Genomic DNA, 57,671 nt, shown 5'->3' with positions numbered 1-57,671 from the left:
TGGTTTTTATCACTTTGAATTTAAACAGTAACCAAACGATAAAAATGTACGGCAGCATGATCTCTTTCATTAGCGTGTCCCCCTAATCCATTCTTGTGCTCTGTCCCAGTCGGTGACGATGGCGATAACGGCCAGTACCCATAAAGGTTTCCAAAATAGGCCTAGCATACATAGCCAAAACACCAGTTTTGCTTGCTGCATGCCTTGTTCTTTAGCGAGGTACTTAGGCAAAGAGTGCAGGTGCCAAAGTTTTAGAGCGACCCAACTAAAAATGCCGACAGTGATTAAGGTGACGACCCACATAAAGGCCACGGAATCGAGTAATACTATTACGCTTGGTAGATTTTTATAGGTAAAGTCGGTGTCATGGATCTTCATTTAACTCACTTAGACGGCGTGTCATCGGCTTTTGATATTTATTGGAAAGCAGATGTTAGCGTTGGCTTGCTGAACCCAGGTTGAACTCCTTATCCAGTCATTTGTTAGATAGCGTCAATAAACTGAGTTTTGAGACCTGTACTGCAAAAAATCGACGAAATAGATTTTATGTAAGTTTTCTGGCATTTCTTTTTGAAAATATTTTTTGTTGGTTGTTTTTGTTGGTTAAAACAGAGTTTTATTGGTCATGGTGCTAGGTAGATTTTAATTTTGTTTATTTTTATCTGATTTTTATCAATATGTTGGTTGTCAATATTTTGTCTTTGATGATTTTGTGGTTTTTATAGTTATAAGTTGGTGATTAATCGATATATTTAGATTTACAAAATTAGGATTACAGATAATAATCCGCCAGATCTTACAAGTTGCACCGTGTGCACTTGCTGAAAAAGGCAAAACCTGTGAAAGCAGGTGACGCAAAGCATCCAGCCTAAGGGGCAACCTATGGCAGTGGCGCTACCACAAGTGACACAGGCCGCACTGCCTGCCTGTTTGTTACTTTTCTATATCTAATGAAAAGGGATAAATACATGAAATCACTAAAAATAAACCTGTTAGGTGCTAGTGTTGCGTTAGCTATGGGCGCGTTATCTGCTCCAGCTATGGCTAACGGTAGCGATATGGTTAATCCACAAGCCGGTGTTGTTGTGGGCTATTGGCATAACTGGTGTGCCGGTGGTGGTTACAAAGGTGGCGTAGCGCCATGTGTGACATTAGAAGAAGTCGATCCGCAATATAACGTTGTTGATGTGTCATTTATGAAGGTTTATGGCGCAGTAGGCACAATTCCTACCTTTAAATTAGATCCTGCAGTGGGCTTGTCACAAGCGCAGTTTATTGAGCAAATCAGTGAGCTAAACCGTCAAGGACGCTCTGTATTAATCGCATTGGGCGGCGCAGATGCGCACATTGAGCTGCGTAATGGCCAAGAGCAAGCACTGGCGGATGAAATCATTCGTTTAGTTGAGGTATATGGTTTTGATGGTTTGGATATCGACCTTGAGCAAGCGGCTGTTACCGCTGCTGACAACCAAACTGTTATTCCTGCTGCGCTGCGTATCGTTAAAGACTACTACCGTGAGCAAGGTAAAAACTTCTTGATCACTATGGCACCAGAATTTCCATACTTAACAACTAGTGGCAAGTACGTGCCTTATATCACGGCATTAGAAGGCTACTACGATTGGATTAACCCACAGTTTTATAACCAAGGCGGTGACGGTATTTATATCGAAGGCCTAGGTTGGATTGCCCAAAACAACGATAATTTAAAACAAGAGTTTATTTATCATATCGCTGATGCGCTAGCGAATGGCAACAATGGTTTTACTAAGATCCCGCACGATAAACTTGTGTTTGGTATTCCTACTAACATCGATGCCGCAGCAACCGGCTATGTTAAAGATCCACAAAAGCTATACGCTGCTTTTGAACAACTAAAAGCACAAGGTCAGCCACTACGTGGTGTGATGACGTGGTCTGTTAACTGGGATATGGGGAAAAACTCAGCAGGTCAGGCTTACAATGAGTCATTCATTAAGGCATACGGTCCGTTTATTCATGGCCAAGATATTTTGCCGCCAGAGCCTGATAACGGTAAACCAATTTTTAGTGGGATCAGTAATACTCGGGTTAAGTTAGGCGGTGAATTTAATTCACTAGCTGGCGTAACCGCCAACGATATGGAAGATGGTGACTTAACATCGTCAATTGAAGTTGAAGGTAACGTAAACACTGATGCACTGGGTTTGTATGCACTAACATACCGCGTGTCTGATAGCGATGATAATCTGACTGAACAAGTGCGTAGTGTTGAAGTGTATAACACTAAACCAGAAATCAAAGGCGTAACTAATGCCAGCGTATTAGTGGGTAGTGAGTTTTACCCTATGGCAGGTGTTAGTGCACTTGATGCCGAAGATGGTGACTTAACTGACCATATCGTTATTGAAGGTGATGTTGATACGGATACATTAGGTCAGTATTCACTCACTTACCGTGTAACAGACAGTGCTGGGCAACAAACCGTTGCATTGCGCAGTGTTACAGTGAAAGAGCAAGGCGCTGTGTGTGAAAACGCATGGGATAAAGCCAAGGTTTACCTTGGCGGTGATACAGTTAGTCATTCTGGTAAGAGCTGGTTAGCTGGCTGGTGGACTCAAGGCGATGAGCCCGGCACTACAGGCGAGTGGGGCGTTTGGAAAGCACAAGGCGATAGCGACTGTGACGGTGGCTTACCACCAGTGGTTAAACCAACTCTTGATGTCACCGGTATTGCACCGCGTTATGTACTTGATCAAGGCAGTGTCACTATCGAATTTAGCGCTAGCGTTAACCAAACCATGGTGATTAAAGCTAGCTTAGTGCAAGGCAATAACGTATTTGCTAGCACTGAAGTTAATAGCGTAAGCACTGCAGCTCTGACTCTATCTGCGACAGATTTAGTTGAAGGTAGCTATGAAGTCGTGGTTAGCGCTCCAGAGCAAGAGCTAACTCGCCGTACTAGCGTCAGCTTAGTTGAAGAAGATGAGGGCGGTGACTACCCAGCGTACGCTGCAGGCACTCAGTACCAAGCTGGTGATGTTGTGACTAACGCCGGCGGTGTTTATGAGTGTCTACCATGGCCAAACAGTGGCTGGTGTAGCGGTTCAGCAAGTCATTATGCGCCTGGTGTGGGTAGCGCTTGGGCCGATGCTTGGTTCGCTCGTTAATGTTGTTAATACATTAAGCTAATCGGCTAACCTTATATCGATAAGCTTTAAAGCCCTATCAATTTGATAGGGCTTTTTTGTATTAGTTGTTTGATGTTTGAGCTCAATTGCCTCTAGGCTAATTTATACTTTATTTATATACGCTTACGGCTAGGTTTAAATGTGATCTAGTTAGCAAATTAGCTTTGAAATACTAGCGATAGTGAGCAATTAATATGAATATCTATTCATATTAATTCAATAACTATAAATAAATATGCAATCAAATTCTGTTGAGTCAAACTCTATCAAATTAAGCCGTCGTCAATTTCTTTATGCTGGTGCTGCTGCATCTAGCTTAGCGACTTTAGGTTGTAGCTCAAGCCCTGTTTCTACGCAAACTCCATCAGCTGCAACAGTGAATACCACTGAAGCGATACCGCTTAACTTTAACGAAAATCCATTAGGGCTAGCACCTAAGGCACAGCAAGCGGTACTTGAAGCATTGCCTAACGCTTGGCGGTATCCAGATGCGGCACGTAGTGATTTAATGGCAACGATTGCTAGCAATCTATCATTAGAAGCCTCGCAGCTTATTTACGGTAATGGTTCATCTGAAGTGCTAAAAATGGCATTAGATGCACTGGTGCAAACTAATACCCAGTTAGTGATGCCAGATCCGAGTTATGGTGTGATTATTGATTACGCTATCGCCCGTGGTGTACCAGTGGTGAAGGTAAAGCTTGATGGCAATTGGCAAACTGACCTTAGCACGATGAAAGCCAAGGTTGCCGCCCATAATGGTCCATCTATTGTGTACTTATGTAACCCAAATAACCCGACGGGTCTATTATTGCCGCAAAGCGAACTCAATCAGTGGTTAGATCAAGCATCGAGCCAATTAAGCTTTATTGTTGATGAAGCCTATGTGGAATATGTGGCGCAAGCTGGATTTGTGTCAGCGATAGAGCGAGTCAATCAAGGGCAACAGCATATTGTGGTGTGCCGTACTTTCTCAAAGATTTATGCTTTAGCGGGTTTACGTGTCGGCTACGGTGTTGCGCATCCTGAGTTAATCAAACTGATGCAGGCGCAAGCGAGTATTGATAATGCCAACTTAATTGGTTGTGTTGCGGCAAAAGCCAGCCTTGAAAGTCATCAATGGCTTGAGTTGAGTCTTGAGTCAAATGCTCAGGCTCGCGCATTGGTTTATCAGCAACTTACTGAGCTGGGTTTAGATTACCTTCCTAGCGAAACCAACTTTATTTTCCATAAAGTCAACGGCGACAGTGAGCTGTATATGCAGCGTATGGTCAAGGCGGGGATTTTGGTTGGACGTCCATTTAATCACGGCGAAGGCTGGAATCGTCTTTCAATCGGCACGCCATCACAGATGCAGTATTTCTGTAAAACCTTAGCCAAGTTCCGCGAACTAGGCTGGGTGTAAAGTACGATTCAGATTAACAGCTCGCTACTAAGTGAGCTGTTGAGCTCGAGTGTTTGATGGACTTGGCTTTACTGTTTGCAGTGGCTAGTATGGTAATAACTAATTTTGTAAAAATTAAGACCATAAAGAGTCCTCCTTATGCCTACTGCATCTAAATCCGATCCAAGCGTTTCAATAAGCCCTCCCGTTATTGCTAACAATATCACCGATCTGATAGGCAATACCGATCTACTGCGAATTAATAGTCTCAGTGAACTGACTGGTTGTGAGATCTTGCTTAAGTGCGAGCAGCAAAACCCTGGCGGTTCTATTAAAGATCGCGCTGCGCTGCAGATGGTGGAAGATGCCATTGCAAGCGGCAAGTTAACATCTGGCATGACCATAGTTGAAGGGACTGCAGGTAATACCGGGATTGGTTTAGCACTGGTAGCGAAAGCACTTGGTTTTAAGATGCAGGTGGTTATGCCAAAGGGGCAAGCGCCTGAAAAAGAGCAAATGGTTACCCTGTATGATGCCAAGCTTAAACTTGTCGATCCATGCCCGTTTGCTAATTCAGATCATTTCTATCACACCGCGAGAAGAATAGCTGCGGAGAATAGTGATTGCTGGTGGGCGGATCAATTTGAAAACACCAGTAATTTTAGGGCCCATTATCTCAATACCGCTCCTGAGATCTGGCAGCAAACTAAAGGAGTGATCGATGCGCTAGTCTCTGTCGCTGGTACCGGCGGCACGATCGCTGGTAACTCGCGTTATTTATCAGAGCAAAATCCACAGTTACAAACTTGGTTGGTGGATCCTGATGGTTCTGGGATCTACGCATATTTGAAAACAGGCCAGTACCAATCAAGCGGCAGTTCATTTACCGAAGGTATTGGCATCATGCGTTTAGTGGAGAACTTTAGCCAAGCTAAGATCAACAAAGCCATTACTTTGCCGGATGTTGATTTGATCGCTATTGCGCGCCATGTTAGAGAATATGACGGTATTACGCTTGGTAGCAGCGCTGCGTTAAACGTTGCCGGCGCACTCTATGCCGCTGCAAAAATGGGCCGGGGCAAAACTATAGTGACTTTTTGGTGTGATATTGCCGAGCGCTCTTCATCAAAGCTTTATAATGAAAAATTTCTTAGCGACAAAGGTTTTAGTGGCAGCAGCGAAGCCGTTGCAGATATGTTTGCTCGTTATCAAGCTGAGGCTGATAGCGCAGTGGTTACTTTAGAGTAGATTGGGAGCTGGGTTTAGTTTTTACTGCACATTTATTGATAATTAGCTTTTGGTGTTAGATAGTCCGCTAAAGTAGTTATCCGTATAGCCCTAAGCATGAGTTTTATCCGGTTTAGGGATGTGCAAGGGTAGGAATTAAGTTGATGCACAGTGTTCCCAATGTTGAATTTAGAGCGCCTAATATTAATAAATCTGGCGTCGAAATATTAGATTTAGACCATTTTTACAGCAAACTCGCTAAGTGTAAGTTTTGTCCATCTAAACCTCATCGGATTAATTACTTCTGTTTTATTTATATCACTGAGGGGCAAGGTGGTCACTTTGTCGACTTTAAATATCATCCATTTAAAAATGGTAGCTTTATTTTTATCAATAAACATCAAGTGCATGCTTTTGATTTAAAAAGTCGACCAAAAGGTAAGATGATTAACATTACTGAAGATTTTTTAAATACTATTTTAACTAATATTCGTATTCCATTTTTTACTCCTACTCATCTGGTGAGCTCACAGCAACCGCTTTTAAGTTTAAGTCAGCCTTTGATAGAAACTTGTGAGCACTTATTGTACGAAATTAATAAAGCTCAAGAAGGCGCCACAGACTCTAAATTGCTTGTGCAATTGTTATTCTCGTCATTACTGGTCGCATTAGCTGCAGAGAGAAAGACAGAAGCCTTACATTTAAATGAGGCGCAGGCATATCGTTTCCAGCAATTTTTACTGCTCATAGAGAGCAAGGCTGCAAGTACCCGTGAGGCATCGGAATATGCGCAGATGCTGCATGTATCCTATAAGTCACTTAATTTGCTGTGTAAGCAAGCTTGTGGCCAAACAGCAAAACAGTTGATTGATGCGCATGCGATTCTTGAAATTAAACGCCGACTAATTATCGGTAGCGCCAAGATCCAAGAGATAGCTTATGATCTTGGTTTTGATGATGTGACTTATTTTGTGAAGTTTTTTAAGCGACATACTCAGCTTACGCCATCTCAATTTAAAGAGGCACGTGTTATTAACGCACAAGCTTGATATCTCTATGGTATAGAGCCTAATATTTATTAGGTAAAAAGCCATTTAGTTCACATTGTTATTACTAGGTACGAAAATCACCATTTTTGGGATGATAAATCCATTACCCCTAGGTCATTAATTGACTATTTTCTGTTTTGTAAAATATAGAACTCAATAATCACTAAGCCAAATATTATTGGCTTTTTAGCATATAAATTAACCTGATGAGCTGCTTTTTTGCACCTAAAAATGAGCAAATGGGAATTTTTATCCTTAATTGAGCTGCAATATTTTATTCCAAATTCATTGCTTTGTTTAGTAAAGAGTTAAATAAGGCATGTAAGAAATTTAAATATAAAAACAATGATGACTTTGCAGGGAATATCATGATAAATAGTGTAAATGCTTCCTATAAAAAAGCGTTACTAGCAAGTATGGTGACTTTATTGGTTGCCTGTGGCTCAGACAGTGATGATGTCTCGCCGCTTCCACCTCCAAGCGACAATAACCCACCTATAGCCATGGCGACGACTGCAACAGCGATTATTGGTACGCCTGTAATGATTGATGCGCTTGCTAATGATAGTGATCCAGACGGAGACGCTCTTACGCTGAGTTTGATAGAGTTAGTAGAAGGCAGCGGCGAAGGCGTAATTAAGGATAATCAGTTGTTATTCACTCCTGCGCAAATTGGCACCGTTGTGTTTAATTACACTGTTGCTGATCCTGAAGGGGCGACAGACAGCGCAACTGTAACCATTAAGGTTAGTGACAAAACTGAAACACGCCGCTATGTGGGCAGTCAAACTTGTTTAAGCTGCCATACTGACAAAGACACCTTTTTAGAAACTGGCCATAATTTTAAGCTAAGTAAAATAGAAAATGGTGAGGCACCTAAGTTCCCATTTACATCTTTAGAAGGCTCTGTTGAGTTGCTATATGGCGCAGATAATAGCGCAGGTACACCAAATAGCTGGGAAGAGGTCAGCTATGTGATTGGTGGTTATTATCGTACCGCAATGTATCTAGATAAAAATGGCTACATCTTATCAGGTACCGGGGTGCGGGCAATTTTGCCTGAAAATGGCGAAGACTTTACGCTAGATCATATCTCAGGTTACGCCCCAGGTGGAGAGCCAGATGCACATGTATTTGATTGCGGTCATTGCCATACTACTGGCTGGAAGGATTACACTCCGGGTTCAGACTTAAATCCAAATCATCAAGATGGTCTTGTTGGAATTGAAGGTACATTTGAGATGACAGGTATTCAGTGTGAAGCATGCCATGGCGCGGGCGATAAACATGTGAAAACTCAGTCTGCAGATGATATCGATCGTATTGCAACAGGACGCTATACCTCGGACTTAATGCAAGCGGATATGGGTTTTGGTAAAGCGATAACCTGTAGCGAGTGTCACAGCAAAAAGACTAATCGTAAGTTCCCAGGTTTTGTGAGTGAACATAACCAAGACTTTGGTGGCGATACGATTGGCGGTCGAACGATTCCTTATGATATTGGTGGTCGAGTAGCGGGTGACGCGATGCTGGGTATGGATGCTGATACAGGGGAAGTTACTGGTAAGAAAGCTGATATGGCTTGCCACACCTGCCATAACCCACACCAATCTAAAATCAATAGTGATAAACCTGGCCATGAAAACGCAATGGTGAGGGATTGTATCGATTGTCACTATGACAAGCCATTTATCCCAGAGCTTGAAGTACATAGCTTTGTCGCTAAATGTGAAAGCTGTCATATGCCGAAAGATAAGCACTTCTTCAGAATTAACTTAGACTATCCTGCCGATAGTGCTGAGAACTTCTCTAAAGATGGTAAGTATGTGCAGCCTTGGAATACCTCAAAAGATAGCTGTTCTAGCTGCCATAAAGACGATTACGATGTGCGTGCAGCTTTGATTAAAAAGATGCACCTGTAAACGTGCTCTAGCTGAATAAGTTCAGCGAGTTTCACCTTTGATTAGACTTAGCCTTAAGTATTTTACTTGAGGCTTTTTTATGGGTTAACGATTGTCGCTGTCGTAGCTACAAGCTGTGGGATCTTGGCTGAAAAGGCTGTGGTAAGTCGCTATGGATTTATTTTCTCGGTTATGGCTTAGGCTACATATATTGCAGCTATTGCAGCTATTGCAGCCTGAAATTTTGCAGCTTTAAGTTTGTAGATCTTAACTATAAGAGTTCAATGCAATATGTTATCGGTGGTGTCATATCGACAATTGACTATCATTTTGACATCTTAAGTTTTTATCAAAAAGACACTGGTAAATTGAGTTGGTTTATACTAAATTCTTTAAAATCAATAAAATAAAATATTGGCATGTTCAGTGCAATTACTGCTTCAGGTTTAGTGTTAATGCACTATTTGAATTTTAGTAATAGGTGGCAATATGACAATCCATGTCAAAAACAACATTCATTGGGTAGGACAACGCGACTGGGAAGTACAGGACTTCCATGGTACCGAATATAAGATGACCAAAGGGACGAGCTACAACAGTTACCTTATTCGTGAGCAAAAGACGGTATTGATCGATACAGTTGATCATCGTTTTAGTCAGCAGTTTATCCAAAACCTTGAGATGGAGATCGACCTTAATGAGATCGATTACATCGTCATAAACCATGCCGAAGAAGATCATTCAGGCGCTTTAGTTGCGCTAATGGCTAAGATCCCTAATACCCCAATCTATTGCACTGAAAATGCAGTTGATTCGATCGTTGGTCACCACCATCACCCTGAATGGAACTTCAATGTGGTAAAAACCGGTGACACTTTAGACATTGGTAACGGCAAGCAATTGATCTTTATCGAAGCGCCTATGCTGCATTGGCCAGATAGCATGATGACTTATCAGACTGGTGACGCTGTACTGTATAGCAACGACGCCTTTGGTCAGCATTATTGCGATGAACGCCTATTTAACGATGAAGTCGATCAAACTGAATTGATGGATCAATGTCTGCGCTACTACTCGAATATTTTAACGCCTTTTAGTGCCTTGGTGACCGCTAAGATCCATGAAGTACTTAGCTTTAATGTTCCGGTTGATATGATCGCAACGTCACACGGTATTGTATGGCGTGATAATCCAACGCAGATCATCCACCAATATCTTGAGTGGGCTAATGATTACCAAGAAGAGCGCATTACGCTATTTTATGATTCGATGTCGAATAACACCCGTATGATGGCAGATGCGATTGCTCAGGGGATCCATGATGTCGATCCAGCAGTTGCAGTGAAAGTCTTTAACGTATCGCGCCAAGATAAGAATGACATTCTTGCTAGTATCTTTAGATCGAAAGGGATCTTAGTCGGCTCATCGACTATGAACAATGTGATGATGCCTAAAGTGGCTGGCATGCTAGAAGAGATCACCGGTCTGCGCTTTAAGAATAAGAAAGCGGCAGCTTTTGGTAGCTTTGGCTGGAATGGCGGCGCGGTCGATCGCATTCATACTCGCTTAACCGATGCTGGCTTTGAAACAACTTATGGGATGAAAACTAAGTGGCGTCCAGATGGCAAAGCTATGCGCGAATGCCGCGAGTATGGTCAACATGTTGCTAAGCAGTGGGCTCTGAAAGATCTGTCTGAACCGTTAAAGCAAAACATAGTTAATCGTGAAATAGCTGCTGCAGATAGCAGTGTTGAGTCGTTTACACCTGCAGCTCAAAGCGATGTAAGCACTGCGGTTGTTGATAGTCAAAAGATGCTATGTACCGTCTGTAATTGGGTTTATGACCCCGCTATTGGTGAGCCGAATCAAGATGTCGCCCCAGGTACTACTTGGTCTGATGTGGCTGAAGACTTTCTTTGTCCTGAATGCGGCATTGGTAAAGAAGTGTTTCAACCAATAGCTGGAGCCTAATGTGATGAGCGAACAACTTGATGCGCCAATCGTTATCATTGGCAGTGGCTTTGCCGCCTATCAGCTTATTAAGGCTATTCGCCGCAGCGATCAAACGGTAAAGATCCAGGTTTTTACTGCGGATAATGGTGATGATTACAATAAGCCCGATTTAAGCCATGTGGTGTCTAAACAGCAACTGGCGAGCGATCTGGTGAGAGCATCTGGTGTAGAGATGGCGCGGGAGCTTAACTTTGAGTTGCACGCGAATAGCTATGTGGACTCGATTAATCCAGATCAACATAAGATCAAGGTTGCAGGTGAGGCGTACTCATACGCAAAGCTAGTTATTGCCACCGGAGCTAAGGCCTTTGTGCCGCCAATGTCTGGTAAGGCTATAGATCGCATTGTGACGCTCAATAGCTTGCAAGAGTATCAAGCTGCTGAACAAGAGTTGGCGTTGGCTAAGCGTGTGTTGGTGATAGGTGGCGGTTTGATCGGCACCGAGTTATCTATGGATCTCGCAACAGCGGGTAAGCAAGTGATCACAGTCGATCCCTGCGAGCAATTGATGGCTAATTTGCTTCCAGAATACGTAGCCACTCAGCTGAGCAAAAAAATGCAACAGTTAGGTGTGCATATCGCACTTAATAATACAGTCAGTAGCATAGAGTCGAGTTCGAATGAACAATCGTTGCAAGTTGAGTTAGCAAATGGTGAGTTGTTTACGGTTGATAGCGTAATTTCAGCAGCAGGATTGCAACCCAATACTCAATTAGCCAAGCAAGCTGGATTACGAATTGAGCAGGGGATTGTGGTTGATAAGCAACTTCAAACCTCCACGGTTGATGTATATGCTCTGGGAGATTGTGCGCAGATAGATGGCAAGGTGATGGCTTATCTGCAGCCTGCTTTATTATGTGCCAATGCACTGGCTAAGACTGTGTTAGGCCAAACAACAGCAGTGGTTTTGCCAAATATGTTGATCAAGGTAAAAACACCGCATTATCCGATTCAAATGGCTGGCCAAACAAGGCTGCTGGCGAACCGCTGGCAACTCGATATCGATGCTTACGGGACGTGTGTGCAAGCTTTTGATACTGATGAGCAATTACAAGGTTTTGTGGTAGTAGAGCAGCATATGAATAAGGCTTTTGGCTTGCTTAAGCGTTTAGGCAAAGCGGCAGCCTAGGATTGAAAGAGACAATCGGCACAGTGGTTTCGTTTTGCTATAAATAGTGGTGAGATAGCGACAAGTATTTTACTCGATAGCGTAAAAATGGTCGAATTAGGCAAGTGTTAATCAGTCATTATAGAACAATAAAAAAAGCCAGCTCTGCTGGTTTTTTTATTGTCTTTTTTAGCCGATATTTTTTACTGACACTAGCCATTTATTTGACAGTAATTTACGCTATTTAGTTGTAATTAATTAGTTGTCAAATAGTGTTTATGTGCTTGTTTTAATATGCTAATTTTATACTTTGTCGTGATAAGTAAATAAATGCCATCGCGATTGCTAAAATTGCTGCCTATGTCGCGAATTTTACATCGACTATAGGTATACTCCGTGAACTCAAATTTTACCTAAACGATCCTTAAGTCGTCAGGCTTTTATGAAGGTGTTTCAAATGCAATCAAGATTCATCATTCAGTTAGTCGTAATGTTAGTTTTAGGCTTATCTAGCCTGCAAGTTTTAGCAAGAGATTTAGCCGAGATTAAAGCTGAAGGCGTACTTCGTCATTTAGGCGTACCCTATGCAAACTTTGTTTCTCAATTTGAAGAGGGTAATAAAGTAAACCATAGCGGTCTTGATATTGAATTGATGCAAAACTTTGCCAAGCATCTAGGTGTGGAATATCAATTTGTTCCTGCTCAGTGGGCGACTGTATTTGGCAAGTTAACCGGTCGCAATGGCCAGTTTGTTAATAATAAAGTGGTCTATAGCCCAGAACAACCTATCGTTGGCGACGTTATTGCTAATGGCTTAACTGTACTCGATTGGCGCCGAGAGATAGTCGACTTTTCAGATGATTATTTTCCATCGGCTGTGTGGCTAGTGGCACGCACTACTTCAGAACTTAACCCTATAAAACCTAGCGGTTCAATTTTTGACGACATCACCATGGTGAGAAGTTTGCTCAAGGAGCGCGATATTCTGGCGATGAAACAATCTTGTTTGGATCCCGATCTTTATAACTTATACGCCACTGAAGCCAATGTTATTTTGCCGACTAAAGAGTTACAACTTAATGAAATGGTGCCTTTTCTATTGAGTATCGATGCGGAAGCGACATTGCTGGATGTAGCCGACTCGCTCATTGCCATCGATAAGTGGCCTAATTCTATTAAGATTATTGGCCCAATTTCTGAAGAGCAAAGAATGGCAATGGGTTTCCGTAAAGACTCTCCTGAGCTCAGAGAAGCATTTAATCAATATCTTAAACAGATCCGTGCTGATGGTAGTTACCGAAAATTGGTTAAAAAGTACTACCCAACAGTATTCCATTATTACCAAGATTATTTTGATCAAGCGGTAGCTGATACTCATAAGTAACATGAAACACTTTAAATGGTTTAATAGTAAAACGGCGATTATCATCGCCGGTATTTTATTGAGTGGCTATCTGATCCTCATTCTAACGGTAACCAATTTGGGACAAAGCCGTTTAAAGGAGTCACAAAATAGTGCACTTAATTTAAGAGTGAGTAATTACGTTGAAAACCTTAGTTTTTTCTTCGATGCTAGTGAAAAAAACATCGCTAACTTAAGTGAAAAGCGCGACGTTAATACTTACTTCTCCAACTTAGCTGCAGGCATGTCGATGCAGTATGGTTTGAGTTCAAGCTTGTTCAGCCTTAGCAGAACGATAGAGCAGTTTACTCAATCAAATAAAATGGATAGCCAGTTTATTTACTCTCGGGTCACGATTGTAGGGCTTGGCGGTACTGTTATTGCGGACTCTGAATCTGAATCGGAATTTGATATTAGTAAACTGCCATTCAAGCTTATGGAGCAAGTTAGCCATAAGGTGCATTTGGTTGATACGGCAGACGGCTTACAGATCTTGTTACTGCAGACGATTTACCATCAGAATAAACCTGTGGCAATTTTGGTTGCGAGCCTAAATACTGAGCTGATTATCGGTATGTTATCGACTCAGGAGCATGCTGATAGTGGCAGTTGTTTAACCTTGGTCTCTCCAGCAGGAAATGTCTTGGTATGGAACTCTTTGACCGACTGTGGAACCAACATTCAGCAGCAAGGATCTAAATACTCGGCCAATAGTCCTGGGATTATCTATTTCAACAAGGACGTAAAGTCCACGCCGTTTATACTTGAAAGCTGGTTTGAGCCGGTGAGTGAAGAAGACATTTTTACGTCAGGTTGGTTTATTGCTGCCATTTCACTCTTAGCTTTACCTGTCTTTTTAGGTCTGATCTATTTAATGCGAGTGAATAACACTAATTTAGTGCTGCAGACTCAAGTTGAATTGTCATCGGAGCAACAGCAAAAGTTAGCCAAACAAAACACGTTACTACATGAAGAGATCTCTAAACGGAAAAACTCAGAGAGCAAACTTGCTTACCAAGCGAGCCACGATGAGCTGACCAATCTTGCAAACCGAAACTATGGTATGACAAGTTTAGAGCGAGCCATTTGCACCGCTCATGCCCGAAAGACTCAAATATTATTGCTATTTATCGATCTCGATAACTTTAAGCAGATTAACGACACTATTGGCCATCACGCTGGTGATGAGTTATTGAAGCAAACCAGTGCACGTTTGCTTCAATCGGTACGCAGTACAGACACTGTCGCGCGTTTAGGTGGTGATGAGTTTTTAGTGATTGTGCCGGATATTAAACACCAAGATGCGGCAAAGTTGGTTGCGAGCAGTATTTTATCGATATTTGAAAAGCCGTTTCATATTGAGCAACAAGAGTTTTTTGTTTCGACTAGCATTGGTATGTCGACTTACCCTAAAGATGGAAATACTGCCGCGACACTACTGAAAAGAGCTGATACGGCACTGTATCGAGTTAAAGATATGGGGCGTAATGGCTTTAGTTTTTATGATGCCAGCATGAACTTAGATGTGCAGCGAAATCTAATGCTTAACATGCGCTTACATCAAGCGATTCAGCAAGGCGATATTGAGATTTACTATCAACCCATTTTGGATTTAAGCACTCGTAAGATTGTTGCTGCAGAGGCGTTAATGCGTTGGAATGACAGTGAACTCGGCTTTGTATCACCTGAAGACTTTATTCCGTTGGCTGAGAAAAATGGCTTGATCCACAAGCTTGGCGGCATGGTATTGTCTGAGGCATGTAGTAAAGCTGCCGGCTGGCAAGCTATTTGCCCGATCACGATTGCGATTAACTTCTCGAGCGTACAGTTCCGTTATTGTGAGCAGCTACAAGCAAAGATTGTAGATGTATTGCAAGAAACAGGCTTACCCGCGAATAAGCTCGATATGGAAGTGACTGAAAGCTTGCTTATTGATCAAGGCCATAGTTTGATGAAGATGTTGTCGTACCTTAAACAGCTTGGGGTTGGGCTTTCAATTGATGATTTTGGTACTGGGTATTCAGCATTAAGTTATTTGCAAAAATTTCCATTTACCAAGCTTAAAATCGATCGGGCTTTTATTAATAAAATGACCACTAGTTCGTCTGATGAATCATTGGTATCGGCAATTTTAGCAATGGCAAAATCGTTAAAACTAGCTGTAGTGGCTGAAGGTATTGAAGATGAGCAGCAAGCAAATTTCTTGCAGCAACATAACTGTGAATATGGCCAAGGATACCTATTCAGTAGACCTATCCCCGCAGCAGAGTTTACTCAGTTATTACTTGATGAACAGAGCAAACTTTCCGCTAACGTTCAGCAGCAAGTGTGACGTATTTTAAAGACTAATAAAAAGGCCGCTCACGAGCGGCCTTTTTTGTGAGTTAGCGCTATATCTAGCGGTAACTCACCTATTAAGTCAGGTAGTATTTAGCTTGTGTGCTTACTTCATCTCGCGATAAAGCTGTTTCATTGCCTTCACTAAGCCCTTTACGTCATCATGGTCATGGAATAAGTGAGTTGAGATACGTAGCGTGTAGGTCTTAAACATATCATTTGGGTCAATCTTGAAAGAGGTGGTTCTTACAATATAACCGTACTCTTCATGCAAACGGTCACGGAACTGGGTAAGTAGTTCAATATCATGTAGATCTTCAAATGGATTAAAGGTTGTTAGACCACTAGAAAGCTGACGAACATTAGGGGCAAAGATCATTGCATTAGGGAACTTTTTAGCCAGTTCACGCTTACATAGAGCGCTTAAGTCAAGAATACGTTCTTCAATAGCATCACGACCAATCTCATCCCACAGGGTACAAGCATCTGCTAATGCACGTTTTGCAGGGTAGTTATCTTGGCCAACAGATTGCAGTCTAGACTGTATGGCTGTAGCTGAAGAAGAACTATTGATAAACCAAAGCGGAGTTGCTCTGTCACTCCAAAATTCATATAAACGGCTGGCGTTGTCTCGAACATATAAGAAGCCAGTTGCTCCTGGACCACACTGCCATTTATGACCCGCACCAGAGTAAAAGTCACAGTCGATATCGTGGAAGTCTAAATTGAACATACCTGGGGTATGGGCACCATCAATTAAGGTCACAATACCGTTTGGAATCGCGACTTTCTTACAAATTTTCTTAGCAGGTAATGTGGTGCCGGTTGTGTAAGTTACATGTGAGAAAGCGATTAAACGTACACGATTACCATAGAGGTTTACCGCATCGTTGAACACTTTTACAAAATCATCAGCACAGACTTCATTATCAGGTGTATAAACAGGAAGAGTTAACTCTATGACTTCTGCACCATAACGTTCGGCAACATGCTTTAACGGCACGGTGATCGCTGGGTGCTCGTGGTTGGTTGTTAAGATGACATCGCCGTATTCAAACTGTAGGCCATTAATAATGGTACAAACACCATCAGTAGTGTTGCGTGACAAGACTAATTCGTGTTCGTCAGCACCAAAGCTTGGTGCTATTTGTCTAGCATAATCTAATGTTGGAACGTTGCTGTTCCAAGGGTTGATAGAAATTTGCTCATTAGCTTTATTATATTCTTTAAGTACTCTTTTTGGCATGCTACCAGAGGTACCGATATTCATATAGGTGGTGCGCTTGTTTAATACAAACTCTTTACGCACTTTATTCCAAAAGCCATGATCAGAATGATTACCGTGAAAAGCTTCAGTAAACTCGGCATTACCCGCCTGGGCACTGGCTGGTAATAGGCTGGCACCAGCAGCTGTAATAGCAAGACCTGTAGTAGTTTTTAGAAAGCGGCGACGATCGTTATTTTGTAAATTGTTATTGTGTTGATTGGTCATGGTTCGTTCTCTAATTAAGACTAAAAATAGTCAAAGTTGTTGTTTTTGTTTCTTTGTTGATAAAAGCCTGTTCTATAACTTATTTTATAAGCTAAAGAAGCCATATAACGTGACTAATAGCTCATAAGTTTATTGTGCGTAGTGACATAAAAACTTTAAAATCAATGGTTAAGTCATTTATTTGACGATATTTGTTATCAGTTGGTTTTTTGTTGATTAACAGCTGTCATATTCAGTTATATTGCGAATTTTAGGCGCTTGTTCGCCTGCTGACTGAATATTGGCGTTTATTAGCTCAACTCAACTAGACTGAATATGAACAGAGAGTCGTGAGGCCGGGTAAAGTTGAATGACCTGCTCAGATTGATTTAGCCTCGGACACTGATTTTTACAGTCAACAGCGGCTAAAGGTGGTACCTTCGCGATAAATTTTGATAAGGGTTATTCGGCCATGATTATATTTACCACTAATCTAGGTGACATTGAGATCACACTGGATTTTGATAAGGCGCCAGTTAGTGCCAAGAATTTTCTGAAGTACTGCCAAGATGGTTTTTTTGAAGGCACTATTTTTCACCGCGTGATTAAAGGTTTTATGATCCAAGGCGGTGGTTTTACAGCTGAGATGGAAGAGAAGCCGACACGAGCAGCGATTGTTAACGAAGCCAATCGTGGCCTTAAGAATGTGCGTGGCAGTATTGCTATGGCACGCACTGATGCGCCGCATTCTGCGACGGGTCAGTTCTTTATCAACTTGGCTGATAATAGTTTTTTAGATCATACAGCAACAACTAATGCTGGTTGGGGTTATGCTGTATTTGGCCAAGTGACTAGCGGTATGGATGTGGTGACTAAAATTGGCCGTGCTAAAACAGCATCTCAAGGCGATCATGATGATGTGCCAAGAGAGGCTATCGTGATTGAGAAAGTGACGATTAATTTATAATGCAGTAGCCAAAATAGATAAGTGATCAAATCACTTATCTATATACCAAATCACTCATTTTAGGCTTTCTTTTTGGCGTGTGTGGATTTTGTAGAAGCGATAGCTCATGGCGAGCGCGATACAAATAGCCGCAGGTGCTAATAGCGCGAAAAATGCCAATTTGGCAAAAAGAACAGCGCCTAAGGCACCGCCAGAGATAAAACCTGCAATGATAAGCAAAAATAGTATGGCTTTACGCTTATCAAATTTTTCACCTTTAAAAGTGCCACCGAGCATGATGCCTAAATCTGTAAATATGCCGGTAACGTGTGTGGTGCGAACAATTGCACCACTATAGGTGGTTGCTAAGGCATTTTGCAGTCCGCAAGCCGCAGAGGCCATGTAATGCCCGTAATAAGTCCCATCTTGCAGAAGATATATTGCCACTAGCAGAAAGCCTGCTTCAATTAACAATAAGGTGTCGTAATGGCGGCCAAGCTTAACGCTACTCCCCGACAAGAATGCCCCTGAAAGTGTCGCGCCAAACATAAAGCTAATTAAAATACCCAGCAGATGAAACAGTGCAGTTGGCGACGAGCTTAATAATTGAGTCCCCACAAGGGTGGCTGTTCCTGATAGATGAGAAACAGATTGATGCTCAAATCCGAGTAGTCCAATCGCATTAACACTACCGGCAGTGAAAGCCAGAATGAAAGCCCCGTATTCTACCCATTTTGGAAGTTTAGAGATCACTGTAAAGCCTTAGTTGTGCCCAATAGATAGTACGTCTTAGAAGACGTAAAGTTGGTCATCTATTGAGCCATTGAGTTATGGGTAATTTGGAAGCTTAAACCGCTTGCTGAATGCATTTGGCTTAAGCGGTATATTTTGCCTTTGTTCAACATACTAAAATGCCATGTTGATCGCAAAAGTACTGCGATGTTGTTTATCTGCATAGCCACTGGCAAGGTTAGCCGCAACGAGTCATATCCAGTAGAATAGGTTTATCGCTTTTTGAGACCAAGCACAGTGCAAACTAGTGCACTAATCAATAAGAGTAAGGCGAGGTTATGACTGATTGCAGCTAAGGCTAAGCCAGCTCCCAGTAACAGATAGTAAGTTAATCCAAATAGCGCGCCTGCAGTACCTGCCGCTTCTTTATAGTTAAGTAGCGCTTGACTTAAAATATTGGGAATAGCGATACCAAACCCGAATACTATTAAGCTCATTGGCAGCAAGAATAGTAAGCTAGATTGAGTTAGATATACGCCTATAGCCCCCACAAGTGCTGTAATACCAGCTAAAGAAATCAAGGTTTCAATTTGCCAGTTCCTGCTGAGTAAATACTTATTACAGACACTTCCCATTAATACGCCAGTTGCGAGTATGATCCCGCTCGCGCCAAACTGTTTCTGGCTCAATCCTAGCTGGCTGAATACAAAAGGTGCGAGTGAGTAATAGCCAAATAGCATTAAGTTAAAGCTCGCAACCAAAACAGCGTCGCGCCAAAGCATAATATCTCGGCACATTCTTAGTGCTAAAGGTTTTATCGCTGTCGCTTTTTGGCTTGTGGTCTGGGTTTCTGGTAGTCGCCAAATGCATAAGGTTATTAAGGTAGCCGCAAGCGCCCCGAGTGCCAAAAATACACCCTTATGGCCAGACTCACTGGCGAGAATACTGCCTAAGAGTAGTCCCAAGGCCGGGCTAACGCCTATTCCCATGCCCATAATTGAGAAGACTTTACTGAGCTCTCGCCCCTGAAAGCTGTCGCGCAGCATAGTTTGAGTGACAATTGAGCCTACGGCTGCGCCAAATGCGCTTAAACTGCGTGCCAGTAGCAGGTATTCAAATGCAGTGCTCTGTATCGCAATAATTGAGCCTAGAGCGTAACTCAACAGGCCAAGTAACATTGCAGGTCTGCGGCCCATAACATCGGCTAGGCGGCCCCAAACGATGACACCTAGCGCAAATGCAATAAAGTAAATTGATAGCGTTTGTGAGGCCGCATGTGGGCTAACATCAAAAGCTTTAGCTATGTTAGGTAGTACAGGGCTGTATACGGTCTCCACGATTTGTGGAAACATCATTAGGCTGGTGATTAGCCAGATCTCAGGTCTGTTTTTCATGGTTATTCCATTATATTTATTGCTGGAAACAGTGATGCGGTTGATGGTGCGGGAGAGAGTGTAGTGATTTAGCTTGCTGTCTATTACAATAATAAAGACTAAAAACAGCTGAAATCGGACAAACTAGTTAATGGCAATAATTGAGCATGACGCAAGATTTGATGCTGATAGCATAGAGGTAAATGTGCTTGGTATTGCTGCAGATGTCGGGCAGCATGATTCGGGAATGCATACCCATCAAAAAGCACAGCTGTTGTATGCACCGCGTGGATGCATGTCGATCACCTTAAGTGACACTAAGTTTGGTAAACGCGAGTGCGTGTTGCCTCCGACAAAGGCTGCATGGATCCCTGCTGGAGTCGAGCACTGCGCTAAAATGCGCAATGTAGTGGCTTACCGTTCAATTTACTTTGATATTCAATTTTTCAATGATTTACCTAGTTCAGTTAAGATTCTCGGAGTTAATTCGTTACTTGGTGCCTTGATAGAGCGAATGGCAATGTGGGCTTGGGATATGCCGAGCGAGCAACAAACTGCATTGGTGGCACTATTCATTGAAGAGCTTAAGCTCGCTGAAGAGTTAAAGTTATCATTGCCAATTCCTAGCGATAAGCGTTTACAAGCTTGGCTGCAAGGTCTGCGAAGCGGCAAATATCAAGCGGAGCAACTTAACAAAATAGTTGGTGAAATCGGCGCTAGCGACAAGACAATTTCGCGGATTTTTAGTCAACAAACCGGTATGAGCTATCAAGCTTGGCGGCAACAGTGGCGCATACATGCAGCAATAGAGCGGCTAGCTGAAGGGGCAAGTGTATCTGCAGTGGCATTTTCATTAGGTTTTGCCAGTGACAGCGCTTTTATTAGTTTTTTTAAGCAGCATATCGGTAATACACCTAGCCAGTATTTCAAAGTACGTTTGTAAGATTTGTATCCAGCAGAATTCAATTAATGCTTCTTTATGCTTTATAAGCGTCTTTTCTGCTATATAGAGATTTATCTGACCTCAGGATAATCGTCTTGCTATTAATACCAATCAGTATAAACATTTAGTCACTCAGCGAGAGTTTAGCGGTTTTGAGGCAAGGCAACGAGTGAAGAGCATAGTTGCTCTACGTTCAAGCTCGTTAACACAGCATCAGAATCTCTAAAACTCGCCATTCTGGAGCGTTTTTAGCTGCCTACTTCTACGTTGAATAGCTTGATAAGGGAATAACCATTATTGCAGCTATTCGTCTTGAATTAGTTTGCCAAAAACCGCTCTGAGTAGATCAAATTCTTATACTGATTGGTATACCCCCTATGAGCAAACCATATTTATACAGATTGCTATTACTGTAGTTGGCGATTATTTAGGCTTTGCGAATATTTTTCAGTGTGATTTTTCTCCCAGTTTACCCGTTGAGCATACTTAATAATGGTAGTTATTGGCGTAAGCCAATAACTTGCTAGCAGCCTAATCGTTGCAAATGCTTGTTGATACACCATTAAGTAACTAAGGGCTATTAACATGTCTAGACCTAAAAAGTGTCGCCATTTATCCAGCTGTGTGCCGTGCAGCTTATTCAAACCTAATGGCATTCCATCTCATCTGTTAGAAAAGATCCAGTTAGATGCGGATGAATTTGAAGCGTTAAATTTAGGTGATGTAAAAAAAATGAGTCAGTTAGATGCAGCGGCATCGATGGGGATTTCAAGACAAACTTTTGGTTACTTATTAGCGAGCGCCCGTAAAAAAGTGGCCACTGCGGTGACGCAAGGCCAGGCACTTTTACTACCTCAAAATATGAATAAGGAATGATGATGATTATTGCTATCCCTATGAGCCGTGACCGTTTGGCGACTCACTTTACCAAGGCGCCTGAAATTGCTTTTTATGATGAGCATCAGCAATTAATCAGCCGAGTAGCCAATCCTGCACAGGATGGTGGCTGTAGCGCAAAAAAAGCCATGCTAAACCTGATCACTGAGCATAATGCTAACATCGTAATCGTGCAGTTTATTGGTGAGCGTATGCTAGGTAAATTACTTGATGCCGGAGTGAGTGTTAGTCAGGCTGATAACTCTTTAACTATTGCTGAGTTAATGACAAATGCGAAAGATTTAAGTTGTCGTTTAGTTGACGCTAGCCAAGGCCGTAGATCAATTAATCATGAGAAAAAGGGGGGATGTTGCGGTGGCTCTAGTGGCGGCTGTGGCTGCAGCGGTAAAAAGCAAACATCGAGTGTATTAGAGCCGAGGTTACTGCATGTACCTCAGCAAGCATTATCGAATGATGCACCAATACAATATGCAGGGTTTAGAAGCCTTAAGTAAGCGGACTAGCTTAAGCTTTATAATTGAGGGTGAGGCTTTACATTTTTTGCTAAATATTTCATGTTAGTACATGAGTGTATAAAAAAACGTCAACGGAGGACGTCGTGGCAGTATTAGCAATGGGAGCTGGATTGATACTTTTAGGTTTAGCCTTTATGGGGCTGCCAAAGCTTAATAATACGCTAAAACAACATGATAGAGCACAATGGGAAGTGCTAGCTAGGCAAAGAGGACGTTTAACACTACCTTTTGAACGAATGAGTTTATTTGCTTGGACCTTGAACAGAGGCTTCGAGAACTCTGAGAACATTGATATCCAATACGCAGGCCTGATTGCTTACAAGCATGCAACGCGGGTTAAGTACCTTATCCTGTTAGGCGTATCTTTGGTTATTATTGGTTCGGTTATGTTCTTAGTTAAGGGTTGAACCTTTACCTCGACATATGAAAACAAAAAAGCCGCAAGCACTTAAGTGTTTGCGGCTTTTTTATTAAGCATATGCTTAGTCTACAGCAACCATAACGTTGCTTGCTTTGATGATCGCGTAAGCTTGACCACCAACAACTAGACCTAGTTGCTCGCAAGATTTTTTAGTTACAACAGAAGTGATTTCAACACCAGATGCTAGTTCGATAACAACTTCGTTGTTTACTGAACCTTCGTCGATTGACTTGATAGTACCGTTTAGAGTGTTGCGTGCGCTGATTTTCATAAGTATATCCTTAATAGTTAAGTCATTATTATAATTGGCTTATTTATATAATGATATCTACTGAAGGACAATGTGTCGCATTATTTTGGTTGTGATCACATTTGCTTATCCCAAGACTATGTTTTTGTGACTTTAATCGCAATTTAATGACTGGTTATTCATATGTTACTAATTTAAAAGGTGTTAATGATACTGAATTTTAAGCTTATTGAGCAGTATGTGAGCAGATGAATCGCGTGGAGTTAAGTTAGGTTGCTACGGAGGGGGCTAAATTGGTACTTAGGCTTAGCTTCAAAGTTGAAGTAAGCCTGTAGGATTGATGATTACGAATGGCCAGTTATTGTTTAATTAGCATCACTAACACTTCAAAATGATCGGTATGCGGGAACATATCAAATAGCTGTACTTTTTGGATTCGATAGCCCTGAATATTAGCTAAATCTTTAGCCAATGTGTATGGGTTACAGCTTGAATACAAAATGGCTTTAGGGGCAAATGCTGCTAGCGACTCACAAAGCTCTTTGCCTATGCCGCGACGAGGTGGATTAACAATCACTACATCTGGTTTATTGGTTGCGTCACAGCCTTGGGCAAATCCCGTCGAATCAAGCGCAGTAAAATCAACCTGAGTCAGCCCCATAGCCTCTGCCGAGATCTTAGCGCAGGCAATTGCTTCGCTTGAAATTTCTATTCCAGTTAATGGAATGGATTTAGATGCACAATGAAGGCCAAAACCACCCACACCACAGAAAAGATCCCATAAGGAGCTTGGCTTTAGCTCAGCCACCCATTCGCGAGCCGTTTGGTAAAGTTTAGCTGCGATCTCTGGGTGAGTTTGAAAGAAGCTCTTGGGGCGAATAAACAGTGGCACATCGTTAAACTGCTCTGATAAGCGTGTTTCTTCACTTAAGAACAACTCTTCTTCACCTTCTAGAATTGCCATATGCACGGGCTGGATGTTGACCGACACTACTTTGATTTTTGGGTACTCACTCAGCAACTGTGGTAACTCACGCTCGATACGTTCAATCGACTTATGCGACTTGAGTACAAAGCGTAATAGATATTCCCCTTTAACCTGACTGCGGGTTAACAGGATAAATTTAAGCTCACCTTTAGCCTTCTCGACATTGTATGGCGGGATACCAGCTTGACGTACAAACAATTCTAATCGATGCAATAGTTGCTGCATATCAGCTGGGTATAGCTGGCAATCACATAAGCTTACTGGCTCACCAGTGGGCGATACTATGCCTAAAGTCGGTTGATGTGCTGCACCAAGTACTACCATTTTTGCTTTGTTTCTAAAGCCGCTATTAGGGCCAAAAACCGGCGAATGCCATTGCTCAACGCTGAATTCACTAAGCAGTTGGGTTAATACTTGTGACTTGGTATCGACTTGTTCAGGCATGGGTTGCTGGATATGACGACAAGAAAGACACTGCTGCTGATCAAAGTAGGCACATTTCACGAATTGGGTTCTCTAAAGCGTTGGCTGGATAATTGTTGGCGACCATTTCTACTAACTTATTATTTTAGAAGTGGTGCTGATTGGCGTTAAAGCAAATCACCTTGGTATATTTTAGTGGTTTTTTTATAAAAAATCGCCCCTAAAAGTTATGGCTATTGATTTGCGGTGTAAAAACTAAAAGCGCAGCTAATGCTGCGCTTTTACGGTGTGGGTTATCTATTGAATTGATTAGCCAATAGCAGGAGTGTGGCCGCTACGAGTATTTTGTAGGCTTTTAATCAACATATAAATCGATGTTGTGGTTAATACTACTGCTAAGTAGGTGATAAGAGAATGTGCAGATGTACTGCTATGCTCTGCTATCACCGGGCCAAATACGGATCCAACGCTATAGCTAAGTAGCATAAGCTCTGTAGCGGCTACAATCTTCTCTAGTGCCATGGTCTCGCAAGCCAGAGTAATGGCAATAGGATAAAGCGCAAAGCAACTCGCACCTAATAAGAAATAGCAAGTCGTTACAAAAGGTACAGAAGTACCATCAGCAATACCCACGATACCAATTGTGCCTAACAAGCAAAATAGTGCCATAAGTAAGCTTTTGCTAATGCGAGTCGATAAATAGCTCACTAAAGGCTGCACTAGCATACCGCCTAGAATAATAATCGCCATTAAAAATGCTGTACGCTCATTACTGGCAAATTGTCCATTAATATAGCTCGGCATTAGGCCATAAATGGGGCCCAGTAACATACCTGACACAAGGCAGCCAATCACAGCTGGTAAGCTAATCTTCTTAACTTCTTTTAAGCTAATCTTTTGGTGTGCTAATGCTTCCGGCTGACCTTTCTTCACTAATAATGGTGGTAAAATGGCTAACATTAACAAGCCAATTACCCAGTAAAATGGGCCATTACCGTCAACACCCAACGGGCCAATAGCTAATTGGCCTAATGCACTGCCACCATAAAGCGACGTCATGTATAGGCCTAAACGTTTCGCTCTTTGCTTAGCGTTGTCAGCCATGAGAAGCCATGACTCAACCACAACGAATACACCTGCAACCGCAAAGCCTGCCATAAAACGGGCAATAAGCCAGACCGTGGCTGTTGGTACAGCAAGCATTGCCACAATCGTCAGGGCTAGCATGCCTAAAAACAGCATCAAAGAGAATCGGTGACCAACTCTGGTCACAATTGATTGAATACAGGTGGTACCAACTAAAATGCCTAAATAGAAGATGCTAGCTAACCATGCTACTAATGAACTATCCATGCCAAATGATGCCAATGACAATGGAATTAGACTCATTAAAAAGCCTGATGCAATTGCAAAAAACGATAAACCAGCTACAGGTACGAACGTACTGTTTTTGTGTGGTTTGCAGGCAGAAATGTCCACCTTTATCTCCTATAGATTGATACTTATTAAAGTTTGAGTGTTAACTTGAGGAGGCGGATTTTATGCTTTTAATATAGAAAGTAAAGCTTAATTTATGTACGCAGAAATAAAAATCTATTTTTTAGAATTTTTTGTTTTTATCTTGCTGATTTTAATGCTTAAAACTTTTATTCTTCTTTGCTTATTTTTATTTGTTTTTAGTGTTTTTTATAGGGTTTTCTGGAAAGGGGGTTAGCGCTGGTAGCTTCTGATTTTATTTGTTTGTTAATGCTTATTATGGTTGCTTGGTTTGGTATGGGTTAATAGATGGTTAAAAATGCATGTTTGTCTTATGCATTTTTAACCATATATAAGAAGCTATTAGCTAAGCTGTAGCGCTACAATCTTTAGCGGATGGTTACCGTCAAATGATGGGAAATCATCGTGGCAATCTAACCAGGTGTGCTGAGTCACCTCACGACCTTGCTTTTCAACACAACGCACTAAACTGTTAAACCATTCATCGCGATCGACTTTAGCTACGTTATTACAGCAAACAATAGTGCCGCCAGCTTTTGTGGTTAATAACGCGGGCTTAAATAGGCTTTGATAGTCGTTAATTAAGTCGACAATACCAAATGGGCTCTTGGCATATCTTGGTGGGTCTAGAAACACCATATCAAACTGGGTTGCTGCTAGTTTTGGATAAGCCGGTAGCTTTTGGTTACGACGGCCGCCAACTTTTAGTCCTGCCAATTGCCGCAAGGCTGGGAAAGCGTCACTTTGAATAAACTCACAGATATTCTCTGCTTGGTTAAGTGCGGCATTCTTACGCCCAGCTGCTAAAGCAAACGAAGAAAAATCGACATTCACCACACGCGTTGCACCGCCAACCGCTGCAGCAGTACCAATACCACAAGTATAAGAGAACAGATTGAGTACGCTTTTGCCTTGGCTATTAGCTGCTACATATTCACGGCCAATGCGCATATCTAAAAATAATAGTGGGTCTTGACCTTCATGGCGCAGTTTACTGGTGAAGTTAATGCCATTCTCCTGCATCAACTGCTCGCTAGTCGCAAAGGCTTGTAACTCTTCAGTAAGCTGATTGAGGACTCGTGAGTTTTTGTCTGAGCGGTCGTTATAGATCACTGGTAGTTCGGCAAGTTGATTTAGTTGCTCAGTGATATCTTTTAATTCTGTTTCAGTTAACGATTGGTGAAAGCTTTGGATAAGCCAAGCATTTCCGTAACGATCTATATTGAGCCCATTGCAGCCTTCAACAGTGCCATGGAATATACGGTAGCAATCTGTTTGCTGTATTTTTGCTTGTTGCAGAAACTCTGCACGCTTGGCAATAGCTTGGCTTAATGCTTCTGAAACAGCTAAAGCAGTTGGGTTCGATGGTAAGGTCGACATAAATATGGGCTCATTTGAAAGATTGTCAGAGGTGACGGGCTAATGATAGCAAAAAAGGCTAAATAAATACCTTCATTCTTACTGCAAACAGTCTGTCTATGCGAACCCTGTTAGCCTCTGTTTTGGTGAGCCGGAGCATAAATGATTTGCTTTGCAGGCAATAATCATTGGGGGGAAGACTAAAGCTGTGTATTGTTAATTAAAAGATTATCTGAGGGAGCAGGCGTATGAAAGTGGTGTTAGTTCATGGCATATTTAACACAGGCCATGTCATGGGCATATTGAAAAGGCGACTGCAACGAGCGGGCCATCAATGTTTTTCACCCACAGTCGCTCCTTTCGATGGTCGTCATGGTATTGAGGTTGCGGCCAAAAGTTTGCGTGAGCAGATTGATGCAGAATTTGGAGCTGACGATGATATTGTATTGGTGGGTTTTAGCATGGGCGGCATTGTTGGCCGTTACTATTTACAATACTTAGGTGGTGCTGAGCGGGTGAGCCAATTTTTTAGTTTGTCTGCACCGCATAACGGAAGTTATTGGGCTTACTTACCTTATCCCTCAAAAGGCGTTAGACAATTAAGACCTAATAGTGAGTTTCTGCTTGAACTTGCCCAATCAGAAGCCGTTTTAGACAAGGTAAAACTGTATTCTTTTTGGACTCCTTTTGATTTTACTATTGTGCCGAGTTCTAGCTCAGTATGGCAGATTGCCGAAAATCAGCGTTTTATGGTTTTCCTACATTTATCGATAATATTTAGTCGTCGTATCGCAAACGAAATTAGCCATAGATTAGATTTAGCTGTTTAAACATTCTGATTCAGCTGTTGTTGTAGCTTTTTAAACTCTGACTTAGCATCATCAAGTCGTTGTAACAACTCTTTGTTTTCGCTAACTAGCTGAGCTTGCTGATAGACTTTATTGAGGTCAGTTTCTATGATGTTGTGGAATCGCCTTAGTAGTTGTTTAGTTGGATTATCAAATTGCTGCGGCTGATTATCTAGCATACAGATGGTGCCAAATATATCGCCATTGGGCCAATGCAAAGGCATACCGAAATACGCCACCATTCCAAGCTTAATGTCGGGGTTATTACACCATTGCGGATCACTAAGTGCATTGTTGATGATGAGCTCTTTTTTACCGTTGATCACTGCCTCACAGTATAAGCCGAACCCTAACAGCTCACGCTCTTTTGCGGTGTAAGGGTTATTTGGGCAATGGCAACGGGTAAAAACTTCAAGCTCTTGCTTATGCAGGCGCATGATTAATGTTGCTGGGATCGCTGATATTTCAGATATGAGGTTGACGATCTCTTGCCAACTTTGGCCAATATCGTCTTGGATATTAATATTTCCAGTGTCTATGTTATCCATTGTGGCTTCCTTATCTTGTTTCTCTTGCCTAAAGCTGCAAATGAACACTCCCTGATTTCTTAAAACTTAATAGGTTTTTGTTATTAACGCTAACTTTCAATTGAAAATACTTGGTTAAGCTTAATTGAATCAATATTTTATACAATTTTAGCTGTCTTGTTGTTAGCAGGTGTTCTCTTTAATGGTGCAAGATAACGAAAAATAGCCAGAATGAAGCATAGTTTTAGTTATCTTGAGTAAGGCCAATCCCATGAGCAGTTTTAGCCTTAGAGTGGCCAAAACATAATAGTTAAAGCTTCTCAGCGGGAAAGGTTAGGAGTGCACAACATCCCCGCGGCTCAATATCTGTCAGGCTAAACTGCCATTGGTAGCGCTGGCATAAGCTATCGACGATTAAAAGCCCTAAGCCGTGGCCATTATCATTACTGTTTTCGGACGAATTGAGCCCACGGCCTTTATCGGTTATCGATATTTGGCTTTGCTCAACATTGACAACGATTTCGCCTGAGTCGCTGGCATTGATGGCGTTAGTAATGATGTTACTCAACAGCATTCTTAATACCGCGGGGCTAGGCTTGATAACCGGAGCTTGGTTAAAGTTAACTATAAGTTTGATTTTTTTAGACTGCGCCAGTAAAGACAGCGGCGTAGTAGTTTGTTCAAGCTCACTTTTCGATAAGGTTCTAAACTCTTGGCTATCAGTGCCTTTCTCCTGCTTTACTATGCTGAGTAATGCATCGACTGTGTGCTGCATTTCATGGGCGGCACGTTGAATTCTGTCACGTTGTCGAGCTTGAAATTCAGCACTATCGTTTTGTTCTTGCAGCTTAGCTGCGCCGCTAATAACGGTAATGGGGGTACGTAACTCGTGGCTAGCGTAACGGGCGAAGGCTTGCTCTTGCTTTATCATACGTTCATTTTGCTGGCGATAGTCATTAAGACTGTTGGCTAGAGCGCTAAACTCTGCTGCAGATTGAGGAGGCACGTTAAAAATTTTGTGTTCATTTGGCGTTTGTAACTGTTTTCCGAGTTGTAAAACGGGCTCAACGAGACGGCGGCTAAGTTTGTTAATCGCAAAACCAAATAACAGAAATAGTAAGCCAATAAAGCTCAATACAAATAGATTAATTGATTGCCACTCTTGATCGCTTAGCTCAACATTTTCCGCTGGCATAATTAGGTATAACGACTCCTTATTGCCATCAAGTTCAAACTCTTTACGGTATAAAAAGATCTCTTTTTGTTCATTTAAAGAGTCATCTTCAAATAGTTTAAAGCTGACGATTTCGTGCAACATACCACTTGAACCACGATCAACGACTTCGCCAGAAAAACCCACTGGAAACTTGGTTAAGTCGCCATATTTTTCTGGGATAAGTTCATGGGAGTAAAAAGCTTGGACGTGCAGACCTATTTGCAGCGGCTGCCTTGCTCCTTGCTGAAACAGACTGATTGCAAAGGGAGCACTTGCCTCGAGCTCGTGCTTGTTAACTTCATCTTCAATCCACTGCATTAAGCTTAGCGTGATAATATAAATGGTTAAGCCAATCATGAGCGCAATAATACTAAAATAGAGAAGTAGTTTGTGCGGCAGGCTCGAAACGGAAGAGCGTTTGCTTATTAAGCGCTTTAGCAACGGTCTTCTCCTAGTTGAAGCCTAAAGCCAACTTTTGGAACCGTTGCTAGCATTGGCTGCTTAAAAGGCTTATCGAGCTGATTACGTAATTGGTACATATGGCTGCGCAGAATATCGCTGCTTGGTGGAGATTGTCCCCAGATCTCGTCAATAATGTGTTCGCGCTTAACAATGTTAGGGGCATTTTTAATTAACAGTAGCAAGATCTGATAAGTGATTGGCGTGAGTGCTAGTTGCATATTTTGTCTTGATGCCTGATGCCTAGCGATATTAATTTCGATATCACCAAACTTTAGCGTACCTTGGGCGACTTGACCCCTATGGCGCTTTATCAGTGCTTGAATGCGAGCGTCTACAACATCTAAGTCAAAGGGTTTGCCAAGATAATCGTCAGCGCCGCTATCAAAACCCGTTAGCAAGTCGGTTTTATTATCGAGAGCCGTTAGCATTAAGATCGGCGTACTACAGCCGAGTGAGCGCAGGGTTTTGCATAAGCTTAAGCCGTCTAATTTTGGCAGCATTAAGTCTAAAATGATGGCATCAAAATCAAATGCCTGTGCCAGTGACAATCCTAGTTCGCCATTATCGGCAAAATCGAGCTCCATACCTTTGGCCTCAAAATAATCACCAAGGATCCCAGCAACATCGATGTTATCTTCAATAATCAGTAATTTAATTGTCATTACGTCGGCACCGCCAGTCAATTTTATTGGATTATTTTAGCATTTTTTTTGTGGAAAAAATGTCAATGACATTTTGTTCACTTCGGCAAGAGCATGCTAGTTGTAATTCAGTCGTAGTGGGACAAACATATGCCTTATTCTTCGTTCAGTCAAAGCGCTAATCATACAGAGATCTGCTTGTCAGTTGTGGTGCCGTTATTCAATGAATCACTGATGATTAAACCACTAATTGAGCGGCTAACCAAAGTGCTATCTCAGCTTGATGAGCGCTGTGAAATTGTGTTTGTTGATGATGGCAGTAGTGATGACTCATGGCTGCAAGTAAGTCAGTTGCCTCTGGTTGATAATGAGTACCAATGCATCAAGCTCAGCCGTAATTTTGGTAAAGAAGCGGCTATGTCTGCGGGGCTTGAGCATGCTCGAGGGTTAGCCGTTATTATGTTGGACGCTGATTTACAAGATCCGCCAGAGTTAATCCCAGATATGCTTGCACAGTGGCGTGCAGGCTACGACATCGTCAATATGAAGCGTAAAAAGCGCTTAGGTGAGACTTGGTTTAAACGTTTTTCCGCAAGTTGTTTTTATAAGTTAATGAATTGGGTATCTGACTCTCCCGTACCTGAAAACGTGGGAGATTTTCGTTTAATGAGCCGTCAGGTTGTCGACAGTATTAAAGCCTTACCAGAGCGTAATCGCTTTATGAAAGGTCTATTTAGCTGGCCGGGGTTTTCACAGAAAACCCTTGAATTCGATAGGGACCCACGCTTTGTTGGTGAAACTAAGTGGAACTACGGCAAACTATTTGGCTTAGCAATGGACGGTATCACTTCCTTTAGCTTTAAACCCTTAAGATTGGCGACTTGGTGTGGTGTTATCACGGCCATGAGCGCATTTGCTTACGGTGGTTGGATTGTTGCTAACACCCTCATTTTTGGTGGCAGTGTTGCTGGTTACCCTTCCTTGATGGTAGTGCAACTGGCGTTGGCTGGCATTCAGTTACTAGCCTTAGGTTTAATTGGCGAATATTTAGGTCGTGTTTTTGTCGAGGTAAAACAGCGTCCAATCTATTTGATTGAAGAAGTTGCCTATAGGGAATCTTTAGCTCAGGTACAAAAACGAACCAGTAGTACGGTTGATTTCGCTGGAGCGACTCAAGGTAATGTTAGTTACTTGGGGGCGAAATAATGCTCCAAGCTGTAAATAGACCAAAAGGATTAGTGGTTCTGTTAGTCGTAGTATTGGTTAGAGCACTGCTTTTACCTTGGTACCCGCTGATGGATACCACAGAGGCGCGTTATGGAGAAATGGCGCGTTTAATGGTTGAAACGGGTAATTGGGTTACGCCATTGTTTGATTATGGGGTGCCGTTTTGGGGTAAGCCACCACTTCATACATGGATGAGTGCTAGTTCTATTTTAGCATTTGGCAGCAATGAATTTGCGGTGCGCTTCCCTCATTGGCTGGCGGCAGTCTTGGTGCTCGCTTGTGTTGGATATTTTGCGAAGCGTTTACGTTTACCGATTGTACCGATATTGATTATCTTGGCTTCGACCGTGGTATTTACTATTAGTGCTGGTGCAGTAATGACTGATATGGCTTTAACGCTGGGCCTGACTCTGGCCATGGTCGGTTTTTATTTATGTTGGCAAGGCGACAAACCATGGGGGTATGCGGGTTTTGTTGGCCTTGCGATAGGCCTGTTAGCTAAAGGGCCGGTTGCTTTGGTGTTATTTGGTATAGGCTCTGGGTTATGGCTTTTATGGCAGTACGGTCCAATTAAAGTGTGGCGGCAATTATGGCAACGTGTGCCATTACTCGGCGGCGTAGGATTAATGTTAGCTATTGCATTGCCTTGGTATGCCATTGCTGAACGAGCAACTCCAGGGTTTATAAATTATTTTATTGTTGGAGAGCATTGGTCAAGATTTGTTGATAGTGGCTGGCAGGGTGATTTGTATGGCTCTGCCCATGATGAAGTTAGGGGCACTATTTGGTGGTATTTTGTTATTGCGGCTTTGCCTTGGTCGTTGTTTTTGCCTCGCGCCCTATACAAGATAATTAACGAACCAAAACAAGTTGAAGCGATAGAGGAGCTGCCTAAAGGCTTAGCGAGTTACTTAGTGTGTTGGATGATAGCACCAATGGTGCTGTTTACTTTTGCAGGTAATATATTGCCTGCTTACGTGTTACCGGGGATCCCAGGGGTTGCGCTTTTGTTAGGTTTTGCATGGCGTAATAGTCGGTTACCTGGGTTACATTCCATCGCTTTAAGCATACCGCTATTGTTAATAGCTACCGTTATTGTGTTGAATTTTGGCCCTGGCAAAGATAAAAGCGAGCGCTGGCTATTAGCGCAGCGTAGTGAGTCGTTACCTACTTACTATTGGCAACATCAGCCATTTTCAGCGCGATTTTATAGTGCTGGTCAGGCTGATAAGATTCAGAGTTTAGCTGAAGTGAAGTCGAGTGATTTTTATTTAGTTGCCAATAACAGGCTTGTGAAAACTGAGTTTGCTGATTGCGAAGCTTTAGCTAACAACAAATATCGAGGTTTGCTCAAGTGTCGTCGCAACTAGGTATTTTTCAAAAGCGCGCTTGTGAGTTAAAGGCTAAAACATTAAAGCGTTTTTCTCTGCAGCAGTTCAAGAATAAATTTACTGCTGAAATTCGATTCTTAACAGTAGGGGCGGGCGTCTTTGTGTTTGATGCAGGCGTGTTTTATTTACTGCTTAGCTTAACCCCTTTGACATTGATGTCGGCTAGAGTGCTCGCTTTTGCTGCGGCGATAGTGTTGTCTTGGTATGTGAATCGCCATTGGACTTTTAAAGGCCGTAAACACCGCGCTAAAGCAAAGCAATTTAGTATGTCTTTAGTGGTTGCGAGTATTGCCGCTATAATGAATCTGTCAGTATTTTACGTCGTTAATCATTTGCTTAAAGAGCAACTTGTTAATCAGCCTATATTAGCAAGCCTTGGCTTTGCACTAGGAGTATTAGCCGGATTGATAGTGAATTGGTTAGGTGCCAATTATTGGACCTTTTCTAATAAACACGCCATATAAAATATGTTCAAAAGCTTTGTTTGAGAGGCCCCTTAAAGTCGTTATCGTAGCAGTGGTGTATCACTCATAGTGCATCCTTGTGTTACAAACTGTTAACGAATGGTTTCGTTCACAGTTAAAAACCGTTAGTTTCAATACCTCTGCTGATATTAGGCAAAGTTAGGATTGATGGGTGACACAAGGAGTATATTGATGAAATTGACACTTAAAGGCTTGATAGGCACTTGCGCGATTGTGGCTAGTGGCGTGTCATTATCTGCCCAGGCAAAATCTGACTCGGCATTAAACTTTACCGAATCTGTTATTAATGCACCTTTTGAATTAACTCATCCAATTATTGCGGCAGATCTATTATCGCAGCCAGGAAAGGAGCTTATCGCTTTTGGTATTGATGACTTAAACCAACGCTGGATGGCAATCTATCTACTTCAGCAAGGCCAGTATCAATTGTCTCATAAGCAAGCGTTACCTCAAGAGTTACACAGTTTTGATATTACAGAACCCACAGATACAGAATTGCAAAAGTTGTACTTTTTATCACAAGACAAATTACAACTGTTGGTTAATCCCGCGAATACTCAAGAGTGGCAGATTGAAACTGTTGCTAAGATAAACTCATTATCTTTTAAAGATCGCCCGGATTTTATTAGTCGCGGTGAATTCATTCAAGATCTTAATGGCGACAAACGTGATGATATTTTGATTCATGACTTCTACCAAGTGCATCTGCTATTAGCGACAGACCAAGGTTTTCAACCTCAAGAGCTGCCGATAAAACCACAGTCTAGATTATTTGAAGATGGTGCTACTTACACCCAGTCTAAACTTTACATTAGCGACGTTAACCTTGATGGCTTGATGGACATTGTTAAGATTGGTGAGGGCGAGCTTGAAGTTTATAAACAGAATAAACCTGAACTTGCGTTAGCTAATATTGAGCAAGCTGAAGCAAATACTGATAAAGATAGTCATAAGGAGACGTTTACCTTTAACCCTATCGCCGAGTTTATCTCAGTGCGCCAGCCTATAAGCGGCATTGATTGGTGGAATAAGCGTGATGCTTATGGTGAGCAATTAGATCAAAGCAAGCTGGTGTATCGCAAGGTTGAGGAGCTTAAAGATCTCAATAATGATGGCATTACCGACATGGTGATCCGTTATACCAAAAGTTCCGGCGTTTTCGATAGAGTTAACGATTACGAAATTTACTTAGGTGAGAATCAACAAGGCAAATTGCATTTTCCTAAACAGGCGAGCAGCGTGGTTAGAGCGGAAGGGACGTTAACGGGTTTAGAGTTTGTTGATATCGATAACGACAATAAAGATGAAGTTTTAGTCGCAGGTTTTGATATTGGTGTGTCGCAAATTATCGGTGCTTTGCTATCTGGCAGCATTGATCAAGATGTACATCTATTTAAGATGGACGCTAACGGACGCTTTAGTGAAGACTCGAATGTTAGTAAAGAAGTTGAACTTAATTTTAGCCTGAGCTCGGGGCAAGCTGGCAGCCCAGTGGTAAAGCTTGCAGATCTTAATGGCGATGGTTTTAAAGACCTTATTTTGTCGGATGATGAGTCGAGTCTGAAAATTTATTTAGGCCAAGATGGTGACGATCTATTTAGCCGAGATGCACAAAAGCATGAGCTGCAGTTACCTATTGAAGGTGGCATGCTAAAGACTGAAGATCTCAATGGTGATGGACGTGAAGACTTACTGATTAAGTATGGCCGCCAAGATGATGATGATTTATCAAATCAATTTAGAGTATTGCTTGCTAGTTAGTTACTAGCCTTGATTGACGCCAATATGATGATTAATTGCTAATAGAAATGGAGCCTAAGGCTTCATTTTTTTATTGATTTATTTGGTCTATTAACACCAGAACGAGGACTTAGAGCGGTAAATCGGCTGTTATTAATTAAATACGATTTTGGGGTAGCAGAGGCGAAAACCACATTAAGCGTTATATTATTTTATTGAGTTAGCGCGTTAATTTTGATTTCGTTGCGGCGAAAGTCATGCTTCTTCGCCTCTGCTTAACAGGGTACAGCCTGTTATTTAGCGTTGACGCAATAACTGTTTTATACGTACTGCTAGCAGCTTAGTCTGCTGCATAATTGGCAGTGAACCTCTAGTCGATTTTTGCTCACTTTCATGCACTATTTGATAAACCTTTTTTGTCGATAGTCCGTAGTCTTTGGCTACGTCTGACAATAAGCGGCCTTTATTTTTAACTTCATTGATAACGTTAAGGTTTAAGTTGATAGCGTCCATGGGCATTCTCTTTTAAATTCTAATGATTAATACGGCTAAACATCAGTGGTTTGTACGTCTTTGAGCGTGGTGACGGAGATCCCTAGGCAAGGCTGTTGTGCTAGGCTTTGCCGTTATTCTCTGAGCATTGTTATTATTTATTTTTGTTGTCAGTGAGTACTCAATAATGAGTATGCTTAAGCTGTGCCAATACTGAATTTTATTTTAATTCATTACAATTCATATGGTTAAAATTTAATGCACAAGGCTAGGTCATCTGTTTTAGTTATTTTTGCACTTTACTGGTGCATTGCTGCATGATTTTGGTGCAATCCTGAAGGTTGGATAAAAAGCCGAGTTGTTCACTTTTAACCCACTTAATTGCCTAGCCATTGTCTAATCAATTCTGTTTTATATACTGCTAAAAATAATACATCTTATAAGCGGTCGTTTTTGCATAACAGCAAAAGCAGTTAGGAGTGGTAAAAATGAACATAAAACGCAGTTCAATTATTGTGGGTGGCTTAGTGGCTGCGATGATGGTCTCTGGTTGCCAAACAACTAATCCATACACTAATGAATCTCAAAATGGCAAAGCGACAAATGGCGCATTGATTGGAGCTATTGCGGGGGCTGCAATTGGCGTAGCGTCTTCCAGTAAAAGTGATCGCGGTAAAGGCGCATTGATTGGTGCTGCATCGGGTGCAGCGTTAGGTGGTGGTATTGGCTACTACATGGATGTGCAAGAAGCTGAGTTACGTAAGCAATTACAGTCATCAGGTGTGAGTGTTACTCGCAGCGGCGATAATATTATTCTTAATATGCCTAATGATGTCACTTTCGGAGTTGACCAAACAGATTTGAGCCAGCGCGCGCAGCAAGTGCTTAATAGTGTTGTGCTTGTAGCACTAGAATACGACGAAACTAAGCTAAATGTGATGGGGCATACAGATAGTTCTGGTGCGGAATCATATAACTTAAGATTATCGCAAGTGCGTGCGAGTGAAGTGGCAAATTACTTAACTCAGCATAAGGTGCCAGCAGTACGTGTTGCGTCTCATGGTATGGGGGAGTCAAAACCGATTGCAGACAATAAGACTAAACAAGGCCGTGCTGAAAACCGTCGAGTTGAGATTATCTTAAGCCCAATGCCAAAGGCATAAACTTAATTTTAGTCGATTAAGTTATTTGAACTAAGCCACCGTTAGGTGGCTTTTTTGATCATAGCTACAGATAGCAAAGCCTTTTAAATATTGATAGTCTGCTGGGACTTTTTGTCTGCTGTTAGCTTAAAGGCTGTGACGATACTCGCGTGGTTACATACTTAAGTTGTGCTAAACGGCTCAGGCATTGTGATTTGATATTAGATGTTTTCTCATTAGCTTAATGCAATGTGTTTGCACATAAATCACCGTTAAAAAAGACAAAATGAATGGAAAGAAATGATGAGAAAATGGATCTTAGTTTCACTGTTAAGCCTACCTTTTGCTGTTAATGCTAATCCTATTGAATTACGAGCTGCGGGCAGTTTAAAAAATGCCATGAAGGACATTGTGATGGCGTACCAGCAAACAGATGATCAAAAGGTTGCTACTGATTTCGGTCCATCAGGGCTGCTGAGAAAGCGCATTGAAAATGGCGAACAGGTGGATCTATTTGCTTCTGCAAATATGAAGCACCCACAGACATTGGAAGCGGCCGGTAAAGGTGGCAATGTGGTAATGTTTGCCCGTAACCAGATGTGTGCATTGGCTCAGCCCAACGTTAACATTAATAGCGAAGGCTTATTAGCTGTCATACTTGATCCGAAAGTTCGAGTGGGCACTTCAACACCTAAAGCCGATCCATCAGGTGACTACGCGTGGAAAATTTTTGCTAAAGCGGACGATGTAAAAGCAGGGGCAAAGACCAAGCTTGAACAAAAAGCACTGCAGCTTACCGGTGGTGAGAACAGCGCGAAGGCACCTAAAGGCCGTAATACTTATGGTTGGGTAATGGAAAATAAGCGCGCGGATGTGTTTTTAACTTATTGTACGAATGCAGTATTGGCGCAAAAAGAAGTGAATGATTTACAAATCGTGCAGATGCCAGCACCACTAGCTGTTGGTGCAAATTATGGTTTGATTGTGCTTGATGATGCACAAAAGGATACTTGGAAATTAGCGATGTTTATCCTGTCTGAGCCCGGACAAACGATTCTTGCTGACTACGGTTTCGATGCGCCGTTAAAGCAGTAATAGCCATTAAGCTTAAACCCAAAAGGCCGCAATTGCGGCCTTTTTGTTAAGTCGGCTCTAACTCATCAAGAATAGCGTTGCCAAACCCAGGAAGGCAAAGAGGCCAATAACGTCAGTTACTGTGGTTAACACCATACCGCCGGCTAGAGCCGGATCAATGTTCATTCGTTTCAACATTAACGGAATAGTCGCTCCAGCAAGGCCCGCTACCGTCATATTGATAAGCATAGCGCCCGCTATTAAGCCACCTAAGGCTATATCACCTTTCCAGACCCACACAGCCGCAAAAACCAAAATAGACCACAGCAAGCCATTCAGGAAGCCAATGGCAAGCTCTTTACCAATTAACCAACGTGAGTTACTTTGACCAATTTGTCCTAAGGCAATACCACGAATAACCAAAGCTAAGGTTTGGTTACCAGCAACACCGCCCATACTCGGGACGATAGTCATTAAAATCGCAATCGTTGCGAACTGTTCAATCGTGCCTTCAAACATGTTGCTGACTGACGCTGCCAGCAGCGCGGCAAACAAATTAACAGTTAGCCAGAGTGAGCGACGGAAAGTACTCTTAAGCACGGGGCCAAAGGTATCTGTATCGTCATCCATACCTGCCATACCCATCATTGAGTGTTCGGCATCTTCACGAATAACATCGACTACATCATCAATGGTGATACGACCCAGTAGCTTGTCGTTCTCATCGATAACGGGGGCTGACATCCAGTCATGTCGTTCAAAAAGTTGTGCGACTTCGCTGTCTGACATACCGACAGGGATCGCTTCGAGATCTGACATCATGATTTCACGCACAGATGCATTCGGGTCGCAGGTCAGAAGATCGGCAATTCTTACACCACCTAAAACACGATCATGTTTATCGACCACATAAAGCATGTCTGTGGCATCAGGCAGTTCACCGCGAATTCTTAAGTAACGCAAAATTACGTCAATGTTGACGTCGGGTCTTAAGGTGACGGTGTCGGTATTCATTAAGCTACCGGCTGTATCATCAGGGTAAGATAGCGCTTGTTCGACACGAACCCTGTCTTGCTTACTCATCGATTGCAGTACTTGCTTAAAGACGCTGTCTGGCAAGCTACGTAGGATGTAAGCCAAGTCATCGGTGTCCATATTCTCGGCCGCTTTAGCAACGCGTTCAGGACTCATCTGAGTGATCAGACTATCTTTAAGCTCTTCACCAAGCTCATCGAGGATTTCACCGGTATGCTCTTGATCAATTAATTGCCACAGTACTTGGCGTGTTCGTGGCGGGGACGATTCGAGAATAAAAGCGATGTCTGATGCTGCCATGTCTTGCAACATATTCCGCACATGGACAAACATACCGCTGCCCAAGGCTTTTGTTAGCTGATTGAGGCGTTGATCTGTTGTTTCATTGTCTAAGACTTCAATCGGCATGATTCCCTCACAGGGTCTTTAAAAAGGCGCTTATGTTAACTTAAGTGCTGGTGGAACGGGTGATAATTAAGACGGTCGAGCCAATATCGGTAGTTAACTATCTTCGTCAAACTTGGCATCGATGAGCTGACAAACAGCATCGAGTGCTGTTTGAGCATCTGGGCCCGTTGCCAGTAGTTGAACGGTTTTCCCCATACCCGTCTCTAACATCAATAAGCCTAGTACACTGGTAGCAGAAGCTTGTTTTTCGCCTTGAATGATAGTTATTTTGGCATCGAATTCCGACGCCAAAACTACCAACTTAGTGGCCGCTCTTGCATGAAGTCCCAATTTATTACATAGGGTGATTTCACGCTCAATGGTCGGCATTTTTTAACTCGCGGTGACGGGCTTGTACCTTGTGTTTGCCATGTTTGAAGTGTGCAGCAAGACGCTCAGTAATATACACAGAGCGATGTTGTCCACCAGTGCAGCCAATAGCAATCGTTAAATAGCTACGGTTGTTACGCTCAAGGTCAGGTAGACAGTTTTCAAGTAGATCTTCTATCTGCTTGATAAACTCATTAACTCGTGGACGCTCGTTCAAGAAGTCTTGAACGGGTTTATCGAGTCCAGTCATTGGACGTAAATCAGGCTCCCAATGAGGGTTTGGTAAAAAGCGTACATCAAACATAAAGTCTGCTTCGGTCGGCATACCATGCTTGAAACCAAATGATTCAAAATTGATCATCAACTGTTTATCAACATTGCCTATTAATATTTCACGCACTTGATCGTTTAGATCGTAAATATTAAGACTTGAAGTATCAATGTAGTGATCAACGATATTGGCCAAAGGCTCAAGTAAACGCGCTTCTAATGCAATCGCTTCTTTCAAAGATACATTGTCGTGAGAGAGCGGGTGAAGGCGTCGTGTTTCATTGTAGCGCTTGAGCAGTACTTCATCGCTAGAGTTTAAGAAAAAGCTCAGTAACTGTATGCCTTTAGGCAAAAAGGTAAGATGTTTGACGAGTTCGTCTTTGCTTTCTGGCAAGTTACGGATGTCGACACTGATAGCAACAAACTTAGTATTACCTGATAGTTCGTTAAGTAGTGTGCCCATCATAGGCAATGGGAGATTGTCGACACAGTAGTAGCCGAGATCTTCGAGCATTCTTAGTAAAACAGATTTGCCTGAACCTGAACGACCAGAGACTAAAACAAGCTTCATCGTATGGGTACCTGATTGAAAATTAACTAAATGTTTGAATATGGTAATAATCTTGTATCTATGGATATAGATTAACTTTTTTAAGCTTTAAAGCAAGAAATTAAGCAGATGATGAAGAAGAATAATATAACTGTAATAATTACTTAGGCCTTTAAATTACTGCTGCAAGCTTACGCTATGCGACGAATTTAAAGACCCCAGTAAGATATTATTGGGTAATGACTTGATATAGTTCTGATTCGTTACTGGTTTTTCTCAACTGTTTTAACACTGCTTTGTCATTAAGCTTTTCTGCCATTGAAGACAAAGTTGCTAAATGCTGTTCACACTGCTCAGATGGCACCAATAGGGCAAATAGAATATCAACGGGCTTTTTATCGATTGAGTCAAATGCAATTGGATCTTCGCATTTGACTAAGACCGCCACAGGTCGCTCGATATTAGCCAGCCTTCCGTGAGGGATCGCTATACCGTTACCTATACCCGTGCTACCCATTTTCTCTCTCGCCAATAGACTTTCAAAGATCTCTTGTGAAGACAGGGTAGGGTACTGGACAGCGGCAATATCACTGATTAACTCCAGTACCTTTTTCTTACTGCCCGGAGTGGCGCAGGTAGTGCACTCCGGCTGCAGGATGGTACTTAGTTCCATCGTTAGTGTTTAGTTAGCTTCTCTTTGTGTTTAAGAACCTGACGATCTAGCTTATCTATCAGGGAGTCTATTGCAGCATACATATCTGCATGCTCCGAAGTGGCAAATACTTCCCCTTTTTTCAGGTGGATTTTTGCTTCGGCAATCTGCTGCATTTTTTGTACATTCAAAATAACGTGCACATTATTGATCTGATCGAAATGTCGTTCAAGCTTTGTGAATTTTTCTTGCACGTAGCCGCGCAAAGATTCAGTAATTTCGATGTGATGTCCTGTCAGGTTGATTTGCATATATCGATCCTCCAAGTGCCTAATTTGAGTTATAAACTCTTACGTTGGTTTGAGGGGGGGATCAGCATCGCTTCTCGATATTTTGCGATCGTACGTCTAGCAACTTTAATCCCTTGTTCTGCCAAAAGTTGAGCCATTTTGCTGTCGCTTAATGGTTTCTTTTGGTTTTCAGCTGCGACTAACTTCTTAATAAACGCTCTAATTGCTGTCGATGAACATTCTCCGCCATCGTCAGTACCGACGTGGCTAGAGAAGAAATATTTCAGTTCAAAGATACCTCGTGGGGTATGCATATATTTCTGTGTGGTTACTCGTGAAATGGTTGATTCATGCATTTCAACCGCTTCCGCGATATCATTTAACACCATGGGTTTCATGGCTTCTTCGCCGTATTCGAAAAATCCTTGCTGGAACTTAACGATACAGTTAGTCACTTTTAATAAAGTGTCGTTACGGCTTTCAAGGCTTTTGATAAACCACTTTGCTTCTTGCAGATGTCCTCGAATAAACTGTCCGTCTGCCTGATTAGTCGTACTACGCGCCATCGAGGCATAATGTTGGTTTACGTTAATTTTAGGCATGTAATCAGGGTTTAGCTCAACAACCCAGCGACCTTTTTTCTTGCTAACCGAGACATCAGGAATAACATATTCGTCTTTACTGCGCGCAATCGCCAGCCCAGGCCTTGGGTTTAGGGTTTGGATCAGTGTAATTGCTTCGCGAAGATCATCTTCTTTAAGCTTTGTTTTGCGCATTAATTGCCTGAAATCTCTACCAGCAATTAAGTCTAAATAGTCTTTGATAAGTAATTTTGCGTTGTCGATATGCGGGGTATCTGCCGCATATTGCGCTAATTGGATCAGCAAACACTCACTCAGATTACGCGCTGCAACTCCAATAGGATCAAAGTGTTGTACTCGTTTTAATACGGCTTCAACTTCATCTAGTTCAGTTTCAGGGTCGCCCATCGCCTCTAAGATATCTTCACAGCTTTGGGTTAAGTAGCCGCGCTCATCAATAGCGTCGATAATAGCAGTGGCGATTGCAAGATCGTTATCAGAAAACGGTGTGAGGTTTTTTTGCCATTCAAGGTGTTCGTACAAGCCTTCGCTGGTTTCACCTTGAAAGGGCATATCATCTTCGCGACTAACGCCTGAGCTGGAGTTAGACGATACGGTGTAGACTTCGTCCCATGTTGTATCCATTGGCAGGTCATCTGGCATGGAATCTTGGGTTAATGCATCAGAGGTTTCAACCGTAGCGCTGTCGCGCTCTAGGCTATTAGAATCGTTTGAAGATGGGTCGTCACTATTATCCATGTCGCCATCTGATTGCTCTTCGTCTAACTCGAGTAGTGGGTTAGATTCTAATGCTTGTTGGATCTCTTGTTGCAGCTCTAAAGAAGATAGTTGCAATAGGCGAATAGCCTGTTGCAATTGAGGAGTCATGGTGAGCTGTTGACCCATTTTGAGCTGGAGTGACGCTTTCATCGTACCGCTATTCCCTACACTGTAGTTAAACGTTAAAGCTCGCTGATTGGCGAAGAAAGCTTAAAAACTCAATACATTGATTTTATTTGGAATTGTATTCCGTATTAAGTTTTTAACTTCCAAATGGTGAATTAACTATAGCCTGAATTGTTCACCTAAGTACACTGCTCGAACTTGCTGGTTGTCTAAGATTTCAGCAGGTGTACCTTCGGCAATAAGATTTCCGTGACTCACGATATACGCATGCTCACAAACATCGAGTGTTTCACGCACATTGTGGTCGGTAATTAGTACGCCTAAACCGCGGTTTTTGAGCTGTTCAATAATCTTTTTAATATCAATTACAGAAATAGGGTCAACACCGGCAAAAGGTTCATCTAATAGGATGAATTTGGGGTTGGCTGCTAATGCTCTGGCAATTTCAACACGGCGTCGTTCACCGCCTGATAGTGCCATACCTTGGCTATCGCGAATGTGAGTAATATGGAACTCTTCTAACAGATGTTCGAGTTGTTCTTCACGTTGTTCATTATTGATGTCACTGCGGGTTTGTAGCACCGCCATAATGTTGTCACGTACAGACAGTTTTCTGAAAATACTCGCTTCTTGCGGTAAGTAGCCAATACCTTTACGAGCACGTAAGTGCATTGGGTCTAAAGTAAGATCGTCATCGTCGATAAAAATCTTACCTTTATCGCTTTGAACCAGACCAACAACCATATAGAAAGTGGTTGTTTTACCCGCACCATTTGGTCCAAGTAAGCCAACAATTTGGCCCGTTTTTACGGTTAAGCTAACATCCTGCACAACAGCACGGCTCTTATAGCTTTTAGCTAGATTGGCTGCTTTTAAGGTGATTTGGCTCATTATTGTTCCTGCTGTTGTACTGGTGCTTCAGGCTTTTCTTCCTGATAGGTTTCAGGCTGAATAATGGTGATAACTCTGTCATCTCCTTGGCCAGTACTTTCTGCGATTAGTTGCTGCTTACTGATATTATACTTGATGCGGTTACCTGTAACTTGGCTGCCGTCTTGCTCTAGTGTTGCCTCACCCACTAAAGTCAGTGTGCGTGTGGCTAATTCATAACGGATTTCTTTGGCGCTAGCTGTTGCAGGACGGCCATCATCCATAGTTTGGGTATAAGTTGCTGGCGCGCCTGTAGCGACTAATGTTTTACCGCTTTTATCTTCTTTCGAGAATACACGTAGCTCGTCGGCTTTCATCTTAATAGAGCCTTGTGTAACTTCTACTGGGCCGAAGAAAATAACTTGGTTATTTTTTATATCAGCTTCTTGGCTCGCCGCGGCGATTTTTACTTCTTGCTGCAGATCATCGACCTTAGCAATAGTGTTAAAACTTAACAGACAAAATAGGCCTGCAAGGATAGATTGATTGTATTTCATAATGTCCTTCATACTCGGCTATAGCGTATTGCTGATGCAGCCCAAGTGTTGTTCAATATTGGCGTATTACTTAGCTTCGTAGATCCCTTCTACTTGGCTAACAAGTTTTACGCTCTGGGCATTCAAGTCGGCATATAGCCCCATTCCTTGAATAACAAATTCGTTGCCAGTGACGTGGATCATATCGTCAGAGGTCATGATCATAGTATTGAGATCAAGCTCTAGATAATCAGTTGTTAACGTCTGGATAGGCTCTTCTGGACTAATAGAGTCGATAATAACATTGTTTTCTAAAGTTACCTTACCAGTCACTTTATTTAGGCTACCTTGAGTACCTTTGAGCTGCCATTGAGCTTGGCCATCATCAGGATAAATAAGATAAACAGGTTCGGTAAAATAAGTCATGCTGACACTATCGAAATGCTCCATATGCTTGGCGGTTACTTCGCTATTGATCAGTCCTAATTCGTTGTATTCGATACTACGAAGATCATCAATAATGTAGTCAGGACGTTGACTGACATCAATATCTAGCTGTTGCTCGCTTTTTTTAGACTGCACTTGCCAGTAAAGCAGTAGTGCTGTGCCAAAAAACAAGATAATCGCTAGGGTAACGCGGTTCATATACTCATCCCGTGGGCCGATTCAAACTTGTCTTGGCTTAAGAGTAGTAAGTCTGTGAGTTCACGTAATGCGCCATGTCCGCCTTTAATTTGAGTGGTCATTTTGGCATGTTGCTTTACATACGGATGGCCGTCTGCAACACATACAGATAAACCTACTTGTTGCATTACAGGAAGATCTACCATGTCGTCGCCAATGTAAGCCACTTCTTCAGGGCTTACGTTATAAAGCGATAGTAATTCATGATAAGGGCTTAACTTATCATCCACGCCTTGATATATGTGTGTTACGCCAAGAGCGGTAAATCTATCTTCAACAATTTGTGATTTACGGCCAGTGATGATGGCAACTTGAATGCCGCTGGACAGCACAGATCGCACGCCATAGCCGTCACGAGTGTGAAAGGTTTTAAGCTCTTCGCCACTGTTGCTCATATAGACTAAGCCATCAGAAAACACACCATCAACATCACAGATGAGTAGTTTGATTTTGCTTGCCGCAAGCCAGATATCATCGCTGACAGGACCATAAAAACCTTGTTTTGCCATCTTTAGATAACTCCTGCTTTAACCATATCTAGCATGTTTAATGCGCCGACAGGTTGTTGTTTTTCGTTGATCACAACAAGGCCATTGATGCTTTTAGTATCCATCACTTTCAGTGCTTCTGCGGCCAATACATTGTCAGTAATTGTTACGCAGCCTTTTGTCATCACATCTGCAATGGACGTGGTTCTTAAGTTGACATCAGCATCGATAACACGGCGTAAATCGCCATCGGTAAATATACCCACTAAGGTATTGTTGTTATCGACAACAGCAGTCATACCTAAGCCTTTTTTAGATATTTCGTATAGAGCATCTGTAATACAGATATCATCTCTAACGCTTGGTAGCTCGTCACCTTTGTGCATTACGTCGCTAACCTTTAACAGCAGTTTACGACCTAAGCTTCCACCCGGATGAGATAGCGCAAAATCATCTTGGGTAAAGCCGCGAGCTTGCAACAATGCCACTGCTAGAGCGTCACCCATCACTAGCGTTGCTGTTGTGCTAGATGTTGGCGCAAGTCCAAGGGGGCAAGCCTCTTCTGGTACTTCAATACAAAGGTGTAATTGTGCCAATTTTGCCATATTCGAATCTGGCTTGCCGGTTACCGAAATCATCGGTAATCCCATACGCTTAATAACAGGCATTAGGGTTAGGATTTCACTCGATTCGCCCGAATTAGATATTGCGAGAACGATATCGTTTTCACTTAATACGCCTAAATCACCGTGGCTAGCTTCACCAGGGTGAACGAAAAATGCAGGCGTACCTGTACTCGCAAGAGTGGCTGAAATCTTATTACCAATATGGCCTGATTTACCCATGCCCATCACGATAACTTTGCCTGTGCATTGCAATATTAATTGGCAAGCTTGGGCAAATTCAGAAGAGTCTACGTACTGATAAAGGTTATCAAGAGCTTGTTTCTCGATATCGATAACCTTAGTACCCCATTGGCGTAGTTGATTTTCATCTACCATTTCTTAGTCTCTCTTTAAATTTCAGCTTAACGTACCGCACCCATGGCTAAGATAGGAAAAGTAATGCTTGGTATGCGATAAACGTTATAAGTAATACTACGCCGTGCCAAGGCTTTAATTGTCTAGCACGGCCAGATAATAAGATCAGTATTGCCAGCGCACTACTTGTGGCTAGCACCATGTAAAAATCTCGAGTACTCGCAGCGGCGTCTACTGCCCCAGGGGCGATTATGCCAGGTATAGCAAGTACAGCTAAAATATTGAATAAGTTTGAACCAACTATGTTACCTATAGCAAGGTCGTCTTCTTTTTTTAAGACTCCGGCAACACAGGCTGCAAGTTCGGGGAGACTGGTTCCCACAGCGATAATGGTTAAACCAATCACTAAGTCTGATAGGTGATAAGCTTTAGCGATACCCACTGCGCCTTGCACCATCCAGTCTGCCGATAATGGCAACAATACCATGCCAACAACTAGCCATAAAATTGCTTTTGCCGTTGGCACATCTGCTGGTATTTCGCTTTCAGCTTCCTCAGCAAGAGCGTCACGGTTTTTACTGTGTAGGCCATGCCAAATAAGGTAACCCATTAAGCCAATAAATAGCACCAATAAGCTAATACCTTCAATACGCGTTAAGAAACCATCGTAAAGGAAGTAACCTACAATTAAGGTGGCAATTAGCATCATTGGGATTTCACGTTTCAGCGTTTGCGAGCTCACTGAAATAGCACCAAGTAATGCAGTAATACCCAAAATCAAGGTAATGTTGGCGATGTTAGAGCCAAGGACATTTCCAATCGCAGTGTCAGTCATGCCTTCAAGTGATGCGGTTGCAGCAACAAACATTTCAGGGGCAGAGCTGCCCATAGCGACAATCGTCAAACCAATTAACATTGGCGGCAACCCTAGGTTGCGAGCAAAAGCAGCTGCGCCAAAAACAAACTTATCAGCACTCCAGACTAGGGCGCCTAAGCCTGCGATCAGCATGAAAATATTAAATAACATCGATTCTTAGTATTTGTGGGTATAACGGCGTATTTTCGCTGGAATTGAACAAAAATGAAAGTATTGCGGTGAGATAGTCGTGATTTGGTTGTACCTGTTAGGCCAATTACGTACAATTTCTCCCTTTCCGGTACGGAAAATGGAAGTTTCGATTACTAGTAGCAGGGTGCTTGTATGACTCAAAACCAAAAAACATTGGTTGAAATCCATAACATGGCTTTTAGCCGCGGCAAGCATGTCATCTACGAAGATGTCAGTCTGTCGATACCTCAGGGTAAAGTGACGGCGATTATGGGGCCCAGTGGTATCGGAAAAACTACGCTGTTGAAGTTAATTGGTGGCCAATTGACGCCCGATAGCGGCTCAGTGCTATTTGATGGCGTTGATGTGCATAAGTGTAATCGCAGTGAGCTTTATGCCTTACGTAAACGTATGAGTATGTTGTTTCAAAGTGGTGCGCTTTTTACCGATATGAACGTATTCGATAATGTCGCTTTTGCACTAAGAGAGCACTCTGGATTGCCCGAAGAAATTATTGGTAAAATTGTGTTGATGAAGCTTGAGGCTGTTGGCTTAAGGGGCGCAGCACAATTGATGCCAACTGAGTTGTCTGGCGGTATGCAGCGCAGAGCCGCGCTAGCACGAGCGATTGCATTAGAACCTGAAATGATTCTTTATGATGAGCCGTTTACTGGTCAGGACCCTATTTCTATGGGGGTGCTAGTTAAGCTTATTCGTGAGCTTTCTGATGCATTAAACCTCACATCAGTCGTAGTATCTCATGATGTAACAGAGGTGCTTGGAATTGCGGACTATGTTTATGTACTGGCTGATAAACGTATTATTGCTCATGGCACCCCAAAAGATCTGCGCCTAGCGGATAACCCGCAGTTAAAACAGTTTATCGGCGGAGAGCCTGACGGCCCCGTGCCGTTTCATTACCCTGCAGACGATTATAAAAAGGAATTACTTCGTGAGCTTGATTGATCAGGTTGCTCGACTTGGCAGCGCGGCTATTGATTTAGTCACGGGTCTCGGTAAAGCGGGTTTAATGTTATGGGGCGCTATCGCCCATCGTCCACGCATACGTAAAGGCACCCCGCTGTTAATAAAGCAGCTTTATGTCGTCGGCGTACAGTCGATGGTGATTATCTTAGTCTCAGGCTTGTTTATCGGCATGGTACTGGCCCTCCAAGGCTATAATATTTTAGTCGGCTTTGGCACAGAAGAAAGCTTGGGGCCTATGGTTGCACTTAGCTTACTGCGCGAACTGGGCCCAGTAGTGACGGCACTATTATTTGCTGGACGCGCAGGGTCTGCGTTGACGGCAGAGCTTGGATTGATGAAAAGTACCGAGCAGCTTTCTAGTCTTGAAATGATGGCTATTGATCCGTTGAGACAAATTATTGCGCCACGTTTTTGGGCTGGCGTTATTAGTTTGCCCTTATTGGCGTTAATGTTCACGGCGGTGGGGATTTACGGCGGACACCTCGTGGGTGTTGAATGGAAAGGTATTGATAGCGGTAGTTTTTGGTCTATTTTGCAAGCTTCTGTTGAGTGGCGCCAAGATATCGTTAATTGCATGATTAAGAGTTTCTTATTCGCCATAGTGGTAACTTGGATTGCTCTTTATCGTGGTTATCATGTGACCCCAAATCCAGAAGGGATTAGCCGAGCAACAACGCAGACTGTGGTGCAGTCGAGCTTAGCTGTTTTGGCGCTGGATTTCTTACTGACAGCAATGATGTTTGGTCAGTAATTGTAATAATGCCGCAAACAAGAATTGCGGGTTAATTATTGTTTAGATTTATTGAATAGAGTGGTAAATGAGTTATGTTGACAAGGAAAATTGAGATTCTAGTCGGTCTATTTTTATTGTCCGGATTGGCAGCCTTTTTAGTGTTAGTGTTTAACGTTGCCAATGTAGAGGTCAAGTCAGGTGATAGCAGTTATACGCTATATGCTAAATTTAGTAATATTGGTGGCCTTAAAGTTCGCTCGCCTGTAAAAGTGGGCGGTGTAGTTGTTGGTCGCGTTAGTGCAATTAATTTAGACCCTGAAAAACTAGTGCCAGTCGTCACCATAGCGATGGATAAGCGTTACCACTACTTTCCTGAAACCAGTACTTTGTCTATTTTGACGTCGGGCTTGTTAGGGGAGCAGTTTTTAGGTTTAACGCCAGGCTTTATGGACGATGATATCGAAATCTTAGCTGATGGCGACAGTATTCATGATACTCATTCAGCTTTGGTATTAGAGGAGTTGATAGGGCAGTTCTTGTATAGCATGGGTTCAAAGGATTAACCTTTTAGAACAAGTAGTTGGAGTATAGAGATATGTTTAAAGGTTTTTATCGTAGTGCCGTTTTGGCAATCATGGCGTTTGTCAGCATAGGTGTGCAAGCTGCTGATACTGCTTCGAGTGCGGAAATCGACCAGACCAATCCGTTTACACTTGTTGAGCAAGTCGCGAACCAAACATTTGCTCGTTTTCATCAAGATGAAAAGTTGATTGCAACTGACCCTGATCATTTAAAAGTGATTGTGACGGAAGAGCTGATGCCTTATGTCGACTATAAATATGCATCTTATAAAGTATTAGGCCAATACTTACGTGATACAACCAAAGATCAGCGTAAGCGGTTCGTTGAAGCATTTAAAGGTTACTTGATCTCTACCTATGCTCAAGCCTTTACTGAATACACAGATCAAACTGTTGAATATGCCAAACCTGAAAATTTTGCTGGCGAAAAGTTTGTCAACGTAAATGTGCAGATTGTTGAGCAAGGACGGCCAGCGATTAAATTGCAGTTTAAGGCACGTCGTCTAAAAGACGGCACTTGGAAAGCGTTTGACTTAATTGCAGAAGGCGTTAGCTTGTTATCTTCCAAGCAGTCTGAAATTACTAACCTTGTGCGTCAACAAGGTATTGAGTCTGTGATTAACATGCTTAATGAACGCACACAAAAACACATTGATCTGCAAGCGAAAGAGAAGCAGAGCTAGTGATCGAATTTAATCAACAAGGGATTAATTGTGCTGTGTTAGGTCGTCTAGACCAACAAGCAGTGCGCAGTCTATGGAATGGCCGAAGCAGTATTTTGCATCCTGAAACTCAGCTATTACAGTTGTCGGGGATTGAATATTGTGACAGTGCTGGTGTGGCATTTTTGCTTGAATTAGTCAGCATGTTTGCCGCCAAGGGCGTTAGCCTTAAGTTAGTCTCACCTTCAGAGCAGCTTAAGAAATTTATAATATTATATGATTTAAATGACTTCTTCGTTGAAGAAGCTAAGTAAGGTGAATAGTTCCATGGAATGTAAAGAAATTGAAACCATCCTTTTAGAAGCTCTTTCTTTAGAGGAAGTTAAAGTAACTCAAGAAGGAACTCACTATAAAATTATTGCTGTAGGTGACTGTTTTGACGGTATGGGACGCGTTAAGCAACAACAGACCATCTATGGCCCATTAATGGCTCACATTACCAGTGGCGAGCTACACGCTATTACGATTAATGCATTTACGCCTACACAATGGAAGCGTGAAAAAGTCTTTAATATGTAATCGCGGATTTAGAGAGTTAAAGTGGATAAATTAAAAATTGAAGCAAGTGGTGCACTTGCTGGAAACGTGGTTATCTCTGGCGCTAAGAATGCTGCTTTGCCTATATTAATGGCAGGTGTGCTAGCCGAGACTGACTTCAATGTTTCGAACGTACCAAACCTAAGAGATGTAAACACTAGCTGTGAGCTGCTGCGTTGCCTAGGTGCAGAAGTTACTCGTTCAGGCACAGATAGAGTGTGTATCTCAACAACCAATCTTAATGAGTTTTGTGCGCCGTATGAGTTAGTTAAAACTATGCGTGCCTCGATCCTTATTTTAGGTCCGTTATTGGCTCGTTACGGTAAGGCTGATGTGTCTTTACCAGGCGGTTGTGCTATCGGTGCGCGTCCAGTGAACTTGCATTTGCAAGGTCTTGAACAAATGGGCGCTAAGATTGAAGTTAAAGAAGGTTACATTAAAGCGCGAGTTGACGGCCGTTTGAAAGGCGCGCATATCTTTATGGATATGATTAGCGTAGGTGCAACTGAAAACTTGCTGATGGCTGCAGCGCTTGCGGATGGCGAAACCGTTATTGAAAACGCCGCTCGTGAACCTGAAGTGGTTGATTTAGCAAACTGCTTAATTGCAATGGGCGCTAAAATTGAAGGTGCCGGTACTGATACCGTGCGCATTCAAGGTGTTGAATCACTTCAAGGCTGTGATTATCAAGTTATGCCAGATCGCATTGAGACCGGTAGTTTCTTGGTTGCAGCTGCAGTGACTCGCGGTAAAATTCGCTGTACTAAAGCCGATCCAAAATCGCTTGAAGCGGTATTGGCGAAACTTGAAGATGCGGGTGCAAACATCACGACTGGTGATGATTGGATTGAGCTTGATATGCAAGGCAACCGCCCTAAAGCCGTTAATATCAAGACGGTAGCATACCCAGGTTTTCCAACAGATATGCAGGCACAGTTCTGCGTGCTAAATGCGTTGGCAGAAGGGACTGCGACCATTACAGAAACGATTTTTGAAAATCGTTTTATGCATGTACCAGAGTTAAGCCGTATGGGCGCAACTATGGAGCTTGAAGGTAATACTTGTATTATTCACGGTATTGAAAAGCTAAATGGCGCACAGGTGATGGCAACTGATCTTCGCGCTTCAGCGAGCCTTGTGATTGCAGGTCTTGTAGCTGATGGTACAACTACTGTTGACCGCATTTATCACTTAGACCGTGGTTACGAACACATTGAAGACAAGTTTAAAGGTTTGGGTGGACACGTAGTACGTGTGAAGTCTTAATCTTTAAGTTAGTCGTAAAGAGCCATTTAAGTTAACACTTAAGTGGCTTTTTTGTTTTATGAGCTAGCGCAACTTCTTCTCTGGTGTAATTAGAAGTAGATCAAGTCATACACAATAGGTAAATGTTAACGTTTACCCATGCCTGTTTTTGTTACATTTAATATTTATCTTTTTTATGGCCTAGTGTTTTTCTCTATGGGCTGTGCAGTGCTGTTTCGAAATTTCCGTTATAGTCAGTTAAAGATAGCTCCCACCTTATGGGCACTGGCTATTTTTGGTTTTTCCCACGCCTTCCATGAATGGTCTGAGTTATACGTACTGATTTTTACTGAGCATATCTCCGCTGAATATAAGCTACTGACGCAATGGTTGTGCCTAGTGAAATTATTCTTGTCTTACGCGGCATTGATGGTTTTTGCTTGGCAAATTCTGACAATAAACCATAAGCGGATTGCTTATATCGGGCACAGTCTAATTATTGCTTTGGTGTTCGTTTATTTTTATTTAATTATTCCTGATCTGCATCACTTAGCTATTAACCGCAGTGGTTTTGTTGAAGCTAGTCAGTACACGCGCATTTTGATCGGATTTGGTAGCGCACTTTTAGCCGGATTAGGCATGCTTATCTATGGCGTTAACCTCAGACAAGAGCAGCATAGTTATGGAAATTACTTTGCACTTTGTGGTGTAGGCTTAGTGCTCTATGGTGGGCTTTCAGGCCTTGTGCCTACTGAATACCACTACAGTGTACCCATTTATCGTACTCTGGCTGGTGCATTGATCTTAATAGCATTATTTAAAGCGCTCAAAATCTTTGATTTAGAAAAAGAACAAGCAACTGCTGCCAAGCTGAAGCGGGCTATTGAGGCTGATAAATATAAAGCGATAGGCCAGCTTGCGATGGGCGTTGCCCACGAGATCAACAACCCTTTAGCATCCTCGATGCTGGCGCTTGATTTATTAGAGCGTAAGCATGCCAATTTATGTGATTCGCAAAGCAATTATTTAGCACGGATACGCTTAGGCATAGAACGTGCTTCCTCCATTAGTAAGGAGCTACTTAGCTATGCAAGACCCGCGACGGGTAAGCGAAGCTTTGTTGCAGTTAAAGACATACTTAGCTCTGCCGTAAAGCTATTGTCGCATCGTACTAAGCTGCACCAAATTGAACTCAACTGCAGCGACAGTATCGTTTTATATGCAGAAAAAATTAAGCTAGAAGAACTGTTTATTAACTTGCTGTGTAATGCTATTGATGCCTGCGAACCAAGCGATAAGATTAGAGTTAACGCGCAGCAAGACGAAAAAATGGTACGTATAACGGTAGTTGATTCAGGCTCAGGTATGACAAGCACACAACTAGAACGTGCCACAGAATTGTTTTATTCAACCAAGGCTGTAGGGCAAGGTACGGGTCTAGGCTTAGCGATTTGCGAGCAAATAGTCGCTTTGCATAATGGCAAGATGCATATTGCAAGCAGTGAAGGGCAGGGTACCTGCATTACGCTGACATTTTATCGAGGGTACGACTAATGATACGGGTATTATTGGCTGAAGATGATGTAGAGCTCAGTATGAACATAGTCGAAATACTTGAGCTAGAAGGTTTTGATGTCACTGCGGTTAGTAGTGCAGAACAGGCTATTGAGGCTAGTGGACGTGAGCACTTCGATATTGCTTTACTCGACTTACTGATGTCGGGAATGACTGGTGTTGAGGCCATTTCTAACCTAAGGCAGAATCAACCTTTCCTTGCTGTAGTCATTATAACGGCTTATGCCACTGTGGATACAGCGGTAGATGCAATGAAAAAAGGTGCTGACAGTGTAATGACCAAGCCATTTAAAGGCGATGAGTTAATTGTGACTGTTAAACGTAGCTTGGCCGAAAAGCAGTTGTTAAAGAGCCGAGCAGATCTAGATCCTGACCTAGTCTATAGTGCTTTGGCTAATCCGTATCGACGTAAAGCGCTGAGGATTCTAGCTGGCCACAAATCGCTTAAGTTTATGGATCTATGCCGTTTAGTTGAAATTGATGATCACACTAAGTTTAATTTTCATATTCGGCAGTTAAAGAAAGCAGGTCTTGTTATGCAAAATGAGAACAAGCTCTACATTTTGACAAATACTGGTCAATTCGTATTAACAAATCACAATCTTTCTGGTGATTAAATATTCTATAAAAACATGGGTTTAAAGTTTTTTTGATAACTAAAGTTCACAACTTAGTGAGCGCTGTGAATTCTAGTCATCTATCCCTTAGGTAGTAAGTTGCTGATACTTGTTTCATGCCCAAAGAGGCATATCAGTCGCCATTCCCTGCAATGTTGGCGATATGAAAAGCAATGTTGAGGATGAACTTATGAACGCAAAAATTCCATGTAAAAAGCTTCTTCTTGCCAGCATGATAACCATGCTGGTTGCGTGCGGAAGCGACAATGATAACGATGATAATGGAGGTATTACCCCACCTCCAGCCAATACTCCTCCTGTCGCAGCAGATACTGCCCGAGTAGCAGACAGTAATCAGGTGATAATAATTAATCCTATGCTACATGCTAGCGATGAAGATGAAGGCGACGGACTTCGACTTGTAGCAGCAACATCTGAGCAAGGTTCGGTTCTGCTACTAAGTGAGAATCGAATTGAATTTGATCCCGATGGCTTTGTCGGCAGCGCTGAGATTAACTATACAGTGAGTGACGGTATTGACGAAGCAAGCGCAAAAATTACAGTTACAACATCAGAAGCAATCTACGCTGGAACTCAAGCTTGTTTACAATGCCATAATGATGAGACGAGCAGTATAGGTGGTGCACCAAGCCACCAGTTTCATGGGCATAACTTTAAAATTAGTAAGGTTGGTAACGATGAAACGCCTAGCTTTCCCTATAGCAGCGTAGACGGTGCTATAGCACTAATTGATAGCGACGGTAACCCAACAGATAACGCTTTAGGTGCACCGCAAAGCTATGCTGATGTGTCATACACTTCTGGTGGGTTTGCATGGAAATATCGCTGGTTAGATAAAGACGGCTATATCGTTACGGGTAAGCAAGCGCAGCACAATATTAACGCCATTATGGAAGGGCGTGATGACCAACATATGAGCAATTACAATGCGGGTTCTGTGAACAAGCCTTATAACTGTGGTAATTGTCATAACACAGGCTGGAAGCCGACAAGTGAAGATTTCCACCCGCAGCATCAAGATGATCTTCCAGGTATAGAGGGTACATTTATCGCTGCAGGCGTTCAATGTGAGGCTTGTCATGGTGCGGGGCTAGCGCATGTGAAGTCACCAAGTAACACTAATATTGTTAAGAAGGCAACGCCGCGTCTAACTGCATCTTTACAGAGCGAAACCATGGGATACGGTGAAGCTATGCATTGTGCAGAATGTCATACACGAGATGGTGACCGTAATGTGCGTAATGATTATGTCAGTAGCTTTAATAAGGCTTACCCAGATGGGCCTGAATATGGAGCGCGTGTTGCTGTAAGAAGTGGTTTACCGCGTCATCATCAAAGCCATGATGAATTTATAGGAGTCGATCCAGACTCTGGCGAGATTATGGGTAAACACTATCTTGCTGGCATGACTTGCTCTAATTGTCATGATAGCCACAAGTCAGCTGTTTATATGGATCAGCCTGAACATGTTGGGGCATTCAAAAAACAATGTACTACTTGTCACGCGGATAAAGTTAACTTAAACGCTGGCCATGGGTCTGGTGACGACGGTTTCTATGCTAAAGAGTGTGTTGATTGTCATATGCCTGATGTTGTAAAAAATGCGACTTCAGCGACCAACGAACACGGCAATAAGGTCGGGGATATCCGCATTCATACTTTTGCGATTGATCTCTACAATGAAAAAGGCCAGTTCCAAGACTCTGAGGCTAAAGATACCTTTATGTATCCTTACCTGACTGATGAATTTGCATGTGGAGAGTGCCACAGTAAAGGCGAGAAATTGTTTATCTTAAAAGACAGATACAACGGAAAAATGCATAAATAAGAATAGAATTATCATTATTTAGTCCCTCCCGACAAGCCACGCTAAGCATATTTAGCGTGGCTTTTTTTGTGGGCGAAGCACTGAAAACTCATAGCGAAAGTGAATAAATTTTAATTATAAATAGATGAGTGATTGCCTACAGTTTGTTAGGTTTAGGCTTAAGTTTAAACCTTGGTTTTATGGAAAGTAGAAAAGGAAAGCATTATGCCATTATGGATAAGAGGGGTTATTTTAGTCGCCTTGATTAGCGCTGCGATAGGGTGTTATGCGGCAGGAATAGTACAAGGGGCGACGGGATTAGTTGTGATAGGCGTAATATTTGAGTTGGCATTTTGGGTCGGCCTGTTCAAGCAAGATCGCAGGTGTTAGGTAAGGCTAAGACGGTGAAGCGGGTAACAGAGGCCGTCGTTTTAGCAAGAAAGTCGAATGAAATGGAAAAGGCAAAACAACTGATACTGTTTCGCCTTTTCGCGTTTTATGTTGTGCTAGAACCTAGAACCTAGAACC

General features: G+C 42.3%; 58 protein-coding genes and 1 riboswitch (1 of these 59 running past the window's edge). Of the genes, 32 read left to right on the top strand and 26 right to left on the bottom strand.

Translation table 11 applies throughout. The annotated features are described in order from the left end of the window. Both AB4298_RS13755 and AB4298_RS13750 read right to left on the bottom strand, forming a co-directional pair. Positions 1–70, bottom strand: partial view of an HlyD family secretion protein gene (locus AB4298_RS13755; protein WP_371987145.1) — the beginning only. It extends 962 nt beyond the left edge of the window; 70 of the gene's 1,032 nt are visible here — the first part of the coding sequence; its start codon is at positions 68–70; the stop codon falls past the left edge of the window. Further along, positions 70–378 (bottom strand): Mg2+ and Co2+ transporter, encoded by a 309-nt coding sequence (locus AB4298_RS13750; RefSeq protein WP_371987144.1) that lies wholly within the window; start codon positions 376–378, stop codon positions 70–72. Before AB4298_RS13750 ends, AB4298_RS13755 begins: the two co-directional genes overlap by 1 nt. 441 nt (positions 379–819) lie before the next feature. Then, positions 820–902, top strand: a riboswitch (cyclic di-GMP riboswitch). A gap of 66 nt (positions 903–968) precedes the next feature. Here AB4298_RS13750 and AB4298_RS13745 point away from each other — a divergent pair. From AB4298_RS13745 to AB4298_RS13705, 9 genes are all read left to right on the top strand, one after another. Next, positions 969–3,149, top strand: a complete 2,181-nt coding sequence (locus AB4298_RS13745) for an immunoglobulin-like domain-containing protein (protein ID WP_371987143.1) — start codon at positions 969–971, stop codon at positions 3,147–3,149. A 256-nt stretch (positions 3,150–3,405) separates the two neighbouring features. Continuing rightward, entirely contained in the window at positions 3,406–4,575 is a 1,170-nt protein-coding gene (locus AB4298_RS13740) for a pyridoxal phosphate-dependent aminotransferase (protein WP_371987142.1), read from the top strand. Positions 4,576–4,713: 138 nt separating this feature from the next. Then, positions 4,714–5,802, top strand: a complete 1,089-nt coding sequence (locus tag AB4298_RS13735; RefSeq protein ID WP_371987141.1) for a cysteine synthase A — start codon at positions 4,714–4,716, stop codon at positions 5,800–5,802. Positions 5,803–5,945: 143 nt separating this feature from the next. Then, a complete protein-coding gene (locus AB4298_RS13730; protein WP_371987140.1) occupies positions 5,946–6,830 on the top strand; it encodes an AraC family transcriptional regulator in 885 nt (294 codons plus the stop codon). A 368-nt stretch (positions 6,831–7,198) separates the two neighbouring features. Further along, positions 7,199–8,752: a cadherin-like domain-containing protein gene (locus tag AB4298_RS13725; protein WP_371987139.1), complete on the top strand. Its 1,554-nt coding sequence runs from the start codon at positions 7,199–7,201 to the stop codon at positions 8,750–8,752. A 468-nt stretch (positions 8,753–9,220) separates the two neighbouring features. Next, positions 9,221–10,702, top strand: a complete 1,482-nt coding sequence (gene norV / locus AB4298_RS13720; protein ID WP_371987138.1) for an anaerobic nitric oxide reductase flavorubredoxin — start codon at positions 9,221–9,223, stop codon at positions 10,700–10,702. A 4-nt stretch (positions 10,703–10,706) separates the two neighbouring features. Further along, positions 10,707–11,873, top strand: coding sequence for an NADH:flavorubredoxin reductase NorW (gene norW / locus AB4298_RS13715; protein ID WP_371987137.1), 1,167 nt, complete (start codon positions 10,707–10,709; stop codon positions 11,871–11,873). A gap of 436 nt (positions 11,874–12,309) precedes the next feature. Continuing rightward, positions 12,310–13,236 (top strand): transporter substrate-binding domain-containing protein, encoded by a 927-nt coding sequence (locus AB4298_RS13710; protein ID WP_248999120.1) that lies wholly within the window; start codon positions 12,310–12,312, stop codon positions 13,234–13,236. Position 13,237: 1 nt separating this feature from the next. Further along, positions 13,238–15,586, top strand: a complete 2,349-nt coding sequence (locus AB4298_RS13705) for a putative bifunctional diguanylate cyclase/phosphodiesterase (RefSeq protein WP_371987136.1) — start codon at positions 13,238–13,240, stop codon at positions 15,584–15,586. 111 nt (positions 15,587–15,697) lie between these two features. Here the strand turns inward: AB4298_RS13705 and AB4298_RS13700 are convergent, their stop codons facing one another. Continuing rightward, positions 15,698–17,083 carry an aminotransferase class V-fold PLP-dependent enzyme gene (locus AB4298_RS13700; RefSeq protein WP_248999122.1) on the bottom strand — a complete coding sequence of 462 codons (1,386 nt, stop codon included), beginning with the start codon at positions 17,081–17,083 and terminating at the stop codon, positions 15,698–15,700. Between the two features lie 451 nt (positions 17,084–17,534). On the opposite strand from AB4298_RS13700, the gene AB4298_RS13695 reads away from it, so the two are divergent. Continuing rightward, entirely contained in the window at positions 17,535–18,029 is a 495-nt protein-coding gene (locus AB4298_RS13695) for a peptidylprolyl isomerase (protein WP_248999123.1), read from the top strand. Between the two features lie 54 nt (positions 18,030–18,083). Here the strand turns inward: AB4298_RS13695 and AB4298_RS13690 are convergent, their stop codons facing one another. Next, positions 18,084–18,761, bottom strand: coding sequence for a YoaK family protein (locus AB4298_RS13690; RefSeq protein WP_248999124.1), 678 nt, complete (start codon positions 18,759–18,761; stop codon positions 18,084–18,086). Positions 18,762–19,012: 251 nt separating this feature from the next. Further along, a complete protein-coding gene (locus tag AB4298_RS13685; RefSeq protein ID WP_248999125.1) occupies positions 19,013–20,134 on the bottom strand; it encodes a multidrug effflux MFS transporter in 1,122 nt (373 codons plus the stop codon). A 130-nt stretch (positions 20,135–20,264) separates the two neighbouring features. Between AB4298_RS13685 and AB4298_RS13680 the strand changes: the two genes are divergently transcribed. Beyond that, a complete protein-coding gene (locus AB4298_RS13680) occupies positions 20,265–21,056 on the top strand; it encodes an AraC family transcriptional regulator (RefSeq protein ID WP_371987135.1) in 792 nt (263 codons plus the stop codon). Between the two features lie 407 nt (positions 21,057–21,463). Here AB4298_RS13680 and AB4298_RS13675 read toward each other — a convergent pair whose 3' ends face one another. Beyond that, complete coding sequence (locus tag AB4298_RS13675; protein WP_371987134.1) at positions 21,464–21,643, bottom strand: hypothetical protein; 180 nt, start codon at positions 21,641–21,643, stop codon at positions 21,464–21,466. Here AB4298_RS13675 and AB4298_RS13670 point away from each other — a divergent pair. The 3 genes from AB4298_RS13670 (at position 21,642) to AB4298_RS13660 (ending at position 22,875) form a co-directional block, all read left to right on the top strand. Further along, positions 21,642–21,932, top strand: coding sequence for a DUF134 domain-containing protein (locus tag AB4298_RS13670; protein ID WP_248999127.1), 291 nt, complete (start codon positions 21,642–21,644; stop codon positions 21,930–21,932). The two genes, AB4298_RS13675 and AB4298_RS13670, sit on opposite strands and share 2 nt — an antisense overlap. 2 nt (positions 21,933–21,934) lie before the next feature. Continuing rightward, a complete protein-coding gene (locus tag AB4298_RS13665; RefSeq protein ID WP_248999168.1) occupies positions 21,935–22,447 on the top strand; it encodes a NifB/NifX family molybdenum-iron cluster-binding protein in 513 nt (170 codons plus the stop codon). Between the two features lie 104 nt (positions 22,448–22,551). Then, entirely contained in the window at positions 22,552–22,875 is a 324-nt protein-coding gene (locus tag AB4298_RS13660) for a hypothetical protein (protein WP_248999128.1), read from the top strand. A 75-nt stretch (positions 22,876–22,950) separates the two neighbouring features. Here AB4298_RS13660 and AB4298_RS13655 read toward each other — a convergent pair whose 3' ends face one another. The 4 genes from AB4298_RS13655 to AB4298_RS13640 all read right to left on the bottom strand — a co-directional run bounded on the left by AB4298_RS13655 (position 22,951) and on the right by AB4298_RS13640 (position 27,427). After that, complete coding sequence (locus AB4298_RS13655; RefSeq protein WP_371987133.1) at positions 22,951–23,160, bottom strand: TOBE domain-containing protein; 210 nt, start codon at positions 23,158–23,160, stop codon at positions 22,951–22,953. Positions 23,161–23,497: 337 nt separating this feature from the next. Then, positions 23,498–24,631, bottom strand: coding sequence for a 23S rRNA (uracil(747)-C(5))-methyltransferase RlmC (gene rlmC / locus AB4298_RS13650; RefSeq protein ID WP_371987132.1), 1,134 nt, complete (start codon positions 24,629–24,631; stop codon positions 23,498–23,500). A gap of 228 nt (positions 24,632–24,859) precedes the next feature. Further along, a complete protein-coding gene (locus AB4298_RS13645) occupies positions 24,860–26,029 on the bottom strand; it encodes an MFS transporter (protein ID WP_248999129.1) in 1,170 nt (389 codons plus the stop codon). A gap of 360 nt (positions 26,030–26,389) precedes the next feature. Beyond that, positions 26,390–27,427 (bottom strand): class I SAM-dependent rRNA methyltransferase, encoded by a 1,038-nt coding sequence (locus tag AB4298_RS13640; protein WP_248999130.1) that lies wholly within the window; start codon positions 27,425–27,427, stop codon positions 26,390–26,392. Between the two features lie 227 nt (positions 27,428–27,654). Here AB4298_RS13640 and AB4298_RS13635 point away from each other — a divergent pair, with 227 nt between their 5' ends. Continuing rightward, positions 27,655–28,236, top strand: a complete 582-nt coding sequence (locus tag AB4298_RS13635) for a lipase family alpha/beta hydrolase (RefSeq protein ID WP_371987131.1) — start codon at positions 27,655–27,657, stop codon at positions 28,234–28,236. On the opposite strand, the gene AB4298_RS13630 is transcribed toward AB4298_RS13635, so the two are convergent. From AB4298_RS13630 to AB4298_RS13620, 3 genes are all read right to left on the bottom strand, one after another. Continuing rightward, the gene (locus AB4298_RS13630) at positions 28,233–28,802 is read right to left on the bottom strand and encodes a GAF domain-containing protein (protein ID WP_248999132.1); all 570 of its coding nucleotides are present in this window, start codon (positions 28,800–28,802) and stop codon (positions 28,233–28,235) included. The two genes, AB4298_RS13635 and AB4298_RS13630, sit on opposite strands and share 4 nt — an antisense overlap. 289 nt (positions 28,803–29,091) lie before the next feature. Beyond that, positions 29,092–30,438: a sensor histidine kinase gene (locus AB4298_RS13625; RefSeq protein WP_371987129.1), complete on the bottom strand. Its 1,347-nt coding sequence runs from the start codon at positions 30,436–30,438 to the stop codon at positions 29,092–29,094. Continuing rightward, positions 30,432–31,121 (bottom strand): response regulator transcription factor, encoded by a 690-nt coding sequence (locus AB4298_RS13620; protein WP_371987128.1) that lies wholly within the window; start codon positions 31,119–31,121, stop codon positions 30,432–30,434. The genes AB4298_RS13625 and AB4298_RS13620 overlap by 7 nt, the downstream gene beginning before the upstream one ends. A gap of 129 nt (positions 31,122–31,250) precedes the next feature. Here AB4298_RS13620 and AB4298_RS13615 point away from each other — a divergent pair, with 129 nt between their 5' ends. From AB4298_RS13615 to AB4298_RS13600, 4 genes are all read left to right on the top strand, one after another. Continuing rightward, the gene (locus AB4298_RS13615) at positions 31,251–32,306 is read left to right on the top strand and encodes a glycosyltransferase family 2 protein (RefSeq protein ID WP_371987127.1); all 1,056 of its coding nucleotides are present in this window, start codon (positions 31,251–31,253) and stop codon (positions 32,304–32,306) included. After that, a complete protein-coding gene (locus AB4298_RS13610; RefSeq protein WP_371987125.1) occupies positions 32,306–33,697 on the top strand; it encodes an ArnT family glycosyltransferase in 1,392 nt (463 codons plus the stop codon). Before AB4298_RS13615 ends, AB4298_RS13610 begins: the two co-directional genes overlap by 1 nt. Then, positions 33,682–34,182, top strand: a complete 501-nt coding sequence (locus AB4298_RS13605) for a GtrA family protein (RefSeq protein ID WP_371987124.1) — start codon at positions 33,682–33,684, stop codon at positions 34,180–34,182. The genes AB4298_RS13610 and AB4298_RS13605 overlap by 16 nt, the downstream gene beginning before the upstream one ends. Before the next feature lie 192 nt (positions 34,183–34,374). Then, positions 34,375–35,964, top strand: coding sequence for an FG-GAP repeat domain-containing protein (locus tag AB4298_RS13600; RefSeq protein WP_371987123.1), 1,590 nt, complete (start codon positions 34,375–34,377; stop codon positions 35,962–35,964). A gap of 276 nt (positions 35,965–36,240) precedes the next feature. Here AB4298_RS13600 and AB4298_RS13595 read toward each other — a convergent pair whose 3' ends face one another. Beyond that, complete coding sequence (locus tag AB4298_RS13595; protein ID WP_248999139.1) at positions 36,241–36,456, bottom strand: transposase; 216 nt, start codon at positions 36,454–36,456, stop codon at positions 36,241–36,243. Between the two features lie 467 nt (positions 36,457–36,923). Between AB4298_RS13595 and AB4298_RS13590 the strand changes: the two genes are divergently transcribed. Both AB4298_RS13590 and AB4298_RS13585 read left to right on the top strand, forming a co-directional pair. Further along, complete coding sequence (locus tag AB4298_RS13590; protein WP_248999140.1) at positions 36,924–37,598, top strand: YiaD family glycine zipper/OmpA-like lipoprotein; 675 nt, start codon at positions 36,924–36,926, stop codon at positions 37,596–37,598. A 279-nt stretch (positions 37,599–37,877) separates the two neighbouring features. After that, positions 37,878–38,672: a molybdate ABC transporter substrate-binding protein gene (locus tag AB4298_RS13585; protein WP_371987121.1), complete on the top strand. Its 795-nt coding sequence runs from the start codon at positions 37,878–37,880 to the stop codon at positions 38,670–38,672. Between the two features lie 57 nt (positions 38,673–38,729). Here the strand turns inward: AB4298_RS13585 and mgtE are convergent, their stop codons facing one another. From mgtE to AB4298_RS13525, 12 genes are all read right to left on the bottom strand, one after another. Next, positions 38,730–40,094: a magnesium transporter gene (gene mgtE / locus AB4298_RS13580; RefSeq protein ID WP_248999142.1), complete on the bottom strand. Its 1,365-nt coding sequence runs from the start codon at positions 40,092–40,094 to the stop codon at positions 38,730–38,732. Between the two features lie 93 nt (positions 40,095–40,187). Next, the gene (locus tag AB4298_RS13575; protein WP_371987120.1) at positions 40,188–40,463 is read right to left on the bottom strand and encodes an HPr family phosphocarrier protein; all 276 of its coding nucleotides are present in this window, start codon (positions 40,461–40,463) and stop codon (positions 40,188–40,190) included. Then, a complete protein-coding gene (gene rapZ / locus AB4298_RS13570; protein ID WP_371987119.1) occupies positions 40,450–41,304 on the bottom strand; it encodes an RNase adapter RapZ in 855 nt (284 codons plus the stop codon). Before rapZ ends, AB4298_RS13575 begins: the two co-directional genes overlap by 14 nt. A 208-nt stretch (positions 41,305–41,512) precedes the next feature. Then, a complete protein-coding gene (ptsN, locus tag AB4298_RS13565; protein ID WP_371987118.1) occupies positions 41,513–41,956 on the bottom strand; it encodes a PTS IIA-like nitrogen regulatory protein PtsN in 444 nt (147 codons plus the stop codon). 2 nt (positions 41,957–41,958) lie between these two features. Then, a complete protein-coding gene (gene hpf / locus AB4298_RS13560; RefSeq protein WP_248999146.1) occupies positions 41,959–42,246 on the bottom strand; it encodes a ribosome hibernation promoting factor in 288 nt (95 codons plus the stop codon). 29 nt (positions 42,247–42,275) lie between these two features. Beyond that, entirely contained in the window at positions 42,276–43,736 is a 1,461-nt protein-coding gene (locus AB4298_RS13555) for an RNA polymerase factor sigma-54 (RefSeq protein WP_371987117.1), read from the bottom strand. A gap of 135 nt (positions 43,737–43,871) precedes the next feature. Further along, on the bottom strand, positions 43,872–44,603 hold the full coding sequence (gene lptB / locus AB4298_RS13550; protein WP_248999148.1) for an LPS export ABC transporter ATP-binding protein: 732 nt from the start codon (positions 44,601–44,603) through the stop codon (positions 43,872–43,874). Beyond that, positions 44,603–45,139, bottom strand: a complete 537-nt coding sequence (gene lptA / locus AB4298_RS13545; protein ID WP_248999149.1) for a lipopolysaccharide transport periplasmic protein LptA — start codon at positions 45,137–45,139, stop codon at positions 44,603–44,605. The genes lptB and lptA overlap by 1 nt, the downstream gene beginning before the upstream one ends. A 66-nt stretch (positions 45,140–45,205) precedes the next feature. Then, a complete protein-coding gene (gene lptC, locus AB4298_RS13540) occupies positions 45,206–45,763 on the bottom strand; it encodes an LPS export ABC transporter periplasmic protein LptC (RefSeq protein ID WP_248999150.1) in 558 nt (185 codons plus the stop codon). Further along, positions 45,760–46,311, bottom strand: coding sequence for a 3-deoxy-manno-octulosonate-8-phosphatase KdsC (gene kdsC, locus AB4298_RS13535; protein ID WP_371987115.1), 552 nt, complete (start codon positions 46,309–46,311; stop codon positions 45,760–45,762). The genes lptC and kdsC overlap by 4 nt, the downstream gene beginning before the upstream one ends. Before the next feature lie 2 nt (positions 46,312–46,313). Then, positions 46,314–47,291 (bottom strand): KpsF/GutQ family sugar-phosphate isomerase, encoded by a 978-nt coding sequence (locus AB4298_RS13530; RefSeq protein ID WP_248999152.1) that lies wholly within the window; start codon positions 47,289–47,291, stop codon positions 46,314–46,316. A 46-nt stretch (positions 47,292–47,337) separates the two neighbouring features. After that, a complete protein-coding gene (locus tag AB4298_RS13525; protein ID WP_248999153.1) occupies positions 47,338–48,297 on the bottom strand; it encodes a calcium/sodium antiporter in 960 nt (319 codons plus the stop codon). Between the two features lie 174 nt (positions 48,298–48,471). Between AB4298_RS13525 and mlaF the strand changes: the two genes are divergently transcribed. The 11 genes from mlaF (at position 48,472) to AB4298_RS13470 (ending at position 57,533) form a co-directional block, all read left to right on the top strand. Then, on the top strand, positions 48,472–49,284 hold the full coding sequence (gene mlaF / locus AB4298_RS13520; RefSeq protein WP_248999154.1) for a phospholipid ABC transporter ATP-binding protein MlaF: 813 nt from the start codon (positions 48,472–48,474) through the stop codon (positions 49,282–49,284). After that, a complete protein-coding gene (mlaE, locus tag AB4298_RS13515; RefSeq protein ID WP_248999155.1) occupies positions 49,271–50,056 on the top strand; it encodes a lipid asymmetry maintenance ABC transporter permease subunit MlaE in 786 nt (261 codons plus the stop codon). The genes mlaF and mlaE overlap by 14 nt, the downstream gene beginning before the upstream one ends. Positions 50,057–50,130: 74 nt before the next feature. Continuing rightward, positions 50,131–50,601, top strand: coding sequence for an outer membrane lipid asymmetry maintenance protein MlaD (mlaD, locus tag AB4298_RS13510; protein ID WP_248999156.1), 471 nt, complete (start codon positions 50,131–50,133; stop codon positions 50,599–50,601). 32 nt (positions 50,602–50,633) lie between these two features. Further along, positions 50,634–51,302 (top strand): MlaC/ttg2D family ABC transporter substrate-binding protein, encoded by a 669-nt coding sequence (locus AB4298_RS13505; protein WP_371987114.1) that lies wholly within the window; start codon positions 50,634–50,636, stop codon positions 51,300–51,302. Beyond that, positions 51,302–51,595, top strand: a complete 294-nt coding sequence (locus AB4298_RS13500) for an STAS domain-containing protein (protein ID WP_248999157.1) — start codon at positions 51,302–51,304, stop codon at positions 51,593–51,595. The genes AB4298_RS13505 and AB4298_RS13500 overlap by 1 nt, the downstream gene beginning before the upstream one ends. A 13-nt stretch (positions 51,596–51,608) precedes the next feature. Continuing rightward, complete coding sequence (locus tag AB4298_RS13495) at positions 51,609–51,860, top strand: BolA family protein (protein WP_220779009.1); 252 nt, start codon at positions 51,609–51,611, stop codon at positions 51,858–51,860. A 21-nt stretch (positions 51,861–51,881) separates the two neighbouring features. Further along, a complete protein-coding gene (gene murA / locus AB4298_RS13490; protein WP_371987112.1) occupies positions 51,882–53,144 on the top strand; it encodes a UDP-N-acetylglucosamine 1-carboxyvinyltransferase in 1,263 nt (420 codons plus the stop codon). Between the two features lie 138 nt (positions 53,145–53,282). Next, positions 53,283–54,677, top strand: coding sequence for a sensor histidine kinase (locus tag AB4298_RS13485; RefSeq protein WP_371987111.1), 1,395 nt, complete (start codon positions 53,283–53,285; stop codon positions 54,675–54,677). Further along, positions 54,677–55,315, top strand: a complete 639-nt coding sequence (locus AB4298_RS13480) for a response regulator (RefSeq protein WP_248999160.1) — start codon at positions 54,677–54,679, stop codon at positions 55,313–55,315. The genes AB4298_RS13485 and AB4298_RS13480 overlap by 1 nt, the downstream gene beginning before the upstream one ends. Before the next feature lie 190 nt (positions 55,316–55,505). Beyond that, entirely contained in the window at positions 55,506–57,164 is a 1,659-nt protein-coding gene (locus AB4298_RS13475; RefSeq protein ID WP_371987109.1) for an Ig-like domain-containing protein, read from the top strand. Between the two features lie 204 nt (positions 57,165–57,368). Then, positions 57,369–57,533, top strand: coding sequence for a hypothetical protein (locus AB4298_RS13470; protein WP_248999162.1), 165 nt, complete (start codon positions 57,369–57,371; stop codon positions 57,531–57,533). The last annotated feature ends 138 nt before the right edge of the window (positions 57,534–57,671 follow it).

It is taken from the genome of Shewanella sp. 10N.261.52.F9 (genome assembly GCF_041471165.1).
Lineage (GTDB): Bacteria > Pseudomonadota > Gammaproteobacteria > Enterobacterales > Shewanellaceae > Shewanella > Shewanella marinintestina.
The sequence above is the reverse complement of the archived record's forward strand: the minus strand, read 5'-3'. Positions and strand labels throughout refer to the sequence as shown.

Bases quoted from the DNA above. Each gene is read 5' to 3' on its own strand.
- AB4298_RS13745 (WP_371987143.1), top strand. From the start codon at position 969: ATGAAATCACTAAAAATAAACCTGTTAGGTGCTAGTGTTGCGTTAGCT.
- AB4298_RS13525 (WP_248999153.1), bottom strand. From the start codon at position 48,297: ATGTTATTTAATATTTTCATGCTGATCGCAGGCTTAGGCGCCCTAGTC.
- AB4298_RS13485 (WP_371987111.1), top strand. From the start codon at position 53,283: ATGCCTGTTTTTGTTACATTTAATATTTATCTTTTTTATGGCCTAGTG.
- AB4298_RS13695 (WP_248999123.1), top strand. From the start codon at position 17,535: ATGATTATATTTACCACTAATCTAGGTGACATTGAGATCACACTGGAT.
- AB4298_RS13505 (WP_371987114.1), top strand. From the start codon at position 50,634: ATGTTTAAAGGTTTTTATCGTAGTGCCGTTTTGGCAATCATGGCGTTT.
- AB4298_RS13705 (WP_371987136.1), top strand. From the start codon at position 13,238: ATGAAACACTTTAAATGGTTTAATAGTAAAACGGCGATTATCATCGCC.
- mgtE (WP_248999142.1), bottom strand. From the start codon at position 40,094: ATGCCGATTGAAGTCTTAGACAATGAAACAACAGATCAACGCCTCAAT.
- lptA (WP_248999149.1), bottom strand. From the start codon at position 45,139: ATGAAATACAATCAATCTATCCTTGCAGGCCTATTTTGTCTGTTAAGT.
- ptsN (WP_371987118.1), bottom strand. From the start codon at position 41,956: ATGGAACTAAGTACCATCCTGCAGCCGGAGTGCACTACCTGCGCCACT.
- lptB (WP_248999148.1), bottom strand. From the start codon at position 44,603: ATGAGCCAAATCACCTTAAAAGCAGCCAATCTAGCTAAAAGCTATAAG.
- AB4298_RS13480 (WP_248999160.1), top strand. From the start codon at position 54,677: ATGATACGGGTATTATTGGCTGAAGATGATGTAGAGCTCAGTATGAAC.
- AB4298_RS13575 (WP_371987120.1), bottom strand. From the start codon at position 40,463: ATGCCGACCATTGAGCGTGAAATCACCCTATGTAATAAATTGGGACTT.
- AB4298_RS13495 (WP_220779009.1), top strand. From the start codon at position 51,609: ATGGAATGTAAAGAAATTGAAACCATCCTTTTAGAAGCTCTTTCTTTA.
- norV (WP_371987138.1), top strand. From the start codon at position 9,221: ATGACAATCCATGTCAAAAACAACATTCATTGGGTAGGACAACGCGAC.
- AB4298_RS13475 (WP_371987109.1), top strand. From the start codon at position 55,506: ATGAACGCAAAAATTCCATGTAAAAAGCTTCTTCTTGCCAGCATGATA.
- lptC (WP_248999150.1), bottom strand. From the start codon at position 45,763: ATGAACCGCGTTACCCTAGCGATTATCTTGTTTTTTGGCACAGCACTA.
- AB4298_RS13725 (WP_371987139.1), top strand. From the start codon at position 7,199: ATGATAAATAGTGTAAATGCTTCCTATAAAAAAGCGTTACTAGCAAGT.
- AB4298_RS13710 (WP_248999120.1), top strand. From the start codon at position 12,310: ATGCAATCAAGATTCATCATTCAGTTAGTCGTAATGTTAGTTTTAGGC.
- AB4298_RS13640 (WP_248999130.1), bottom strand. From the start codon at position 27,427: ATGTCGACCTTACCATCGAACCCAACTGCTTTAGCTGTTTCAGAAGCA.
- hpf (WP_248999146.1), bottom strand. From the start codon at position 42,246: ATGCAAATCAACCTGACAGGACATCACATCGAAATTACTGAATCTTTG.
- AB4298_RS13585 (WP_371987121.1), top strand. From the start codon at position 37,878: ATGATGAGAAAATGGATCTTAGTTTCACTGTTAAGCCTACCTTTTGCT.
- AB4298_RS13685 (WP_248999125.1), bottom strand. From the start codon at position 20,134: ATGAAAAACAGACCTGAGATCTGGCTAATCACCAGCCTAATGATGTTT.
- AB4298_RS13675 (WP_371987134.1), bottom strand. From the start codon at position 21,643: ATGTTAATAGCCCTTAGTTACTTAATGGTGTATCAACAAGCATTTGCA.
- AB4298_RS13670 (WP_248999127.1), top strand. From the start codon at position 21,642: ATGTCTAGACCTAAAAAGTGTCGCCATTTATCCAGCTGTGTGCCGTGC.
- AB4298_RS13590 (WP_248999140.1), top strand. From the start codon at position 36,924: ATGAACATAAAACGCAGTTCAATTATTGTGGGTGGCTTAGTGGCTGCG.
- AB4298_RS13655 (WP_371987133.1), bottom strand. From the start codon at position 23,160: ATGAAAATCAGCGCACGCAACACTCTAAACGGTACTATCAAGTCAATC.
- AB4298_RS13735 (WP_371987141.1), top strand. From the start codon at position 4,714: ATGCCTACTGCATCTAAATCCGATCCAAGCGTTTCAATAAGCCCTCCC.
- AB4298_RS13470 (WP_248999162.1), top strand. From the start codon at position 57,369: ATGCCATTATGGATAAGAGGGGTTATTTTAGTCGCCTTGATTAGCGCT.
- AB4298_RS13700 (WP_248999122.1), bottom strand. From the start codon at position 17,083: ATGACCAATCAACACAATAACAATTTACAAAATAACGATCGTCGCCGC.
- mlaD (WP_248999156.1), top strand. From the start codon at position 50,131: ATGTTGACAAGGAAAATTGAGATTCTAGTCGGTCTATTTTTATTGTCC.
- AB4298_RS13595 (WP_248999139.1), bottom strand. From the start codon at position 36,456: ATGGACGCTATCAACTTAAACCTTAACGTTATCAATGAAGTTAAAAAT.
- AB4298_RS13615 (WP_371987127.1), top strand. From the start codon at position 31,251: ATGCCTTATTCTTCGTTCAGTCAAAGCGCTAATCATACAGAGATCTGC.
- AB4298_RS13665 (WP_248999168.1), top strand. From the start codon at position 21,935: ATGATTATTGCTATCCCTATGAGCCGTGACCGTTTGGCGACTCACTTT.
- AB4298_RS13630 (WP_248999132.1), bottom strand. From the start codon at position 28,802: ATGGATAACATAGACACTGGAAATATTAATATCCAAGACGATATTGGC.
- AB4298_RS13610 (WP_371987125.1), top strand. From the start codon at position 32,306: ATGCTCCAAGCTGTAAATAGACCAAAAGGATTAGTGGTTCTGTTAGTC.
- AB4298_RS13600 (WP_371987123.1), top strand. From the start codon at position 34,375: ATGAAATTGACACTTAAAGGCTTGATAGGCACTTGCGCGATTGTGGCT.
- AB4298_RS13620 (WP_371987128.1), bottom strand. From the start codon at position 31,121: ATGACAATTAAATTACTGATTATTGAAGATAACATCGATGTTGCTGGG.
- AB4298_RS13680 (WP_371987135.1), top strand. From the start codon at position 20,265: ATGGCAATAATTGAGCATGACGCAAGATTTGATGCTGATAGCATAGAG.
- AB4298_RS13740 (WP_371987142.1), top strand. From the start codon at position 3,406: ATGCAATCAAATTCTGTTGAGTCAAACTCTATCAAATTAAGCCGTCGT.
- AB4298_RS13730 (WP_371987140.1), top strand. From the start codon at position 5,946: ATGCACAGTGTTCCCAATGTTGAATTTAGAGCGCCTAATATTAATAAA.
- AB4298_RS13555 (WP_371987117.1), bottom strand. From the start codon at position 43,736: ATGAAAGCGTCACTCCAGCTCAAAATGGGTCAACAGCTCACCATGACT.
- norW (WP_371987137.1), top strand. From the start codon at position 10,707: ATGAGCGAACAACTTGATGCGCCAATCGTTATCATTGGCAGTGGCTTT.
- kdsC (WP_371987115.1), bottom strand. From the start codon at position 46,311: ATGGCAAAACAAGGTTTTTATGGTCCTGTCAGCGATGATATCTGGCTT.
- rapZ (WP_371987119.1), bottom strand. From the start codon at position 41,304: ATGAAGCTTGTTTTAGTCTCTGGTCGTTCAGGTTCAGGCAAATCTGTT.
- AB4298_RS13530 (WP_248999152.1), bottom strand. From the start codon at position 47,291: ATGGTAGATGAAAATCAACTACGCCAATGGGGTACTAAGGTTATCGAT.
- AB4298_RS13750 (WP_371987144.1), bottom strand. From the start codon at position 378: ATGAAGATCCATGACACCGACTTTACCTATAAAAATCTACCAAGCGTA.
- AB4298_RS13635 (WP_371987131.1), top strand. From the start codon at position 27,655: ATGAAAGTGGTGTTAGTTCATGGCATATTTAACACAGGCCATGTCATG.
- mlaF (WP_248999154.1), top strand. From the start codon at position 48,472: ATGACTCAAAACCAAAAAACATTGGTTGAAATCCATAACATGGCTTTT.